The organism is Lysinibacillus sp. ZYM-1, from assembly GCF_001308875.1.
Lineage (GTDB): Bacteria > Bacillota > Bacilli > Bacillales_A > Planococcaceae > Lysinibacillus.
The window spans coordinates 1-53,183 of sequence record NZ_KQ465133.1; the positions used below are offsets into that span (position 1 = coordinate 1).

General features: G+C 36.1%; 49 protein-coding genes, 1 pseudogene, 2 riboswitches and 2 other annotated features. Of the genes and pseudogenes, 9 read left to right on the forward strand and 41 right to left on the reverse strand.

Features of this window, described 5'->3' with window-relative positions; genetic code table 11:
• Positions 1-63 precede the first annotated feature (63 nt).
• On the reverse strand, positions 64-825 hold the full coding sequence (locus AO843_RS18530; protein WP_054612568.1) for a hypothetical protein: 762 nt from the start codon (positions 823-825) through the stop codon (positions 64-66).
• 225 nt (positions 826-1,050) lie between these two features.
• Positions 1,051-1,716 carry a YiiX/YebB-like N1pC/P60 family cysteine hydrolase gene (locus tag AO843_RS18535; protein WP_054612569.1) on the reverse strand — a complete coding sequence of 222 codons (666 nt, stop codon included), beginning with the start codon at positions 1,714-1,716 and terminating at the stop codon, positions 1,051-1,053.
• 439 nt (positions 1,717-2,155) lie between these two features.
• Here AO843_RS18535 and AO843_RS18540 point away from each other — a divergent pair, with 439 nt between their 5' ends.
• Complete coding sequence (locus tag AO843_RS18540) at positions 2,156-2,428, forward strand: hypothetical protein (RefSeq protein WP_054612570.1); 273 nt, start codon at positions 2,156-2,158, stop codon at positions 2,426-2,428.
• A 733-nt stretch (positions 2,429-3,161) separates the two neighbouring features.
• Here the strand turns inward: AO843_RS18540 and AO843_RS18545 are convergent.
• From AO843_RS18545 to AO843_RS18555, 3 genes and pseudogenes are all read right to left on the reverse strand, one after another.
• Positions 3,162-3,614, reverse strand: a pseudogene (locus AO843_RS18545) (TnsA endonuclease N-terminal domain-containing protein); the annotation flags it as partial.
• Positions 3,615-3,760: 146 nt separating this feature from the next.
• Positions 3,761-6,331 carry a vitamin B12-dependent ribonucleotide reductase gene (locus tag AO843_RS18550; protein ID WP_054612572.1) on the reverse strand — a complete coding sequence of 857 codons (2,571 nt, stop codon included), beginning with the start codon at positions 6,329-6,331 and terminating at the stop codon, positions 3,761-3,763.
• 188 nt (positions 6,332-6,519) lie between these two features.
• The gene (locus AO843_RS18555) at positions 6,520-7,350 is read right to left on the reverse strand and encodes a lipoate--protein ligase family protein (protein ID WP_054612573.1); all 831 of its coding nucleotides are present in this window, start codon (positions 7,348-7,350) and stop codon (positions 6,520-6,522) included.
• A 205-nt stretch (positions 7,351-7,555) separates the two neighbouring features.
• Here AO843_RS18555 and AO843_RS18560 point away from each other — a divergent pair, with 205 nt between their 5' ends.
• Complete coding sequence (locus tag AO843_RS18560) at positions 7,556-7,942, forward strand: rhodanese-like domain-containing protein (protein WP_054612574.1); 387 nt, start codon at positions 7,556-7,558, stop codon at positions 7,940-7,942.
• 721 nt (positions 7,943-8,663) lie between these two features.
• A riboswitch (glycine riboswitch) is annotated at positions 8,664-8,740 on the forward strand.
• 165 nt (positions 8,741-8,905) lie between these two features.
• Positions 8,906-10,243, forward strand: a complete 1,338-nt coding sequence (locus tag AO843_RS18565; RefSeq protein ID WP_054612575.1) for an amino acid permease — start codon at positions 8,906-8,908, stop codon at positions 10,241-10,243.
• A 34-nt stretch (positions 10,244-10,277) separates the two neighbouring features.
• On the opposite strand, the gene AO843_RS18570 is transcribed toward AO843_RS18565, so the two are convergent.
• From AO843_RS18570 to comGA, 19 genes are all read right to left on the reverse strand, one after another.
• Positions 10,278-11,240 carry a glutaminase gene (locus AO843_RS18570; RefSeq protein ID WP_054612576.1) on the reverse strand — a complete coding sequence of 321 codons (963 nt, stop codon included), beginning with the start codon at positions 11,238-11,240 and terminating at the stop codon, positions 10,278-10,280.
• 83 nt (positions 11,241-11,323) lie between these two features.
• A complete protein-coding gene (locus AO843_RS18575) occupies positions 11,324-12,739 on the reverse strand; it encodes a M20 family metallopeptidase (RefSeq protein ID WP_054612577.1) in 1,416 nt (471 codons plus the stop codon).
• Between the two features lie 22 nt (positions 12,740-12,761).
• A complete protein-coding gene (locus tag AO843_RS18580; protein ID WP_054612578.1) occupies positions 12,762-13,985 on the reverse strand; it encodes an MFS transporter in 1,224 nt (407 codons plus the stop codon).
• 334 nt (positions 13,986-14,319) lie between these two features.
• Positions 14,320-15,621 (reverse strand): hypothetical protein, encoded by a 1,302-nt coding sequence (locus AO843_RS18585; RefSeq protein ID WP_054612579.1) that lies wholly within the window; start codon positions 15,619-15,621, stop codon positions 14,320-14,322.
• 147 nt (positions 15,622-15,768) lie between these two features.
• Complete coding sequence (locus AO843_RS18590) at positions 15,769-18,636, reverse strand: hypothetical protein (protein WP_054612580.1); 2,868 nt, start codon at positions 18,634-18,636, stop codon at positions 15,769-15,771.
• Positions 18,637-18,903: 267 nt separating this feature from the next.
• Positions 18,904-21,258 carry an ATP-binding protein gene (locus AO843_RS18595; protein WP_054612581.1) on the reverse strand — a complete coding sequence of 785 codons (2,355 nt, stop codon included), beginning with the start codon at positions 21,256-21,258 and terminating at the stop codon, positions 18,904-18,906.
• Complete coding sequence (gene comX / locus AO843_RS18600; protein WP_054612582.1) at positions 21,231-21,389, reverse strand: competence pheromone ComX; 159 nt, start codon at positions 21,387-21,389, stop codon at positions 21,231-21,233. The genes AO843_RS18595 and comX overlap by 28 nt, the downstream gene beginning before the upstream one ends.
• Positions 21,390-21,638: 249 nt before the next feature.
• Positions 21,639-22,019 (reverse strand): SMI1/KNR4 family protein, encoded by a 381-nt coding sequence (locus AO843_RS18605; RefSeq protein WP_054612583.1) that lies wholly within the window; start codon positions 22,017-22,019, stop codon positions 21,639-21,641.
• 32 nt (positions 22,020-22,051) lie between these two features.
• Positions 22,052-22,993 carry an ADP-ribosylglycohydrolase family protein gene (locus AO843_RS18610; protein WP_054612584.1) on the reverse strand — a complete coding sequence of 314 codons (942 nt, stop codon included), beginning with the start codon at positions 22,991-22,993 and terminating at the stop codon, positions 22,052-22,054.
• 199 nt (positions 22,994-23,192) lie between these two features.
• On the reverse strand, positions 23,193-24,656 hold the full coding sequence (gcvPB, locus tag AO843_RS18615) for an aminomethyl-transferring glycine dehydrogenase subunit GcvPB (protein WP_054612585.1): 1,464 nt from the start codon (positions 24,654-24,656) through the stop codon (positions 23,193-23,195).
• Positions 24,649-25,995 carry an aminomethyl-transferring glycine dehydrogenase subunit GcvPA gene (gcvPA, locus tag AO843_RS18620; protein ID WP_054612586.1) on the reverse strand — a complete coding sequence of 449 codons (1,347 nt, stop codon included), beginning with the start codon at positions 25,993-25,995 and terminating at the stop codon, positions 24,649-24,651. The genes gcvPB and gcvPA overlap by 8 nt, the downstream gene beginning before the upstream one ends.
• Positions 25,996-26,018: 23 nt before the next feature.
• Positions 26,019-27,122 (reverse strand): glycine cleavage system aminomethyltransferase GcvT, encoded by a 1,104-nt coding sequence (gcvT, locus tag AO843_RS18625; protein ID WP_054612587.1) that lies wholly within the window; start codon positions 27,120-27,122, stop codon positions 26,019-26,021.
• 265 nt (positions 27,123-27,387) lie between these two features.
• Positions 27,388-27,479: riboswitch (glycine riboswitch) on the reverse strand.
• A gap of 144 nt (positions 27,480-27,623) precedes the next feature.
• Positions 27,624-28,139 carry a shikimate kinase gene (locus tag AO843_RS18630; RefSeq protein WP_054612588.1) on the reverse strand — a complete coding sequence of 172 codons (516 nt, stop codon included), beginning with the start codon at positions 28,137-28,139 and terminating at the stop codon, positions 27,624-27,626.
• A gap of 198 nt (positions 28,140-28,337) precedes the next feature.
• Entirely contained in the window at positions 28,338-28,766 is a 429-nt protein-coding gene (gene comGF / locus AO843_RS18640) for a competence type IV pilus minor pilin ComGF (RefSeq protein WP_054612590.1), read from the reverse strand.
• Positions 28,759-29,076: a hypothetical protein gene (locus tag AO843_RS18645; RefSeq protein WP_054612591.1), complete on the reverse strand. Its 318-nt coding sequence runs from the start codon at positions 29,074-29,076 to the stop codon at positions 28,759-28,761. The genes comGF and AO843_RS18645 overlap by 8 nt, the downstream gene beginning before the upstream one ends.
• Positions 29,069-29,509: a competence type IV pilus minor pilin ComGD gene (gene comGD, locus AO843_RS18650; protein ID WP_054612592.1), complete on the reverse strand. Its 441-nt coding sequence runs from the start codon at positions 29,507-29,509 to the stop codon at positions 29,069-29,071. Before comGD ends, AO843_RS18645 begins: the two co-directional genes overlap by 8 nt.
• Complete coding sequence (gene comGC / locus AO843_RS18655) at positions 29,509-29,847, reverse strand: competence type IV pilus major pilin ComGC (RefSeq protein ID WP_054612593.1); 339 nt, start codon at positions 29,845-29,847, stop codon at positions 29,509-29,511. The genes comGD and comGC overlap by 1 nt, the downstream gene beginning before the upstream one ends.
• 10 nt (positions 29,848-29,857) lie before the next feature.
• Complete coding sequence (gene comGB / locus AO843_RS18660; protein ID WP_054612594.1) at positions 29,858-30,931, reverse strand: competence type IV pilus assembly protein ComGB; 1,074 nt, start codon at positions 30,929-30,931, stop codon at positions 29,858-29,860.
• Complete coding sequence (gene comGA, locus AO843_RS18665) at positions 30,906-31,925, reverse strand: competence type IV pilus ATPase ComGA (protein ID WP_054612595.1); 1,020 nt, start codon at positions 31,923-31,925, stop codon at positions 30,906-30,908. The genes comGB and comGA overlap by 26 nt, the downstream gene beginning before the upstream one ends.
• Before the next feature lie 326 nt (positions 31,926-32,251).
• Here comGA and AO843_RS18670 point away from each other — a divergent pair, with 326 nt between their 5' ends.
• Positions 32,252-32,962, forward strand: a complete 711-nt coding sequence (locus AO843_RS18670) for a helix-turn-helix transcriptional regulator (RefSeq protein WP_054612596.1) — start codon at positions 32,252-32,254, stop codon at positions 32,960-32,962.
• Between the two features lie 117 nt (positions 32,963-33,079).
• Entirely contained in the window at positions 33,080-33,322 is a 243-nt protein-coding gene (locus AO843_RS18675) for a DUF2626 family protein (protein ID WP_004231035.1), read from the forward strand.
• Between the two features lie 61 nt (positions 33,323-33,383).
• Here AO843_RS18675 and AO843_RS18680 read toward each other — a convergent pair whose 3' ends face one another.
• A complete protein-coding gene (locus AO843_RS18680) occupies positions 33,384-34,028 on the reverse strand; it encodes an MBL fold metallo-hydrolase (protein WP_054612597.1) in 645 nt (214 codons plus the stop codon).
• Between the two features lie 169 nt (positions 34,029-34,197).
• On the opposite strand from AO843_RS18680, the gene AO843_RS18685 reads away from it, so the two are divergent.
• Positions 34,198-34,377, forward strand: coding sequence for a DUF2759 domain-containing protein (locus tag AO843_RS18685; protein ID WP_054612598.1), 180 nt, complete (start codon positions 34,198-34,200; stop codon positions 34,375-34,377).
• 65 nt (positions 34,378-34,442) lie between these two features.
• Here the strand turns inward: AO843_RS18685 and tyrS are convergent, their stop codons facing one another.
• The 5 genes from tyrS to rpmG all read right to left on the reverse strand — a co-directional run bounded on the left by tyrS (position 34,443) and on the right by rpmG (position 39,403).
• Entirely contained in the window at positions 34,443-35,657 is a 1,215-nt protein-coding gene (gene tyrS, locus AO843_RS18690) for a tyrosine--tRNA ligase (protein WP_054612599.1), read from the reverse strand.
• A gap of 143 nt (positions 35,658-35,800) precedes the next feature.
• Positions 35,801-36,042, reverse strand: a binding site (T-box leader).
• Positions 36,043-36,169: 127 nt separating this feature from the next.
• Positions 36,170-38,065, reverse strand: coding sequence for an LTA synthase family protein (locus AO843_RS18695; protein WP_054612600.1), 1,896 nt, complete (start codon positions 38,063-38,065; stop codon positions 36,170-36,172).
• 279 nt (positions 38,066-38,344) lie between these two features.
• Positions 38,345-38,554, reverse strand: a complete 210-nt coding sequence (locus AO843_RS18700; RefSeq protein ID WP_054612601.1) for a YqgQ family protein — start codon at positions 38,552-38,554, stop codon at positions 38,345-38,347.
• Positions 38,547-39,140 (reverse strand): 5-formyltetrahydrofolate cyclo-ligase, encoded by a 594-nt coding sequence (locus AO843_RS18705; protein ID WP_054612602.1) that lies wholly within the window; start codon positions 39,138-39,140, stop codon positions 38,547-38,549. The genes AO843_RS18700 and AO843_RS18705 overlap by 8 nt, the downstream gene beginning before the upstream one ends.
• A gap of 113 nt (positions 39,141-39,253) precedes the next feature.
• The gene (gene rpmG / locus AO843_RS24180; RefSeq protein ID WP_008408521.1) at positions 39,254-39,403 is read right to left on the reverse strand and encodes a 50S ribosomal protein L33; all 150 of its coding nucleotides are present in this window, start codon (positions 39,401-39,403) and stop codon (positions 39,254-39,256) included.
• 150 nt (positions 39,404-39,553) lie between these two features.
• On the opposite strand from rpmG, the gene AO843_RS18710 reads away from it, so the two are divergent.
• Together AO843_RS18710 and AO843_RS18715 are read left to right on the forward strand one after the other, a co-directional pair.
• Positions 39,554-40,006: a hypothetical protein gene (locus AO843_RS18710; protein ID WP_231630203.1), complete on the forward strand. Its 453-nt coding sequence runs from the start codon at positions 39,554-39,556 to the stop codon at positions 40,004-40,006.
• A gap of 3 nt (positions 40,007-40,009) precedes the next feature.
• On the forward strand, positions 40,010-40,492 hold the full coding sequence (locus tag AO843_RS18715) for a hypothetical protein (RefSeq protein WP_054612604.1): 483 nt from the start codon (positions 40,010-40,012) through the stop codon (positions 40,490-40,492).
• 54 nt (positions 40,493-40,546) lie between these two features.
• On the opposite strand, the gene AO843_RS18720 is transcribed toward AO843_RS18715, so the two are convergent.
• The 9 genes from AO843_RS18720 to AO843_RS18760 form a co-directional block, all read right to left on the reverse strand.
• Positions 40,547-41,119 (reverse strand): anthranilate synthase component II, encoded by a 573-nt coding sequence (locus AO843_RS18720; RefSeq protein ID WP_054612605.1) that lies wholly within the window; start codon positions 41,117-41,119, stop codon positions 40,547-40,549.
• On the reverse strand, positions 41,116-42,501 hold the full coding sequence (gene trpE / locus AO843_RS18725; protein ID WP_054612606.1) for an anthranilate synthase component I: 1,386 nt from the start codon (positions 42,499-42,501) through the stop codon (positions 41,116-41,118). Before trpE ends, AO843_RS18720 begins: the two co-directional genes overlap by 4 nt.
• A 66-nt stretch (positions 42,502-42,567) precedes the next feature.
• Positions 42,568-42,776: a binding site (T-box leader), on the reverse strand.
• Between the two features lie 39 nt (positions 42,777-42,815).
• Positions 42,816-43,886, reverse strand: a complete 1,071-nt coding sequence (locus AO843_RS18730) for a mechanosensitive ion channel family protein (RefSeq protein ID WP_054612607.1) — start codon at positions 43,884-43,886, stop codon at positions 42,816-42,818.
• 75 nt (positions 43,887-43,961) lie between these two features.
• Positions 43,962-44,834 (reverse strand): vWA domain-containing protein, encoded by an 873-nt coding sequence (locus AO843_RS18735; RefSeq protein ID WP_054612608.1) that lies wholly within the window; start codon positions 44,832-44,834, stop codon positions 43,962-43,964.
• Positions 44,835-45,009: 175 nt separating this feature from the next.
• Positions 45,010-45,669 (reverse strand): phosphate signaling complex protein PhoU, encoded by a 660-nt coding sequence (gene phoU, locus AO843_RS18740; protein WP_054612609.1) that lies wholly within the window; start codon positions 45,667-45,669, stop codon positions 45,010-45,012.
• Between the two features lie 13 nt (positions 45,670-45,682).
• Positions 45,683-46,516 (reverse strand): phosphate ABC transporter ATP-binding protein PstB, encoded by an 834-nt coding sequence (gene pstB / locus AO843_RS18745; protein WP_054612610.1) that lies wholly within the window; start codon positions 46,514-46,516, stop codon positions 45,683-45,685.
• 12 nt (positions 46,517-46,528) lie between these two features.
• On the reverse strand, positions 46,529-47,407 hold the full coding sequence (pstA, locus tag AO843_RS18750) for a phosphate ABC transporter permease PstA (protein WP_054612611.1): 879 nt from the start codon (positions 47,405-47,407) through the stop codon (positions 46,529-46,531).
• A gap of 1 nt (position 47,408) precedes the next feature.
• A complete protein-coding gene (pstC, locus tag AO843_RS18755; protein WP_054612612.1) occupies positions 47,409-48,356 on the reverse strand; it encodes a phosphate ABC transporter permease subunit PstC in 948 nt (315 codons plus the stop codon).
• Between the two features lie 64 nt (positions 48,357-48,420).
• Positions 48,421-49,395, reverse strand: coding sequence for a PstS family phosphate ABC transporter substrate-binding protein (locus tag AO843_RS18760; RefSeq protein ID WP_054612613.1), 975 nt, complete (start codon positions 49,393-49,395; stop codon positions 48,421-48,423).
• A gap of 556 nt (positions 49,396-49,951) precedes the next feature.
• Here AO843_RS18760 and AO843_RS18765 point away from each other — a divergent pair.
• Complete coding sequence (locus tag AO843_RS18765) at positions 49,952-50,143, forward strand: hypothetical protein (protein ID WP_054612614.1); 192 nt, start codon at positions 49,952-49,954, stop codon at positions 50,141-50,143.
• A 754-nt stretch (positions 50,144-50,897) separates the two neighbouring features.
• On the opposite strand, the gene AO843_RS18770 is transcribed toward AO843_RS18765, so the two are convergent.
• Positions 50,898-51,941, reverse strand: coding sequence for a hypothetical protein (locus AO843_RS18770; protein WP_054612615.1), 1,044 nt, complete (start codon positions 51,939-51,941; stop codon positions 50,898-50,900).
• Positions 51,942-52,142: 201 nt separating this feature from the next.
• Positions 52,143-52,544, reverse strand: a complete 402-nt coding sequence (locus AO843_RS18775) for a hypothetical protein (protein ID WP_054612616.1) — start codon at positions 52,542-52,544, stop codon at positions 52,143-52,145.
• Between the last annotated feature and the right edge of the window lie 639 nt (positions 52,545-53,183).

Consider the following 53,183-nt stretch of genomic DNA (forward strand, 5'->3'; position numbering starts at 1 on the left):
TTTTCTAGGATTGGTTGTGGTGACTTAATTCTACCAAGAAAAGGTTTTCCTTTTTCTATGTCTTCAGTTATTTACACAAAATATTTTATACTCTCCAATAACTTTGCTTATCCACATAACAGGTATATCCGTGTTAACTATTAAATTTGTCTTTTTATTAGATATGTCATGCGTATAAATTGTTAAATCTTTTGCTTCTTCATTTTTGTTCCCATAAATTTCTAAAACTCCATTCATTTCACGTAAATAAAAAGCAAAAGTAAGTCCTGGGATTTCTATGAGTTCTATCACTTTTAAACTATTAATATCTAAGGAATAAATACCAACAGTTCTTTTTGAATTTTTATCATAAAGAACAGATAATACATATACAATATCATTTTTAATAATGAAATTTTGAGCATTACCTGGTAATTTTTCACTTTGTTGCATAACTTTAAAGTCATCATTATATATAGATACGTCAAAACCGAGGTTATCATTATGTAAAATTACTTGTCCATTTTTGGTTTGCTCTAACTGTATGGGATCGTGCTTAATTTTATATTCTTTCGTTTTTTCATTATTTATAGTAATTAGTTGTTCCCCATAACTGTCATATATAAGGCCTTTACCCTCTTTATGAAAATACAACTTTTCAACTCCACCAATTGAATAAATATATTCATCAACTAGTTTATTATTATTATTATAGTTGTATAAGCTCGTAGAATCCTCAGAATAACTAGTTGCCAATATAGCAAAATCAATTTTTTTTCTTTGAGAATATCCGAATATTAAAATAGTAGCTAATATTACAACGAAAATTATCAATTTATATTTCATTATTTACCACCTTTATGAAAATTTCTAAACTAAGTTATTTAGAATATGTATTAGAAGATAATTTACTGTCCCTTACACTGAGAGCTATTAAAACACCATGCTTCCATAACTTAACTATGTTCCTGGTAAAAGCTATTTACAACGGTGGTATTTAATAAAGTGTGGTTTACTAATGTAAAATAATATCAACTAAGTATCTAACTTAGTTGATATTATTTATATTTATTAATCTGCTGTATTATAAAATACTGATACATATGGAGATGATAAAATATCTCCTGGTGTAATCAGCATTGCAGTATGAGGTTCCAAGTCAATTCCCTGACCTTTATAAGCTGCCCATACTAATTTACTGCAATACCATGTGGATGTATCATTTCTAGTTGTAAATCCATACGGATCACCTAATTGTAATTCAGCGTATTTAACTGCACCAGATTTTTGTGTTGCAGTTGCTGACACTTTTAAACCTTTTATTCTGTCGTATCGTGACGTCCAATTATTGTCTCTATAAGAAACATTACCTGTGTCTGGATGAGCTTCAATAATTGAATAAGAATCTTTAACAATACCAACATGATCAGTTATAGAATCTAAAGCAATTAATATATCGCCCTTTCCTCCAATTGAACCTGGAGGACGTTCAACTGCAAATGGTTCAATTGTAGGTGTTTCTTCAGTTGTAGGTATTTCTACAGTTGTAGGTGTTTCTACAGTGTATTTATCCCAAATTTCTCTTAGTTCTTCTCGTTGTTCTTTCAAAAATTGTTCTTCTTCTTGCTGAGTTAAAGTATACGTTTCTGGAGAAGTATTTTCTTCTGCACTTGCTGTAGAAAAACCAGTCAATAGCAATACCGATGTTAATCCAACAGTTAATAATTTGTTTTTCATGTGATTACCCCTTTTCATTAGTGTATGTAATAAACCGATTTACTACATAGAGATGGAATATGTAATTCCCTTATACTTCCTCCTTTCAAAATCCCTATTTTTTACATTTATTACATTTATATATTACCACTTTTTTTGCATTGTTTCAATAAATTTCCTTAAACATTTAAATCACTCAAATTTCGCAGACTGAAATCGACAAATAAGCCTTGATATAATTAGGAAGGCTGGCGATCCACGTGTTTGCAAATTTATGGTTTTTTAATGATGAATGAATAATAAACTAAGAAACCAAAGCTCGAATTGAATCTGTTTCGAAAATTGAAGAAGAAAAAGAAATACTAAAATTAATACCTTACACAGAAATAGCTAATTTAGGATGGATAGAACAAACAAAAAGTCCCGTAGAAAAAATAATCAACTTAAGAAGTTTTTTGAAGTGGCTTCATTAAAATCTTTATCTACGACTCCTCAAGTTGCATTTAGAAAGTCAACACAATTTGAAGCTAACAGTTATGCAATTGCTACCTGGTTGACGAAAGTTGCACAACAAATAGCTAAAGAAATTGAAACATTTCCATTTAACAAGTCAAACTTGGAAAAAAACATATCTGAATTTAGGAAGATTACAAAACTTGCAGCAAAAGCTACTATTCCAAAATTAAAATCTTTATGCTCTCAGGTTGGTGTAGCATTAGTCATTACACCTTAGTAAAACCTATATAAATGGCGTAACGAAATGGCTATCAAACGACAAAATAATGATTGCTCTATTAATAAAGGGTGGTTATGAGGATATTTTTGGTTTACTTTTTTTCATGAACTAGGGCATGTTTTTCAAGAAAAAAAATCAGAGGTATTTATTGATGGGGAAAAATATAATAATAATGAATTAGAAATTGATGTTGATAACTTTGCCTTAACACGTTTAATACCTAACAAAGACTATGAACATTTTGTCAAAAATGAATATTAACAATTTCTAATTCAACTTACTTTTATTAAAATCAGTTATGTAATTATTAATAATCTTTCAAAGTTAAATAGCATTTTAAATAAACTATAATAAACTTAGGTTGATTCTTGATTTTAATATTTTATATGCATTAACATGATGCCTAACTAACTGTTGATTCATACCAACAAATTCTCTTTCATTTGAAAGTCTTTCATTAACATAGTTTATTAATTCAATAATTACTTTTTCCTTTTTTTGAATATTTTGTTTGATTTTTAAATCAAAACTTTGTAACGAAGATTGTCTATCACATTCTAAGTAGAAAATCCAATCTTGAAATGCAATTTCTATTTGTTTGAAGCTGCGTTCAAGCTCAATGGCGTGTTTATATCTTTCAGCTTGAAGGTCCGGTCATTTTAACCCATAAATTTTAATTGATGTATCTCCCTCTATGGTTTTACCTTGTATAATTCCATTATAAAGAAATTCTATATGATTCAAATTTCTCAATAACTCGCTCCTTTAAAAGCTCGTCTTTCATCTTGAGGGTTCTTGCGATTTCTGCTAAACCTTCACTTTTATCTACTGTTAATAAAAAATCCGTTGTCATCACAACTGGCTCATTTGTTTTTGGGTCTGTAGGATGTTTAAGACCTAATTCATCTGCAATGACAATTGTTTCTTCCAACGGCAATAAAGGAAATTGTTCTCGAATACTAACGACACAATCAGAATATTCAGTTAAATAAAAGTAATTTCGTTCCAAATCTGATAGAAATTCATGCTGTCTATTTGTTTTAATATCTTTTAAACGTTTAGACCGACCTTTCGAAGACACATCTTGAATGTTTAACCATGGTTTATAATCCACTCCAACTCCAGAGCCACGACCTTCTTTAATCCACTTTTCGACTTTAGATGTTCTAGTTCGTTTTGACATAAAAACACCCCTTTAGATTAATATTATCCAAAGGGGTAAAACGGTGCAACTTTTTTACAAACAGTATAACTTTATTTTAAACGGTACATCTTTTTTATAAACGGTACGGCTTTATTTCAAATCTACAATAGACATTTTCAACTATTTTACAGGCCGCATTTTAACTGAGCGCCACAGTTTGTACATGTATTACAGCCACCCATTTCTTCGACTGTTCCTTTACGGCAAACTGGACAAGTATTTCCTACGTCTGAGCCAATAACCGTAGTGGACTCTAACGCTTGAATCGTATCTACTAAAACGACTGGACGTTTTGTATGTTCTTCTACTAATTCTTCTTCAAATGATAATTGATCCATATCATTTTCTTCAGCTTTTAGCGTAAGTACCTGTGAATCACGGCTACCATCCACATAGACCGTACCACCTTTAGCGCCGCCTTTATATAGTCGCTCATATACTTTTTCTACTTGCTGTACAGTATAGCCCTTTGGTGCGTTTACTGTTTTAGAGATCGATGAATCAATCCATTTTTGAATAATACATTGTACATCAGCATGTGCTTCCGGTTTTAACTCCATTGCAGTAACAAACCATTCAGGAAGCTCTTGCTCATTCATTTCTGGATGACGATCTAAATATTCTTTTACAATTTCCGCTTTCACTTCAATGAACTTACCTAGACGGCCAGAACGGTAGTAAGTGAAAGAGAAGTATGGTTCAAGACCTGTCGCTACTCCTACCATTGTTCCTGTTGAACCAGTTGGCGCAACCGTTAATAAATGTGAATTACGGATACCTGTCGCTAAAATTTGCTCTTTGATGTGTGTAGGCATTTTTTGCATAAAGCCTGTCTCTGTGAAAGCTTTACGTAAGCGAGCAGTTTCTTCATCAGTAGCACCTACTAAGAATGGGAAGCTACCGCGCTCTTTAGCAAGCTCTGTAGATGCCTCATACGCCGTTTCAGCAATCGTTTTAAAGATTTCATCGACTAAAGCATTACCTGCTTCTGAACCGTATTCTTTCTCACAATAAATGAGTAAATCAGCTAAGCCCATTACCCCTAAACCAACACGACGCTCACCTAGTGCTTGTACACGGTTTTCCTCTAAGAAGTATGGTGTCGCATCAATAACATTATCCTGCATACGAACGCCTACACGAACCGTTTCACGTAGTGCTTCGTAATCTACAGTTTGATTGTCTTTATTAGCGAATTGTGCAAGGTTTACCGCCGCTAAGTTACACACTGAGTATGGTGCAAGTGGCTGTTCCCCACATGGGTTTGTTGCCACAACACTTTGACCATATGCCTTGGCATTTGTCATATCATTCGCGTTGTCGATGAAGAAAATACCTGGTTCTGCTGAGTATGTTGCACATACGTTAATTAAATTCCACAATTCCTTCGCTTTAATAGTGCGGTATGTGCGGACTTTATAGCCCATTTTCTCCCATTCACGAACGTCACCAACATTGTGCCATTCTGTGTTATAAACACTCATTTCTTCTTTTGAATATTCTTCCACTGCTGGGAAACGAAGCTCGAAGTCAGCATCTTTTTCAACAGCTTCCATAAATTCTTTTGTTAACGTTACTGAAATGTTTGCACCCGTTAAAAACTCTGGGTTATGAACTGTATATGTGCCACCATCACGTAATTTATTTTCTGCATCACGAATAATCGCTGTATCAAATCCGCCTAAGCCTTCAATGTTTTTATAGTTCACGATGCCTTGATACATAGCTTCCTCTTGCATAGAAAGTGGCTTAAAGTTTAATTTTTCTTTTGCTAGACGAATAATTGTTTCATCCGTTGTGTTTTCGATCAGGTAACGTAGGATACGTGGATTTTGCATTTTCGAAATAATAAATTCCACAATATCAGGATGCCAATCTGCAAGCATAATCATTTGTGCTCCACGACGTGACCCACCTTGCTCCACTAGATGTGTCAATTTGGCAATATCATCTAACCAGGAAACAGAACCAGATGATTTACCGTTTACACCTCGTGCCAGTGTGTTGCGTGGACGTAATGTGGAACCATTTGTTCCTACGCCACCACCACGGCTCATAATTTCCATTACTTGCTTACGGTGATCACTAATGCCTTCACGAGAATCAGCGACAAAAGGCATTACGTAACAGTTGAAGAACGTTACATCTGTTTCAGATCCCGCTCCGTAAATCACACGTCCTGCAGGAATGAACTTTAAGGATACTAATTGCTCATAAAATTTTTCAAACCATTCTTGGCGTTTTTCCTGCGTTTTTTCAACAGCCGCAAGTCCTGTTGCATTTCGTTTTGCGATTTGTTCATAAAAAATCTCAAGAGGCTTCTCTAGCACGTCAATTGAACGCGTAATCACACCCGTTTCTTGCTCGTTTGGATCATCTAAAACGCTACGATAATCTTCCTCAATCAAAATTTCTGCTGTTTTTGTAGACATGTCCAGCTTTTGAATTGTCCCTAAACCACGTGCAGGGAATTTTGGATCAGCTTTTACCGTTAAAACAACAAAGTCACCGGCTTTCAGTGTTTTCTTTTCTGTGTCTTTAAACGAGTAGCGATCGATCATAACAAGCCTTGATACGCCTTTGTGCGTGATGTGCATGTCAGGCGTTACGGGGTGTACCTGCGGGAATTGTTTGATATCTTTGTTTAACTGTTCAAATTGATTGTTTACTTCGGGTTGATGATTTGTGAGTACCATCGTTTTGCCTCCCTTACAAAATAAATACACAATATCATGTGTCGTTAAACACTACATATTGTGTATATGTCTTTTAAAAAGATACTATATATAGATTTTCAATTCAACTCTTGCTTTTTTTAATAGAATCGGAACTACTTGTAATAGCAAGGATTGATCGCTAAAAAATATTTTTTTTATACCATTTTTTACTTTTTGAAGTTCCACTCATCACATGCATATTTTTTTTCTTCTAATGCACGGACATATTCTAACTGCTCCTCAGAAAGTGTAAATGGTTTTAATTCAATTTGCAACGATTTTGCAAATCCATCTCTAAAAGCTGTCACACATTGTTCAACAGTCACAGGTTCATCCACAAGACTATTAATCGCTACTGCTTTTTCTGGTAACTTTCTGCGCATACGATCCTTTGCCTCTTCACTTGAAAAATTAAAGACCGATAATAGCTTCTCTTGATCTAAGTCTAATAAAATGGCACCGTGCTGCAATATAACACCTTTTTGACGTGTTTGTGCACTTCCTGCTATTTTTTTACCTTCCACCACTAGCTCATACCAGCTCGGCGCATCAAAGCATACGGCACTTTTTGGACTCTTTAAGTCTGCTCTTTTCTCCTCTGTATCAGGGACACTAAAATAGGCATCCATACCTAAGTTATGGAAACCTTGCAAGATACCCTCACTTAACACACGGTACGCCTCTGTCACTGACTCTGGCATATCTGGATAGCTTTCTGTTACGATGACACTATATGTAAGCTCATGTTCATGCAAAACAGCCCGTCCACCAGTTGGTCGACGTACAAAACCTAAGCCTTGTTCTCGTACAGCGTCTAAATTAATATCTCTTGTGGCCTGCTGAAAATAACCAATTGATAGTGTTGCTGGTTCCCACTCATAAAAACGAATCACTGGTGGAATTAACCCCTCACTATGCCAATCAAGTAATGCTTCATCTAGTGCCATATTAAAAGAAGGACTACATTTCCCTGAATTTAAAAAATACCATGTTGTCATATGTTCATCTCCTACAATTATAAAATGATACCTCAGGCCCCACCTGTGGTTCAACCTTAACGAAGATTACGCTACAGTTCAAGTTGTTTTACTTTTGACGATATTGACGAATTCGCCATAACCTAGTTAATTTTATCAAACTCATTGGACTATCGCTAGCGCATCTTTTATAATAATAGAGAAGATAGAAAGGGGTAAGAAAATCTTGGACATACTTATCACAATCGGTGTCGTTTTAGTAGTCACAATTGCATACATCGGTCTTAATGCACTACGACTCAAAAAAGCTGTAACCAACCTAAATCAAGAACAATTCATAGAAGGCTATCGTAAAGCTCAGCTGATCGATGTTCGTGAACAAAAAGAATTTGATGCTGGTCACATTCTTGGCGCACGAAACGTTCCTTCCACAACACTACGTCAGCGTTATAAAGAAATTCGCCCAGATTTACCAGTATATCTATACTGTCAAAATACAGGCCGTAGCTCACGTGCTGCACTATTTCTTAAAAAACGTGGGTACAACCAAATTTACCAACTTCAAGGCGGATTCAAAACTTGGACAGGTAAAATAAAAGCCAAAAAATATTAATATTCTCCTAAAAAAAGTCGTCTCAAAGAACTAAGAGACGGCTTCTTTTATTAAAAAATTCAGAGTTTCTACTATATTATATCTATTGCAAAATTTTAAGTGCATGCTTGTTGTTCACCAAATCCCTTTTTACGAGTTATGTACGACTTGTTCTCATTAACAATTCCTGTCTATAAATGAACCTCTTTCACCCGCTTCACTTCTTCTGTTGCCATTTATACTCTTTAGCTCTTCAGATTGCTTCATTAATTATTTCTCTAACAGCCCATAATACCTTTAGAGATATCTTTTATTGTAGAATAAACGGTAATAACCTTGTTTCATGATGCGTTCTTGGTAGATTGACTCCTTTGCTTTGTGGTTTAGATATTTCATAGGTTTAATTATTATTGAGCGTTTCCCTGGGGAAATAAATCTCTTTTCTACCTTTTAGCACTTCTCCCACAAACACTTTTAAAGAAATCTTTTATCAATTACTTCACCTTCAAGGAAATTTTTAGAACTTATCAGCCTTCCAAACAAGGGTAAATCTTTGTATGTCCAAAAATACTATTTTTCGTCAGTGATTCACCATTTAGGCACTTCATTCTTCTATTTTTCTGAAAATAATTAAAATTTATGGTTGAATAATTTTTAAAGCCCTGATAGGATGTATAATATCTTAAAATAATATTTGATTATGAAATTAATAAGCTATGAATGCTATGGATCAAACTATAGCAGGAGCAGTTCTGGAGAGAGCGCAATTTGCGTCGCCGAAGGGTTCACTATCTCAGGCAAAAGGACAGAAGAGTAATATCAGCTTTTTTAAGCGATGCCATACGAAAGTTAAAGGGATTTGATGTAACATCCGCGATCAAATGGTATTTGTTATTCTGACGTTTTTCCGAGACTAGTGTCACAACTAGTCTCTTTTTTATTTTTCCAGTCATAGTTTTTTATGCATCTTTGAGGGGGATTAACGTGGAACAGCAACAATTAAAACGTGATTTAAAAAATCGCCATGTACAACTTATTGCCATTGGTGGAACAATAGGAACCGGTTTATTTCTAGGATCTGGGAAAGCCATTGCATTAGCAGGGCCTTCAATCATTCTTGCCTATTTAATTGTCGGTACCGCGCTCTTTTTTGTTATGCGTGCATTGGGCGAGCTGTTACTATCGAATGCGGGTTATACATCATTTACGGATTTTGCCTCCGAATACATAGGGCCATGGGCAGGTTATGTTACAGGCTGGACCTACTGGTTCTGTTGGATCATGACGGCCATGGCAGATATTATCGCGGTAGGGGTTTATACACAATATTGGTTTGATATCCCGCAATGGGTACCAGCCATTGGTTGTTTAGTATTATTACTACTGCTGAATTTATTGACAGTAAAACTGTTTGGAGAGTTAGAATTTTGGTTTGCTATCATTAAAGTTATTACCATTGTGGCGCTTATTATCATTGGAATCATTATGTTAGTGACAGGCTTTCAAACAAGCTCTGGAACAGTTTCAGTGGACAATCTTTGGGCACACGGCGGCCTGTTTCCAAATGGCGTATATGGCTTTTTAATGGCCTTCCAGATGGTTGTTTTTGCTTTCGTAGGAGTGGAATTAGTAGGGGTATCAGCAGCTGAGACTGCAAATCCACAAAAAAACATTCCTTCTGCGATTAATAAAATTCCATTTCGAATTTTACTCTTTTATGTAGGGGCACTGTTTGTCATCCTATGTATCAATCCATGGTATGAAATGTCTGCCTCAAGCAGTCCATTTGTCCAAGTATTTACTTTAGCGGGTATTCCGATTGCTGCGGGTATTATTAATTTTGTCGTGCTCACTTCAGCCGCTTCCGCTGGTAATAGTGGTTTATTCTCAACAAGCCGCATGCTCTTTAATCTTGGTAACAATAAACAAGCATCTCCCGCTTTTGCTAAACTCAATAAAAATAGTGTGCCAAGTAACGCACTCGTTATTTCTGCTATTGTTGTATCTGTAGGTGCACTACTAAGTAAGCTAATGCCTGAAAATGCCTTTAGTATCGTAACGACTATTAGTGCAATTTGTTTCATATGGGTGTGGAGTATTATCATTATTTCTCACATCATCTATAAACGGAAAAATCGTGCCCTACATGAGGCCTCAAGCTTCAAAGCGCCTCTGACACCTTTTATCAACTATGTAGTGCTTGCTTTCTTCGCTTTTCTATTAATTGTGATGTTTATTTCCGAGGCAACACGGACAGCTCTTCTACTAACACCCATTTGGTTTATTGCCTTATTCATTTTATTTAAAATGAAAAAAAGATGACTTCAGATTAAGCTCTGAAGTCATCTTATAAACGTTAAAAAATAGTCATATCCCATTCTGTCGCTAAATGTTTCAGTAATTGTACACCTGCAACACTATTTCCTATAGGGTCGATGGCAGGTCCATAAATACCTATACCACAGCCAGCAGGGAAGGGCGAATCTAATCCTGCATGACCTGGGACAGCTGTAAGTATGGCACCTGAAACGCCACTTTTAGCAGGTAACCCAATAAATGCTGCAAATTTCCCTGAAGCATTGTACATACCACACGTCACCATCAAAGCCTTTGCTAATTTCGCCACTTGTTTTGGAAATAACTGTTTCTTAATCAGTGGATGGTAGCCATCATTGGCGATGACTAAACCAATCATCGCTAAATCTGATACATTGACTTCAATCGCACATTGCTTCAAATAAACCTCAAGTGCCGCCTCTACTGGACAATCTAGGAAACCTGAATCCATTAAATAGTAGGCTAATGCTCGATTGCGGTTCGCTGTTTGCCACTCTGATTGAAACACTTCCTCATTGATGCTTAATTGCTTTCCTATGATTTGCTCTAAAAATTGCAGGATTTTTGTAACCTTCTCTTGTGGTGAATGACCAACCATCATAGAGGACACAGTAATGGCCCCAGCATTGATCATTGGATTAAAGGGCTTTCCGGGTTGATGACTTTCTAAACGGATAATCGAGTTGAAAGTATCCCCTGTCGGCTCAACATCCACCCTTTCTAATACATATGGTAAACCTCGATCCATACAGGCCAATATAAAGGTGATCACTTTGGAAACACTTTGAAGTGTAAATAGTTCCGTAGTATCACCTGCTTTGAGTTCGTGCCCTTCTGTTCCGATAATAGCTATAGCTAATTGATTCGGGTCTTTTTTAGCTAAAGCTGGGATATAGTTAGCGCACTTACCTTCTTTGGCAGCGGCACGAAATTGCGTTACCCATTGTGCCACAAGTTGATCGTGATTAGGTTGTGTTGACATTTCTGTAGACTCCTTTCAAAATGTGCAAAAACAGAGTCTTCATAGTTCTCCTATGAAGACTCTATCCAGATTTCGCTATCCTTTTATAGCTTAGGAGGCATCGTCCCCTTCGGAATTAGCGATCCATATGTCTCTCCATCAAGACGTTCCTGCCATTCCTTTTTAGCTTCCTCAATAAGTGCTGGATTATCTAGTAACTCAATTGCTGTACAAGCCATAATTTTAGCAGCTTGTAGCATGCCTTTATGGGCGATTGGCGTAACACCTTGAGAAACAACCTGCCATGTATGTAACGGTGTCCCTAATGCCATACATACTGTCGTACACTGAACTGTCGGCACATTCCAGCTAACATCGCCCACATCTGTTGAACCGCCCATAATAAATTCAGGAAGTACGCCTGGAATAAGATCTGCAATAACCTTTCCTTGTAATTGTTTAACATCTTCTTTACGAAGGCCCACTAATGAAGAAGCTTGTACTTCAGGAGAAAATGTATTGAAAATAGCCTGAGCGTACTGTTCATCCTCTATTGTATAGTCTGGCATGCCAATTTCAAGTATTTGTTGATACATGACATCATAAAGCGTTTTATTGGTAATTAAATTAGAAGCAGCACCTTCAAAATCGATTTCTAGTGAAGTGCCTGTCATGAGCGTAGCACCCTTCGCAATGTTTTCAACGCGCTGATAAATTTCTTGCACTTGCTGCTTTTTAGGTGCCCGCACTAAGTAAGTAACCTCTGCATATGGTTGAACAACATTTGGAGAGGTTCCACCAGAGTTTGTAATAGCATAATGCACTCTTGCTTCTGGAATGATATGCTCTCGTAAGTAGTTTACCCCAACGTTCATGAGCTCAACAGCATCTAAAGCACTTCTACCCAGATGAGGAGCAGCTGCAGCATGAGCACTTTTACCTGTAAACTTAAAAGTAACCGCATAGTTTGCTAGAGAGCTACAAGTCATTACCGTTGAAAAAGTACCTGGATGCCAGGAAATTGCGATATCCACATCATCAAACAGACCAGCTTTCGCCATATAAGCTTTACCAGATCCATTTTCTTCTGCAGGGCAACCGTAAAAACGGATTGTTGCTGATTGCTGATGTTGCTCTAAATAATCCTTCACTGCAACAGCCGCTGCAAATGCTCCTGTTCCCAACAAATTATGACCACAACCATGACCACTTCCGCCATTCTCAAGAGGCTCATGATTCGTAACGCCTCCTTTTTGGCTCAAGCCCGGAAGCGCATCATATTCCCCTAAAAAGGCAATGACTGGCTTTCCAGAACCAAAAGTTCCAACAAGCGCAGTATCAAGCCCAGCCACGCCAACTTCAGTTTGAAATCCCTCTTTTTCTAGTGCTTCTTTCATATATTGCATCGATTTTTTTTCTTGAAAATGAAGCTCTGGTACAGCCCAAATCGCATCACTTAAGGCCACACTTGCATCCTTTTTTGCTTCAATTAATGTAGAAATTTTTTCTTGAAAATTCATTATTGTCCCTCCACTTTGTTCATTATGCTTTCAATAGTGCTCCTTTTTGGTCATTTAGCGTTACAAGCGACACAATACAAATGAGCGCAAATCCAATCAACATCCAAAAGGCTGCATCAAAGGAGCCATTAAAAGCATCGACCATAAAACCAATAGCCATAGGCGTAACAAACCCAGCTAGTTGTCCCCCTGTATTGGCAATCCCCATGGCTGACCCTGTTATGGAAGAAGGCAATTTCTTTAGAACGATAACAGGTAGCAGCGTAATAACAAATGCAATAAAGATAGACACAACTGTTTGATAACCAATAAATAATGTCACCGTTTTCGCAGTAAACATTAAATACAATAAAATACCGATCATTGCACAGGAGATGGCGCCTAACACCTTTTCCATTCCTTTTGGAAGCTTATCAATGATGTATCCACTACCATACACACCAATAATCGTTGTAATGGCAGGGATGGTTTGTGCCCAACCAATGGACATTAAATCTAGTCCACGATTTTTTTGAAGGTAAGTAGGAATCCAGGATACTAATCCCCAGTTCACCGCATAAATACAGAAATAAGCAATAATCAAATTCCACATAAGCGGCGTTTTCAATAATTCTTTAAAGCTCACCCTGACAGCAAGATTACCTGTCTCAGTAGCATCTACTGTTTCAGCTTTTGGAAGCTGAATGTATTTCCAATATAAATAGGCAATAATTGCTCCAAAGGCTCCGATAATGATAAACATCATACGCCAGCCAATCGTTCCTAATAAATACGCTGCTAGCAGTGGTACGATTAGCGAAACAATCCCTCCAGAAGTAAGCATGATTGACATGGCTCTTCCTCTTTCTTCTTTCGGGAAAATCGTAGCAATTATCTTAGAACTTGATGGCTGAAATCCACCCTCACCAATGCCAAATAAGAAACGAATCACAATCATTGCTGTTAATGACCAGGCAATTGCTGTTAGGCCAGTAAAAATAGACCACATTATTACAGCCGTCAGTAAGATTCGTTTTGCGCCAAATTTATCAGCAAGCCAGCCACCTGGTATTTGCATAATGGCATAGCCTAAAAAGAAAGCGCTTAAAATAATCCCCGTAGAAGATGCATCCAATTGCAAATCACCTGTAATCGAAACGACTGCGTAGTTCATAATGTACCGATCTAAGTTCCCTAAAGACCAGCCTAAAAATAATAACGCAAGGATGACATTTCTAGATTTTTTCGTTACTTCATTTGTTATCATTTATATCCCTCCCATGATCAAAAACCTTCTCTTTATGGCAGTGATTGCATCACCGCTATTGTTGTGCTTTAAGATTCTTGCCCCCTTGAAATATCTAGTAAAATAAAAACCCCTTTTATATACCGACATTTTCGTTATATATTCGTATAATAATCAAAGTACTAGAAAAAAACAATATTTTTTTGAAAATTTCTAATAGATAATCGCTTTCATAAAAGTGAATGATTTACCCCAAAAAGCCCACAATTCGTTGACTGGTCTGTGTTTTACCGATACTAAAATTTCAGAAAAAAATGTCCCAAACCAACTTAGGTTTGGGACATTTATTATTTTTCTAAACAAGCTGATACATTTTAATAGGTCTACCGCGAGTATGCTGTAATTCTTCGCCACAAATTCTTGCTAAATCTACATTACATAAATCGGCTACAATGCGCTGTGCATTTCTTTCACTCATTTGAAGCTGTGTCGCTAAATCCTTTGTCGTAAAATGTTTCCAGCGCATTTTCTGTACAAGCGCGTGGATTTTCATATACGTTTTAATACTAATATTACCTTTTTTTAATTTTTCTAAAATGTCAGGGTCTTCCGCTCGGTATGAATAAGATAGTTCTTCTACATTTCCGACAGACTCAATAATCGTACCGTCATCCTGAATCATAACGATATCAATCGCCTCGTTTTCCTTGGTCTGTCTTAGCCCGCGATGAGCATGTAGTTCCGCATTGAATACCGTTTGAGCAAATCCAATACCAGCAGTTACTTTTGCTTCCATTTCAATGGATAATTGGTACATCTTTTCCTGTAGAAATTTTATTTGCCCCTCAATAGCTCCCCTTGTACTAAAAATTGTATATTTTCCATTTCCTTCTTCAATGAGGGAACCATCGATTTGCTCACAAAGTTGTAGCAGATTTTCCTTGGTACGTAACTCTAAATATTGTATGCGATACCCTTGCTTCATACGCTCCTTCAAGGAATCGAAGTCTTTTATTTCAAGCATGACGGCACCAATTTGAGTTTCTTTATAGTAGGATGTTTTAATCTTTTCCGTAAAAAGCTGAACCGTATGGTAAATTTCTGTTTTTGTAGGAGATACCCAATACGAGGGAACTCCCCTTTCTTTCAGTTCTTCATCAACGGAAGGATAGCAAGTGATCGCAAAGTCTATCTTTCCCTCCTGCCAGAGACTAAAGTGGAAATCAAATAACTCTTTGGGATCGATGGCCACATCAAATTCTTTTAAATACATGGTATTCACATTTTTCTGTATCTCCGCTAGACCTTCTGAAGCCATTTGTGAGGGAGAAGGTATGATATCGATACTGACATGTTCAATAAACTTTTTTTGTCGATAGGATTGCTCTAAAAATCCTCTATAAATAGCCGCCTCTGAAAAAATGATATGGGCCATTTTATCTTGCGAGATCATTGTTTGACTCGCTATCTTATAAGGGATGTAGCCAGAAAACAGCCAGAAATCCACATCTTGATCATGTGTCTCTACAAGATGCTTTGTCTCTGTCGCTATCGCATAAATATACGGAATAAATTCCATATCCTGTTCAATCTCTTTTGCTAAAGCAATAATTCTTTCTACGGATTTGACAGGACCCACAACACCTATTTTATACATCTTTTGTTCCTACCTTCTTTGCGAAACTACAATTGTTATGTAAAAAATTTCTTTTCTCATCTATTCATAGTATAGCGGACAACCAATTTACTAGACAATTAAAAAAATCTATACAGAAAAACCCCGAATTTCTCGGGGCCCTCCTCGTTAAATATCCTGCGAATACATGTTTTTATAAAGTAGTTCTAATTTTTTAGAAAGCTTCCCATAGGCTGTTAGCCAGGCTTTTCGAGCCGCTTCATCGCCATCCGCTTTGTATAAAGCATGCACGTCGGCAACCTTTTTCAAATCACTTTCCGCCTGTGTAAGCTTCGAGTAATTTTTGACAATCTTCTTATCACTAGCGCTTAAAGCATCATAAGCAGTGCGAATTTCTTTTACTCTTCCCTCTAAATCAACTATATATTCACCATTGACAAGGAGAGAATTGATCGATTCAATTAACGTCAAAGCATTTTCATTCGATTGTTGTTGACCTTGTTGCTTTTCGATAATCAATTTTCGGATATCTGCATTAATAAGGCTCACTTGTTTAGACGTAAGCTTTTCAAATGCCTTAATGACAGTGCTTGGGTTAGTGCTAAAGGATTTTTCATATGTCTTCATAAAGGATTCTACTTTTTTCACATCTGCGATTGCCGCTTTTAAAATAGCATAATTAGTAATCAGCTTTTTATCACTTGAGCTTAGGCTACTATATTGCTTAGAAAGAGTATTAATTTTTTCGATGGACACTAAATACTGATCATTGGAAACAATGGTAGCTATTTCATCATTAAGTTGCTTTATGTTTGGTGCATTGCCATCAATAATTTGATTCTTTAACAATGCTTCATATTGATCTTTTGCTAAATGCTGTTGATTAGCAGGTAATTTAGCATACGCTTTTTGCACGGTTTCAATTTTTTTAGCCTGTTTAGCAGCATCTGTTTCTTCTTTAGCTGTTTGAACTTTTTTATAGAAGGATTTGACACCTGAAATATCCTTCTGCGCAGCTGTTAGTAAATAGTAATTTGTTACGTATTTTCTTGCCGCCGAAGACAATTTTTTATAGGATTGTGCTGAAGTATCAACAGCCTTTTCTAATTGATCAAATGTAAATTTAGTGACATCTGCATATTTAGCAATATCAGCCTTCAATGCCTCAGCCGCAGCCTTATCATCAGGTACTTTCCCATCAACAGAACCTTTTGGGGTATTCAGTAAAAAATCGTCGGCATTGTAAACAAGTGATTGCTGTAAAGCCGTAAGCTTGTTATAAGCTTTTAAAGTATTCGTATAGCTTGAATTCAGTTTACTTTCAGTTACACCTGTTGTTCCAGATAGCTTTTGATAAGCATCCATATCTTTAATCACTTTTTCAGCCGTTTTTAAATCCTTTTGTAAAGTAACAAGACTGTCATACCCAATAATTTGGGCTGCTGATGCTTTTGTTAAGCTCTTATATTCTTTTATCATTCGATTCACATTATTGACATGACTTTGCCAAGAGCTAGCGGATGGATTTATTGGATAAAAATCATCACCAATATAGCTATCTATATCATTATTTAATGCGGAAATTTGACTTACTTCAGCACTTTCTGCAGACGTTAAAAGCTGCACGTACGAATCTGGTACTAATTTTAATTGCTTATACGTTAATTTTTCATAGGTAGAACGAATAGACTTTGCAACCGTTACCTGTTTGTTAGGCGTATTGTTGGATGATAATTTATCAAACGATTTAATAAATTGCTCCACTTTTTTAATATCCGATTTGGCTTCATTTAGAATCGTTAGGTTTTGAACAGCGCCACGATAATTTTGTGATAATTTGGCGATATCTGCTTCAATTGTATTCACGACCCCCAATAAAGAATCTTTATCAGAAGGAACATACTGTGAAAGTCCATTTGTATAGGATAGTAAATTAACGATCGCCTGATTAAGTCTTCTTACTTCTTTAATTTCCTCAAGATCATTTGGCTCATTTAATAAATTTTTAATGCTAGTATACAGCGTATCATTTACATCTAAGCTACGCTGTAACAAATCTAACTTATCGTATGCCTCTTCAATTTCTTTAATATATTTAGGCAAATCTTTGTCGTTAATTCCTTCTACTTTGTCCACTTTGTCATTTAATTTATTTATGAGGTCCACATCTGCTAGCGAGCGCTTTAGGACATCATAATTCGACACATTTCCTTTAGCCGGTGCTGATAAAGCTTGATACTTACTTTCTAATTCCTTTACTTTTTCCCCGAATGACTTTATGTCAGTAACATTGTATTTGTTATCATTTAGTAGTAAATTTTTAATTTCATTTGTTAATGTATCTGTTGGTTCTTTTGATATAGAGATTACTGCAGAACGTGGAGATTCCACAAAAGAAGCGCCTACCTGGGCTTTGACTATAACAATAATATCTTTGATTCCCTTTTCAATGGCATCTTTGGGTATTGTATATGTGCCGCCTGAAGCTCCCTCAATAAAAGTGAAGGAATTATCACCATCGCCAAGTTGATAAAACCATTGATAACTATATGTAATTTGACCACTTTGCAATTTTGCTCCTGCTTTATCAGTAACAGTAACGCCAGCTACTTTCACCGCTTCGCCTGGTGCAACAAAATCAGAAGTTGAGTAACCTTCCAACGTTGGCGTTGTAATAGCAAGATCCAAATTATTAATCGCTCGTGTTTCACTTTGATATTTTTTACCATCCGTTGTTGTGGCTTCCACGAAAATTGTTTTACCAGCTGCTTCTACTGGAACTTTTAACGAAGCAGATGTAGCACCTGCAATAGGTTTATTCGTGGACGCATTTGATCCATCTTCACTCGTAACTTTCTCTAGATAATACCATTGGTAGGCTTTGACAATCGCGTTATTTGGTATTTGATCCACTTTTAATGTTTCATTAACAATATTTTGTCCCGTAACCGAAACCGTTTCCGCTGCACTTGCTACAGTGGGTACAATAAGTGCAACTGGGATTGCTGCTGCTGTTAAAAATAATTTTTTATTCAAATCTTTGACCTCCTCAATCCTTCTATTGAATTATATCGGTCACTTCTCCATAATTTCCTTTGTTCAGGGGAAAGTATTCTAAAAAGTGTATTTTCTCCTGTATTCCTATACTTACAATAACAATTTTTTGATATCTCTTCTTTAACAAATGATCGTTTAGCATAGAAAAAACTTGAAAAAACAAAAGCCTTCTAATCCACATTCATAGAAATTACGAAGAGATTAAAAGGTGAAAAAATGTATGCGGTTTCCGATTCATCAGGTAGGTTATCCTCGAATCATATACGTAGGTCGTTTAAGTGTACTATACGCATAAGGATATGGATGTTGAGTTTCACTTACTCGAATACGAATTGTCATCCCCTCTCCTACTTTGCTGTCTAATGAGAATTTCCCATTAAAAGCCTGCACTCGCTCTTGCATACCTTGAATGCCCATTGAATCGGCCAGTATAATGTCATCTATATTACAACCTACACCATCATCGCTATACAAAATTTCAAAGCCTTCTTCGGTGCCTAGTATATGTATTTCAACTGTATTGGCATAGGAATGTTTTAATGCATTGTTTAATAATTCTTGGAACAGTCGATAAATCATTAAATTTAAGCGTTCATCCTCTAAATAAAGACGATCAATGGTATAAATTAATACAAAATCTGCACGTTTATGAATTTTTTGAATCAGCTTTTCGAGTGCTGCATTTAAGCCCAATGTATCTAATAATGGAGGCTTTAAATTTTCACAGTACCCCCGCAAATCATTCAAGGAGGTGATCATATGCTCATGAAGCTTTACAAGTTGGGATGATATATTTTCTTGATCCTTTGTATGCAGTAGGACATCCATTTCTCTTGCAATATGAAGCTGTTCTTGTAAAATCGTATCATGAAGCTCCTGGGCTAGCTGATACTTTTCTTCCTCAAAACGCAGCCAAAGTAATTTATTGAGCCAGGGCAGCTGTCCATTATCGGCCTCTTTCATATGCTTTAACTGATCTAAAAGCTCCTCGACCATTTTCGTATTTTCAATAAAATTATTTAAATATAACAGCAACAATTCTAGCCATAGTAATTCCTCGTCCTTAAGATAAATAGATTTATTATGATCCACAACGAGAATTCGTTTATAATTCGCATCTTGATGAATAAAAGCTATATAGAAATGATCTGTTTTTTTAATATCCCCTAAGCCTAATCGTTCAAGCAAAACCTCATCAATTTCATGTTGAGTGTATTCCTTGGATCTGTTCGTTAACGTAACTTGATGTGTTTGAAAATCATAAGTGAGAACATACACACTTTCCATTTCAAGTTGGAGCACGACCTGCTGGACAAATTTCTCCAATAAATCCTCAATCTTCACAACTCTGCCTATACTATCGACAGTAGTATATAAGCGATGGATATAGTCACCTTTTGTAGAAAACAAAATCTTTCGCTTACGATAATCAATCCGTTCCTTCATATAAAACAACACCATTAATGAGAGGAACGAAAAAAAGAAAAGCTCTGTCATGCGTGTCATGGATAAATCCGTCAATAAATACAGACCACCCAAAAGCCAAATAGTAAAAGCAAATGAGAAATTGAAATAATAACGTATTCGCGATATAAAGTACTCCATATCAAATATACGTTCTGTGAGTTGGGTGAATAAGAAGCTGAAAGGAATGAGCATTAGAAATAGAGAGCATATATCAGCTGATAATAGTTGTTTATGGAATAGTACTTCAGGTAGTGCATAAAGAAATAAAAATGGCAAAAATGGAATGATAATGCTACTTAACAATATTTTTAACTGTGGAGTTTTATACTTGATATATCCTTGTATTATTATTCCTAAAATCACCAGCAATAAAAAGAAAAAGAAACCTAAAATGATGTATGAATTTTCAAAATGAGTTGATGGATAAAGAATACTAAAAACACTGAGTATCACGCCTACGATTGGTATGGTATAAAATAATTTAATTTTTTTAGTAAACAACCATTTTAAATCCATAAATTCAAAATAAATTTTCATAAAGTGTAATAGTATGACTAAACAAAGTAGCATACTGCCTCGATTAATTATTATTCCTATGGGATCTAATCTACTAGATGCACCACTACTAACATAAGCTAAGGAAACAGTTAAGATAAAAAGAATTAATAAATTTACGAGAATTTTATTTTTTTGTTTATAATACAAATAAAAAGTGATAAACAATGTAAGAAGAAAATAACAAAAAGGAACTATTAAAACATTAAAAAATTGTTGAGGTATATCATATAACTTAATATTTAAGTTAATAATAGCTCCATTACCTTTCTTTATTGTCAATTCTCTAGCTGCACGAATTACTGGTTCATACTTTAAATCATGAAGACTATCAATCTGTTTTCCATCAACTTCTAAGATAATATCGCCTTTTTTAATTTTATGTTTTTCAGCCCACTCTTTGTAATATGGCTCTATTAAAATCCATTGCCCATCTTCATTTTTCACCTTCATACTTAAAACAGGCTTGCTGTATGTAACATTTAGTAAATAAAGCCCAAATACCAAATATGTACTTACAGCAAGCCAGAACCACTTTTTATTATTTGAATTTAATACCAAATTGTACTTTTTAAACATATATCTTCATCAAACGAATCCAAAATTGCCTTTTGTTCAAGTTCTGTAATACCAATTAGAGAAGCTTTTTTTTCCTTTAACAATGTTACCAACGACGGATTTTGCTCTAAATATTGAACCATGTTAATCATAAAATCGCCCCATTTCATTAGTTTATTATCTATAGTTACAATTATTTACCAATAAAAACTTCATTAAAGGAATTATTAACCATATTTGTAACTATACTTTCATTATACTATCACTCTCCAATAATTCAACATAATTTTCTAAAAAATCCAAAAAATAATAGAATGTGTAATAATTTTGCTTTATTTCTCCATAGATAGACATAGAAAAAGCTTGCTCCTAATGGTAGGAACAAGCTTCTACACTTTCCATTACAAACAGCCCTCTCTTAGCCACTCGCTTAAACTGGAAGAGACCAGTTTTGCATGGAGTGGATTCATATCGCCACAGTCCACAACAAATACCTGACAATCTTCTTTCTCTAATGCCATTAAAAAAACCATTCCGCCTCCATCATCCCCAACGGCTACATAGCCTTTTGCATATTCGTTCACTTCCCAAGTCTCATTTCTTTCAATAATTTCCTCTGTACCATATATTAACACTCCATTAGTAAGTGAAAAACCATTACCCTCTTGAAGTACGTTTTTATATTGTTGAGGGAGATGAATAGCCATGGTCTGTTCTATCTGCAGAATATCATTCTCACTAGCGGGTGGATTGGCAGTAAAAATATTATGTATAGGATACATTTTGTCACCTCCTCATTAAAGATTTTTTACACCTATGCAGAACAAAATTCATAGAAATCTTCGATAATATCATCAATCTCTTGTTTTTTTACAATTGAATTCAACCATTCACCAGGAATTTCATCCATTTGATTGCACATACCCGCTAAAGCCCCCGTCATTGCTGCAACCGTATCAGTATCTTCTCCTAAATTGACTGCCTTCAAAATGGCTTCTTTGAAAGTAGATGAATTACCAACACACCATATTGCTGCCTCTAGTGAATGTACAATATAGCCGCTTGATTTAATATCATTTTCAGGGATATTTAGAAAGTTCTCATCAAATATTCTTGTATAAGCATTTAACTCTGTGCACAATTCATGCTGTAAATAATTTTGCAACAAGTTATATACCTCACTTAATGCAAACTCTAGTGAATTATTTCGGTATAAACTTAATAATAGCTCAATATAAATGATGGATCCTACTAGTGAACGTGGATGTCCATGTGTGATCTTTGTATATTGTAGAACCAACGCATTTCTTTTATTAAAATCACATTCATTTATCAATACAAATACTAAGGGCGCAATTCTCATTAATGTTCCGTTACCATTATCAAACTCGCCAGTTTTTCCGCAGTACTCAGGCACAATACCTTTTTTATAACTTGATACGGCTTCAGCTGTCGTGATGCCAATATCAAACATTTCCCCAAATGGTGTTAGATAACCCTGCTCCATATATCGTACAAACTTATCCATTAAACTTCGTGTATCGCCTTTTTCTATCATATTTTTGACTAAACATAACGTTAAAGAAGTATCATCCGACCAAGTGCCAGGTGGTTGATTGTAAGTACCATATCCTATCACACCCTCTACATGGAAAGTCCCCCGTTTCTTAAACTCGACAGGCACGCCCATGAGATCACCAACTATTCCACCATATAAAGTAGCAAACAATCGCTCTTTCATCTTTGTATCTACCATAGGATTACACATCTCCTTTCTCTATCAAACATAATATAAAGAAGGCTATTATTGAAGATGTGAAATTTCCCCCAACTTCTGTCCTATAATTAGCGCTGTCTCTTCTATCCATCTCTTTAGCTGATCTTTCTGTTAGAAATCGTAAAAAAGCGTCCACTAAGTACGAATACTTATTGGACGCTTTTAGTTCAGTTCATTATTATGCCTTTTGATAACGAAGTACTGGTGTACGAGCAGCACGTGTTTCGTCTAGACGAGATACGACTGTTGTATGTGGCGCTTCTTGAACGATGGATGGATTTTCTTCAGCTTCTTTCGCAATTTGAATCATCACATCGCAGAATGCGTCTAATGTTTCTTTAGATTCTGTTTCTGTTGGCTCGATCATTAACGCCTCTTCCACATTTAATGGGAAGTATGTTGTTGGTGGATGGTAGCCAAAGTCTAACAGTCGTTTGGCGATATCTAATGTACGAACGCCCAATTTCTTTTGACGATGACCAGATAAAACAAATTCATGTTTACAGTGACGGTTGTATGGCAGATCATAGAATGGCTCTAATCGACGCATCATGTAGTTTGCGTTTAATACAGCATATTCTGTAACAGCTTTTAGACCATCTGGCCCCATTGTACGGATGTACGTATAAGCACGTACGTTGATACCAAAGTTACCATAGTAAGGTTTTACGCGTCCGATTGATTGAGGACGGTCGTAATCGAAATGGTATGTTCCTTCTTCTGTTCTAACTAATATTGGTTTTGGTAGGTATGGAATTAAATCCGCTTTTACGCCTACTGGACCTGAACCTGGACCACCACCACCGTGTGGACCTGTAAACGTTTTGTGTAGATTTAAATGCACGCAGTCAAAGCCCATATCGCCAGGACGTGCTTTACTCATAACGGCATTTAAGTTCGCACCATCATAGTACACTTTACCGCCAACAGAGTGGATAAGCTCTGCCATTTCGATAATGTTCTCTTCAAATAAACCTAGCGTATTTGGGTTTGTTAGCATTAAGGCAGCTGTATCAGGACCTACTACTTTGCGAAGGTCTTCGATATCAACTAATCCAGTTTCATCTGATTTAACGGTAATTGTTTCAAATCCTGCTACTGTTGCTGATGCTGGGTTTGTACCGTGAGCAGAGTCAGGAACGATAACTTTGTTACGGTGACCTTCACCATTTGCTTCATGGAAAGCACGGATCATCATTAATGCTGTCCACTCACCATGTGCTCCTGCTGCTGGTTGCAATGTTACTTCATCCATCCCAGTAATTTCTACTAATGAAGTTTGTAAATCATAAAGAAGCTCCATAGCCCCTTGTGCTGTTGATTCATCCTGTAATGGGTGAACATTCGCAAAGCCTGAAAGACGAGCAACCGCTTCGTTAATTTTTGGATTATATTTCATCGTACAAGAGCCAAGTGGATAGAAGCCAGAGTCTACCCCGTGGTTTCTACGAGAAAGTGCTGTATAATGACGCATAATATCCAGCTCAGATACTTCAGGTAATTCTGCTGCTTCCGTACGTACTAGATTGGTAGGTAATAAATCTCCTAGAGCCACTTCAGGTACATCAAGCGCTTCTAAGCTATAGCCAACGCGGCCTTCTTTTGAAATTTCAAAAATGAGTGTTTGATTTTCGTTATGCATGAAGAGCCCCCATTTCTGCAACTAGTGCATCAATTTCTTCTTTTGTGCGTAATTCAGTAACTGCGATTAGCACATGATTTTTAAGAGAGTCATAATTTTGACCTAAAGGATAACCACCGATTATACCTTTTTCAATTAAGCCTTTATTGATTTCCTTCACACATTTATTCGTTTTTACAACGATTTCATTAAAGTGTGCACCTTGGAATGCTACTGTAAAGCCTGCTGCTTCAAAGGCATTTTTCGCATAACGTGTTTTCGCAATATTTTGTGTAGCCATTTCGCGAATACCTTGTTTACCTAGAGCTGTCATAGCTACAGAAGCTGCAAGTGCAAGTAATGCTTGGTTCGAACAAATGTTAGATGTTGCTTTATCACGACGGATATGTTGTTCACGTGCTTGTAGTGTTAACACATAACCACGACGTCCTTCACCATCCACTGTTTCACCAATAAGACGGCCCGGAACCTTACGCATTAATTTAGTTGTTACGGCAAAGAAACCACAGTGTGGACCACCGAATGCTTCAGAGATACCGAAAACTTGAGCATCACCCACACAAATATCTGCTCCTAACTTGCCAGGAGGTGTTAAAATACCTAGAGCAAGTGGGTTAGACGACACTACGAATAAGCTTTTTGCTTCATGCGCAATATCCCCAATTACTTGAATATCCTCAACCTGACCAAAGAAGTTTGGATATTGAGCAATAACTGCTGCCGTGTTGTCATCAATTAGCTCTTTTAATGCCGCTATATCTGTCACACCATCTTTATGCGGAATTGTTACGATTTCAATAGATTGACCGTAGGCATATGTAGCCACAACATCACGATATTCTGGGTGTACTGTTTCAGATACTAAAATTTTCTTACGACGTGTATGTCCAGCTGCCAGCATACCAGCCTCTGCCAATGCTGTTCCACCGTCATACATAGATGAATTGGCAAGGTCCATACCAGTAAGCTCTGCAATCATTGTTTGGAATTCAAAGATGGCTTGTAGCTCCCCTTGTGAAATTTCTGGTTGATATGGTGTATAAGCTGTATAGAACTCTGAACGAGAAATTACATGGTCTACAATCACTGGCTTATAGTGGTTATAAACGCCAGCTCCTAAAAACGATACATTGGCATTTGTGTCCTTATTTTTAGCAGCAAGTGCTGTTAATTCCTTTAATAAAGCAGATTCTGATTTTGCTGCCTTAATGTCATAAAGTCCTTTAAACCGGACTTTCTCAGGAATATCCTCGAATAATTCATCAACTGAGGATACACCGATTACGTCTAACATTTCTTTTTGATCTTGCTCCGTCATTGGTAAATAACGATGTTTCATAAATGTAGCCCTCTTTTCAACTATTATTTTGAACGCTTGTAAAACGGTGTTTCAACTGTAATTACTTTTAGTTGCTTACCACGGATTTCAATTTCTAATTCATTTCCGATTGTTGCGAATTGACTGTCAATTAACGCGTGACCAACATTACGTTTTGATGAAGGAAGCTGTGTACCTGTTGTGACTTCACCAATTTCCTTACCATCTTTAAACACTTTGTAGCCATGGCGTGGAATCCCTTTATCGATCATTTCAATTCCAACAAGTTTACGCGGAAGACCATTTTCCTTCTGAGCTACTAATGCATCATGACCAATAAAATCTTCTTTATTTAATTTCACAGCAAATCCAATACCTGCCTCAAGAGGAGAAATCGTCGCTGATAATTCTTGACCATACAGTGGTAGACCCGCTTCAAAACGTAGTGTATCTCGACATCCTAGACCAGCAGGGACAACACCTTTGTCTTGACCAGCCTCTAAAATTTTATCCCATAGCGCTTTAATATCTTCTGGCGCTCCATATAATTCGAAGCCATCTTCTCCTGTGTAACCACTACGAGAAACTAAAACTTTATGTCCTGCAACTTCAACGTTCTCTTGGAATCGGAAAAATTTAATAGCACTAACATCAGTTGAAGTTAGGGATTGAAGAACTTCCTCTGCTAAAGGTCCTTGTAGAGCAATTTGTGCATAGGCATCTGATTGGTTGTCAATTGTCACATCAAATTGATGCTGATTTTCTAACATCCAATCGTAGTCTTTTTCGATATTGGCAGCATTCACACATAATAAATAGTGATTGTCAGCTAATTTGTACGTTAGTAAATCATCGACAACACCGCCGTCTTCATAGCACATTGCTGTGTATTGTGCTTGGCCAGCAGCTATTTTTGAAACATCATTAGATAAAAGATTTTGTAAAAAACCTAATGCATCGGGACCTGTTACTAAAATTTCACCCATATGTGATACATCAAATAAACCCGCACGATTACGTACTGCATCATGCTCATCTTTAATAGAAGAGAATTGAACTGGTAATTCCCATCCACCGAAGTCAACCGTCTTAGCACCGTATTTCGCGTATTCTTCAAATAAAGGTGTACGTTTTAATTCATTCGTCATTCTTTTTTTGCCCCCTTATTGTTAGTTACATTTTTACTGGTAGTAGTTCGTCTGCTTTTTGTATTGGTACAGTCATGACTTGGCATTGTAAAGCTTCCATGGAGTACCTATAGACATAAAAAAAGACAGACGAACCCCTTTTCGGGATTCTCTGTCCTTGCACCTGAAAGTTACACCAGACTAACTCGCATGGTTGATAATGCCAATTAGTCGGCTTTCCCCTTTGGTGGCTGTTATTGTTATACTACAGCTCTCTCCAGAGTTGCGTCTTGTACGAGTCCTTTTACCTGAGAGATTCATAGCCATTGCTACTTGCTCCTTCGGTGGCGTCTATACGCGCTCTCCCCGCACAATCATCCGCCCAAGATACATCTTGGTACTATTTAGTATTCAATGAACATTTAGTTACTTATTTGTCTATATCCTAACATTAAATGCATTGAAAAGGCAATCATTTTTTAAAAGATAATAAAAGGCGAACATTTATAATATCTTTCGCACTTATCGTTCGCCTTTAAGCCTTTTTACTTGAAACACTAAATACTCTAAAATTTGACGAATGGTTCTGCCCTCTGTTAGGACCTGAATATGTCCTGCATCGCGATAAAACTTTCTTCTGTAATGATACAGACTTTCTAGCTCCTCTTTTGTCGAGCTCTGTACGATTGGTCTGTTAGGATCATGCTGAACTCGTTTATAAATATCCTCAAACGCCGCATCTAAAAAAAATACTAAGCCACTACGTCTCATAATTTTTCGATTTTCAGCATTGATTGCAACGCCACCACCAGTAGAAATGATACAAGCCTCATCTCGGAAATTTTTCAAAAATTCTGTTTCTATTTCTCGAAAATGGGCCTCCCCGTATTTTTCAAAAATCTGTGGAATGGACATTCCTTGCTGCCGCACTATCTCATGATCCATATCGTAATATGGCATCTTTAATAAATAGCTTAAACGCCTTCCTAAGGCACTTTTTCCACTACCCATAAAACCAACTAAATATATTTTTCGCAATTCGAATCACCTTCTTATAACTACGATTCTACACTGTCTGACAAAATTTGTCCCAATAAATTTATCGTAGCTTGAACATTCAATTTTTCGAGCCCATCATATGTTCGAAACTGCATTTCATACGACATATAATATGCAAGAACAAAAGTAGTTACAAAAAATAATAATGCAATTGCGATTAAAAAAATAGCCCCTCTGTCATTTTTTAATAATTGGTACATAGAAAGTTCGCTCCTTTTGTATACCATTAGGCATTTCGACCGCTACTGTCAGCATATTTCCACTATAGTTGAATTGGCATTTATTGATGCCATTTAGCATGGGGACATGTCCTCCATTTACTTGTTCACGAATGATATTACGATAGCAATCAACATGATGGACTGTTTCTGTTGTTTGGAAAGTAATTCTTTTTTGGTCTCCCCGTATAGAAAACGCTAAAATATCCTTTAATTCTTTATTTAAATCGTACACAAACAGCTCCCATTTCGACTGTTCATCCGTTTGCATGGTTGAGGTCATTTCAGCATACCAGAGCATAATTAGTACAAAAAGATGAGAAACAAGTACAAACACAATTAATTGAAACATTGCTTCTAATAATGTATAGCCCTTCTCATTATTCATAGACACCGCCTGTAAATTGAAGGCATTTTTGGCGGGGCTCATGTGCATTGTGAAAACGAACACAAATCCCTTGACCATTAAACACCCATTGATAATCGACCTGCTCAATGGTCCTCGTACCTTCAGATTGTTGTACAGCTTGAAATAATTTCAAGCCTTCATAAGCTGTTTCTGCTGCTATCATTTCCAGCTTTTTATTCGTAAGGTTAGTTTTCATCGTATAGGTAATGGGCAATAAGGAACTACAAAGTAACATCAGGATACCGAAAGCCAAAATAGTTTCTACAAAAGAATAACCTGATTCATTCAATTCTCGCCCTCCCTCGTCCTAATGTAATAATTACCTTTTTCTTACCCTGTGGTGTTTGAAATGCAATGGTGCCAGCTGATAAGACATTGCCATTGTAATTATAAACAACTGTATAAAGTGAGCTTTCTGAAGGCAAAAATTCAACTCCTTTTGGGAAGGGACGTTCATATAGATTGGAATAAACATCTTTTTGAATAACGTAGCGCTTTGTTGAGCTTTCAAATTTCATCGCGATATATTGTCGTTGGTTCATGCTATAGGTTTGAATATACTGAATGTCTAGTTGAATTTGAGTAAAAAATCGCTCTAATTCCTTTGACTCTGCTAATTTTAAAGAGAACTTGCTAACAATTGCTGTTAAAGTCATAACAAGAAATAAAACAATCAGCATTTCGAGAATGGTAAAGCCCAAATCATTACGTTGCTTCCTCATTAGCCATTTGTACCCGTATCTACTTTAGCATTCGCTAACCGTACCTCTCCTTCATTGGTAATTACTATTTCTTCTTTATTTGGACACGTTGTTTCATTTTCTTTCAAATAGCCTTCCTTTACTAAATCCTCCAATGTGGGATACGCCATAAAATCCACTCTATAGGCCTCTACTTGCCCCTGTACCATGGCGACATAGGCCGAACATCCCTTCTCATCAATCGTAGCAAAGTGCTTTGTAACATTTGGAATTGTGATTAAAATAAGGACCGATATAATTAACAAGACAATCAGCATTTCAATTAAAGTAAAGCCATTTTGTTGTTTGATACGTCTCATTCTGCTCCTCCTAAACTAAATCAATCATATGATAAATTGGTAATAATAAACTGACATAGGCTGCTACTATACATATAGCAATAACAATAAAGAAGCTTGGTTGTATGAAAGCGAGCATCTTATGCAACAGTTGCTCCTGCTTTTCCATTAATAATTCGCTATACAGCGTGAGTTCTTTTCCTAAATATCCACTCTGTTCTCCATGTTCTACAAAAGTAGAAAAATCCTTGTGAAAAACAGCTACTAACTGTACGGCTTGTGTCAATGACTCACCAAAGATTACCCTTTCTTTAATACGGCGCGACAGATGCTGTAGAAAAGGTTGAAACTGTTGTTCCTCTAAAATTTGGAGACTAGCCTGCAATGAAAACCCACTCTGCAGTAAACTTCCTAAATAAGCAGCAAATTGCCTTGTCGACGATAGTCGGATATAGATATGAAAAAGAGGGATTTTCAAAAGTATTGTTAGTTGTTGGGGAATGGGCTGCCGTTTGAGATAGAAATGGAAAATCAATAAACTGACTATCACAATCAAAACTGTCACCATAACAAAATCGGGGATATGCAGTAACATATTAGACAAAGCAATACTTGTCTCCTTAGCTGCCATTGAGCGGCTAGATACCATTCTTTCAATATTAGGTAAAAAAATTGTTCGAAATACAAAGAATAGCAACAATAAAAATAAAATTAGGATGACAGGATAAATAAGCAATTTGATTAATTTTTTCTTTGTCCTCTCATTGATAATCATTTGCTTTGCCACACCTTTTAATGCTTCAAGTATATGCCCATTGTTTTCTGCCACCTTAATTGCAACTAAATGGTACTTAGCCAGCTGTAATGTTTCCAGAATGCTTGTCACGCCTACACCTTGTCTAAATTTTTCATCAATTTGTTGCTGTATGTCCTCATGTGCCTCAACATGATGAGGTAGTAGCATCGAGATAGCCTGTGGAAATAAATAGCCTTCCTGCATTAACACAGATAAACGTTGGATTAATTGAGCTTGCTCTCTTACACGCCACTTGGTAGCTCTGTTGTAATATAATTGAAAATTATCGATGTATTTTTGTAACTGCATAATGACTCTCCACCAATTCCTTTTGTCCCATTAATGTTTGTTCGTATGGAAGTTTATAATTCCCCTTTTTCTGAATAGCTGTAATGGCCTGATTCAGATCAACATCAGATAACATTTCATACAAGGCACGACGTTCATCCTGTAAAGCTGATGACTGAAAAAGCATTTGTGCAACAATACCGATGACAGTTTGCCGAAGCTCCTCTATGGAGACCCCTAAGTCAATTAAGCGGTAAAGACAGCTAATGGAATCCTTTGCATGGATAGTTGAGACAACTAAATGACCCGTCAAACTTGCCTCAATGGCAATCTTCGCCGTTTCTTTATCTCTAATTTCACCAATCATAATCACGTCAGGTGAATGCCGTAATATAGCTTTTAACCCCGTAGCATATGTAACGCCTGCTCGCTCGTTCACCTGAATTTGAAGTAAATTTGCTTGGTTATTTTCTACTGGATCTTCTAAGGAAATCACATGCCTATTTAATTCTGTAGAACAGTAGTGGATTAAAGAATAGAGAGAAGTAGACTTACCAGAGCCTGTTGCTCCTGTAAAAAACAAAAGTCCTTGTCGATTCTGTACAAGTTCCATTAATTTGTGGGCTGCGCTTTTAAAAAAACATAGGGAAGTTAGTGGAAATGCATGATTTTGGAGAAGTAAACGGATAATGAGACTTTCCTTTGAAAATACGGAAGGAAGTGTAGATACTCGAAAGGCATAAGGCTTTTGTGCCATCGCTTTTTGAAAGGAGCCACTCTGAGGTTTTCGACGCTCACTTATATCTAATTGGGCGAGAAACTTATAATAGGATATCATCCGTTCTGCAAGGTCATTAGGTAGTTCACCAGCGTGGAGAAGCTTGTCATATTTCCGAAAATAGATTCGATATTCAATGTTGGTTGGCACCAGTAATAAATCGGATGCACCAAAATGATAGGCCTTTAGTAAAAGTTGCTCACATTTTTGTTCAACGACTATTTCAAAATTCTGCATATATGCACCTCTCTTCTAGTTCATTCGAATATGACCGCGCTATTCGTTATTTCCTAGTATAAGTAGGATTTTCCCACGAGAAAAGCCCTTTTCTGAAAATAAAAATTTGTTATGAAATTTCCTATTAATCATGTTTTTTGCTATAAAAATGTGGATAAAGTGCAATTTCTCACTAAAACAGAACATAAATACATGAAAAAATTAATATTTATGCCGAAATGAACTGTATCTTTTTCAATAATACAATATAATAGAATCAACATGATTATTTTCCTAACACTGGGTAGAGAAACATAATTTTATAAAAAACTAATGAGGTGAAGCATATGATCCATCCATTGAAAATTACTAGCACTTTAGCCGATGAAACTAGATACTCTATTTATGAGTACATATTGCAAGAGAAAAAAACAGTGACAGTTCAACATATTGCTGATCAATTTGGCATCCATCCAAATGTTGCTCGACTCCATTTAACGAAGCTTTCAGAAATTAATATTATCTCTGCAGACTATGTGAAAACAGGTAAGGGTGGTCGACCCGGCCGCGTTTATAAGGCTTCAGAGAAAGGTGTATCATTAACATTTCCAAGACGTGATGAAGAGCGTTTACTGAAATGGACGATTCAATTAGTTCAAGACCTTGGACCATCTGCCTTAGAAAAATGTCAGGAAATTAGCTATCAAGATGGTTATCAGCAAATGAAACAAAGTATAAGCGCTGAATTGACAATAAATAATTCCATTTCCTTCGACGAGAAACTTCAGCTATTAACTGACAATGCCGCATTAATTGGCTATGTTCCACAAATTCAACAAACAGAGCATGGCAAAAAGGTGATATTCTCCATTTTTAATTGTCCATTCCAAGAACAACTTACGACATATTCAGAGATTGTCTGCTCACTACATGAATCCTATTTAAAAGGGCAGTTAGATGCGCTATTTTCTAAAAGTGAATTTATACAAATTGAAAGTATGATACATAATTGTGATTTATGTAAATATGAAATAAACGTGACAGAAATCGAAAGCTAGTTAAAAAATCCATTTGTTTGTCACAAAGACGAATAAGTTCCAGTTTACAGACACCTTTCCTATCATTTATAATGAGTAAGAGATTATTGTGTCGTGGGCAAAAGGAGGGGAAATTTCATGGATAATATGTATAAAGTTATGGCATTCTGGACAGGTATATTTGCCGTTATGTTCTACCTTGGTGGTATGAACGAGGTATCGCTATTATTCTTAGGTAATACAGGTTTATTCTTATTATTAGGCTTCTTAAACCTTTCAGAACGTATGTACATGTACATTTTCGGAGCATATTTAACTGTATTCTTCGCTGGCTTCACGTACTATACAACATTCATTCACGTACCTGGTGGCGGTCATTAATACAAAGAAAAAAGCGTATCTCACTAACATTGAGATACGCTTTTTTATAGACCATACTTTTTTAAAATCCATTTAAAAACGGATTTGTCTCCATTTCCGAACTGACAGTTGTATAATTACCATGACCAGGATAAATGATTGTATCTTCAGGAAGCGTTAATAATTTATCATGGATAGATGCTAATAATATTTTTGTGGACCCACCTATTAAATCCGTACGTCCTACACTTTGTTCAAAAAGTGTGTCCCCCACAATAGCAAAGCCGTCATTTTCAAATACATAAGAAATACTACCAGGTGAATGTCCTGGTGTAAAAACAGCTCGAAAAACAAAATTACTCATTTCAAATTGCTGTTCTTCTTTGATGATAGTGTCTTGTGCCGGTGCAGCCACCCTATAATCTGGTAATGCGGCATATTTACTAGAACCATTCTTTTCTGGATCTCCTAACCAGCTAACTTCTTTTTCATGAATCCATACAGGTACATTAAATGCTTCTCTTACAGCATCCACAGCACCGATATGGTCAAAATGTGCATGTGTTAAAAAAATGGCCAACGGTTTTAAACCATTGCTACGGATTGTTTTAATAATACGCTCCGCTTCTTCACCTGGATCAAATACGATACACTCTTTTTCTTTATTCGATACGATATAGCAATTCGTTTGGACTGGACCAAGAGAAAAACTACGTACGTTCATCATAGATATCACCTCAATGTTCTATTATACAGGCTTTGCCACAATTTGACGATAAATGTTCATAGTTTGCGTTATATTAGTTCTCGACAAAAACAAGTAGAACGTTTACAATTAAGGAGGAATATTGTTTACGACATTCATTTTCTGATGTCGAAAGGAGTGTCTATTTTTAATGAACTTATTAATGGTTATTTTTGGTCTAGTAGCGATTTTAGCTGTAGTTGGTACATTCCAAGCAATTAAAGAAAAGAACCTTTTAAGCGTTGTTTTCAACTTATTAAGTGCTGTCGTGTTCGGATGGTTCGTCATCATGACAATCATTCATAGTGGTTATCCACCAACATTACACTAAATTTCAGACAGAAAAAGAGCAGTCTCCATCTGAGATTGCTCTTTTTTCTTTGAAATCAACCAATTTTATTTATTTAATTTTAGAAATCTCTTCTTGCCAATTTGTAAGACATCATCATTCATTAAAACTCGAGATAGATCATCGATAGCAATTTTTTCTCCATTCAAGGAAACGCCATTTTGTTTGATGAGTCTTAAAAATTCACTCTTGCTCTGAATAAAACTGATAGTAATTAATTGTGGTATGATATCCTCTATTCTTTCCTTATCAATTTCTAGAAGCAATATAGGAATGTTATTCGGAATACCCTTCCTTTGAAAAGCTTCTTCAAAATAAGATTTTGCACCCTCCATGGCAGCATGACCATGATATAAAGCTGTCACTACCTCTGCTAATTGTAATTTTAGATCGCGTGGATTCTCTACCATTTGAAGTCTATCTTGAATAGCCTGCACTTGTAGTGGATGCTCATCTGTCGCTAATTCGTAATATTTTATAATGAAAGTATCTGGTATTTCCATCACTTTTTTAAACATCACCTCAGGCGCTTCATTGACGCCAATATAATTCCCTAAGCTTTTACTCATTTTTTCCTTACCATCTAAACCTTCTAGTAATGGCATAAAAATAGCAATTTGTTTTTCCAGCCCTCGATGTCTTTGTAAGGTACGTCCCATTAGAATATTGAACGTTTGATCTGTTCCTCCTAATTCAATGTCAGCTTTTAACTCTACAGAATCATATGCTTGCATGAGTGGATAGAAAAATTCATGAATGCCAATTGGTATTTGCTGCTTGTATCGCTTTTGAAAATCTTCACGCTCTAGAATACGAGCAACAGATGTAGTGGCTGCTAGCTGAATGACTTCTTCAAATGTTAATTTTGCTAACCATTCACTATTGAAACGAACAGTAGTTTTCTCTTCATCTAGCACTTTAAAAATTTGCTCACAATATGTTTTGGCGTTTTCTTTAACCATTTCATCACTTAACGCCACACGGCCTTTAGATTTCCCCGTAGGATCGCCAATACGGCCTGTAAAATCCCCGATGACAATAACTGCCTGATGCCCTATATCCTGCATCTGTTTTATTTTTCGTAAAACGACTGCATGACCTAAATGAATATCTGGTGCGGAAGGATCAAGTCCCAACTTTATCGTTAATGGCTTTTGCTCTTGAAAAGAGCGCTCTAATTTTTTTAGAAGCTCATGTTCATCAACAATTCTGTCAGCCCCCTTTTTAATAATTGCTAACTGCTCCTTTGGTGTTAAAAACATACAAAACATCTCCTTGTAATATTAAAAAATTAATATTGCAAGATCTATAAGAGTTCATTAATCTAACGACGGCTGTTACTCTAATTTGGCATAGATATTGTGGCTGTCCAAATGCATAAAAAAACGCCCCTTAGGATTAAATCCTAAAGGACGTTTATGAACGTGTTACCACCTTATTTCGAGAGCTATTCACATAGCGCTCCTCCATTAGTACAGCCGCAGCGATACTATTGCAATGATTACGGATGCAAACCCGTCGTAGCCTACTAAAATTTCGGTACGCAGCTCCAAGATGTATTCACTTTAATATCCCCTTGCGCCTCTCAGCAACCGGCTACTCTCTGTCAGTTCCATTAAAGTTACTTGTTCTTTTCTATGCCTTTAACTCTTATACTCCGAAATGTGAAAACAAATCTTCGTTATGCAGATATTTACACTAATTATAATCACTTCAACAAATTTGTCAATTCTACAATGTAAAAAAGAGATCTCATGATGAGATCTCTCTTTGTTTACTTGACTGATTCTTGTTTTAAGTTACCTGTCTTTTCATCATAGAAACGAAGCAGATCTCCATTAATGATGGCATCAGAATTTTCGAGTTCCATTGTTGCACGATCAGCATATGGCTGACATGGCTCCACATCGATTTCTTCGCCAGTTGATTTGTCATAGCAAGCTTCACCAGCATAAACGTATTTATCTGTAATAAAGCGTCCATCACGGAACACGACAAAGTTCTCATGCTCTGGAGAGAATAAATCTGCACCCATTTGCATATCTTTTGACGTTTCAACGCCAAGAAGGTGTAAAATTGTTGGACGTAAATCCATTTGTCCTGCCATTTCAGTCATTTCTTTACCATCATCAGATCCTGGGATGTGGATGAATAAAGGTACTTCTTGTAGTAGTGCATTATCAAATGGTGTAATTTGATCTTTTCCTAAATATTGTGCCATCGCTTTGTTATGGTTTTCTGAAATACCGTAGTGGTCACCATACATAACGATAATTGAGTTATCATAAACACCTTGATCTTTTAATTGTTGGAAGAAATCTTTTAAAGCTTCATCCATATAACGTACTGTTTGGAAGTAGCGATTTAATGTTCCTGAGTTTGAATCGTATTCAGGAATCATGATATCTTCTGGATCCAATGTAAATGGATAGTGATTTGTTAACGTAATAAGTCTCGAATAAAATGGTTGGGGCATATCTTTCATTAAAGCAGCAGATTGCTCTAAGAATGGGGTATCTTTCATTCCCCAGTTAACAGCTTGCCCTTCTTCCACTGTATAAGAATCTATATCATAGAATTTATTGATTTTTAATGATTGATACATGATGTCACGATTCCAGAATGATTTATTATTTGGGTGCATGACATTAGTAAAATATCCATTTTCCCCAAGGCGTTCTGCCATGGAGTTATACGTATTTCCACCATGTGTGAAGAATACTGCACCACGACCTAAACCAAACAATGAGTTTTCTACAATAAACTCTGAATCAGATGTTTTTCCTAGACCTGTTTGGTGATAGAAGTTACTGAAATAATACGTATCTTTATCTTTTGTTAAAGAGTTTAAGAACGGCGTAATTTCATGGCCATTCATGTCATTATTAATGACAAAGTTTTGTAAAGACTCCATAGACACAACAATTAAGTTGCGGCCTTTATATTTCCCAAACATTTCTGGGTTGACTGCTGCCTGATTAGAGCGAACATAGTTGTTTACTTCAACTAATTCACTACCATCCGCTAACGCACGTTGGGCAGATGATTTAGTTTGAATATAAATATCATACAAATGGTAATTGTACGTACCAATGTTTTTCACAAGCAATTCACGGTCAAAACTACGTGTTAATAATTGTGGACGCTCTGTTTCGGCTAAACCTAAATTTAAAAATGACATAGCAATCGCCAACACAAAGAATGCACGACGGAATTCCACATTAACTTTGAACGAATTTTTCATTTTTGGTATAAATTTATTCGCTAAGATTAAAATAAGTACATCGACAAAATATAATACATCCCAAGGCTCTACAATAGCTGCTACTGAAGTACCTAAGTCACTAAAGTTACTTGTTTGGAATAATACCGGTAGTGTAATAAAGTCATTATAGAAACGATAGAACGCTACATTTCCGTAAAGGACTACTGATAAAATTATGCTTATCGTAATTAAATAACGGTTTCTAGCTTTTGCTGATTTAAAGAATAGTGATAAACCATACGTAAATAGCAAGAAGCTTAATGGGTTAATAAATAAAATAAATTGTTGCATTGCATTTTCAATTTTCATCTCAAAGCTTGTGTGGTAAACAATGACCGTTTTGATCCAAGTTGCTATAATTGCTAGTATCATAAATGAATGTTTAGGCCACTTTATTGTTCTCATTCCTAACATCCTCCCTACTTCCTTACAAAAAAATAATAATTTTTTACATTTTGTTACTGAAACAAAATATATCTTAATCCATTTTTTACAGATAATCAACACATATCTTTTGGAAAATTTACGCTCCTCGCTCGTATATGCACCAGATATCTATATATACGTTTTACAATGTAAAAAGTTTCGTAAAAACATAAAAACAGCGGTAACCCACTGTTTTTAAGAATATTACATACATGTTACATTAATTTTACAATACCCCATTACATTGTATTTCAAACATTACTTTTTATTCTCTTTCATACGAAGTTTTGTTGTTTCTTGTCGAATTAGTAATAATGCCATTTGGTAATCTTTTATGTCTAGTACATTCGCTTTATAGAGCTCTCGTATTTCATCCTCCATTAACATCAAATCGCCAATAGGGTCTCGTGTATAAATATAAGTGCCATAAGTTTTCAAGAGTTCATAAATATCTAACATTTTATCCATTTTCGTTCGCTCCTCGTTGTGCTAGACAGTCAATACGTTCTGTTGGTGTCACAATGATGTCTACAGGGCAATCATGTTCCTCGGAAGGTACACGATTAACGATCTGTTCATCAAAAAGTAAAGACATCAATTTACCCTTTTTATAGTTTAATACATAGCGATCATAATAACCACCGCCGTACCCAATTCGATAGCCAAAACGATCAAAAACAACACCTGGTACAAGGATGATATCCATCTCATTTGCGTCAACTAACTCACATTTCTCGGGAATAGGTTCACGCAAATGCATATATACTGTTTCAAGCTGAGCAAATGATTCAATGGCATAAAATGTCATTTCTCTTGTTTTGGGGTGGCACTTTGGCACAGCGACCTTTTTCCCAAGCTGCCATAGTTCTTCAATTAAAAGAATTGTGTCGACTTCTGGCTTATTAGAAATGGTAATGCCAATAATATTTGCTTCTATTATATATGGTTCCTGCAGCAACTTTTTTACTACAGCTATAGATTGTCTAAGATATACTTCTTCATCCATAGTCGCAAGCATTTCTCGTACCTTGTTTCGTAATGTTGTTTTATCCACCCAGGCTACCTCCTATATAGTAAAACTTCGCATCCCCTTAGAGCAATTTCATTGAAATTGTTTCATAAAATGTAGAAAGCCAAAACCACTTGTGGTTTTGGCTTAATGAGCGATTACTTTGTTTCACGGTGAAGAGTGTATTTCTTCTCGCGAGAGCAATATTTTTTAAGTTCAAGACGCTCTGGATTGTTACGCTTGTTCTTTTTAGAAATGTAGTTACGTTCGCCGCAATCTGTGCAAGCTAAAGTAATGTTTACGCGCATCATTAACCCTCCCACTCTATATCAAGAATTTAAATTTGAGCATGATCTATACGACTAACCTATTATAACATAAACTAAAAAAAAATCTACCTTCATTTCATATTAAGTTTGCATATGGTAAAATATCTTATAATTACATACTACAACGAGGTGAAACTATTGGATTTATCCATCATATTAATGAGCGTTGGAATTCTTTTGATCGTCATATCGTTCTTTTTCAAAAATAGCACGAAAAAAGTCGAGAAAGATGTCGAAGAATTATCCATCTCAATATTCCAAGAAACGAATAATTTGAAACGTCGTTTGAAAATTGTAGAGGAAGAACTACTATTAGAACCAGAGTTTCAAGTAAAATCTAAATCAATACCAAGTCCTAGCGTTCAAAGTCCTAAAGTTCAACAAGTTATGCAAGCTGTTCAACAGGCCGCACTAGCTTCAAAAGCAGCGCCTAATCCATCGCAAGCAAAGCCGATTCATCAAATTATTGTTAGCCAGGTACTCGAATTAAATAAACAAGGGCTTTCTGTAGGAGATATCAGTATACGCTCGAATTTAACAGAAGAACAAGTTCGTCAAGTGATTGCAAACGGAGGTCGATAATAGATGAACAAGTCTACCATCCGTGCATTTGGCCTAGCCATTTTTGTTGTCGGGGCTTTGCTAGCACTTGCAAGTCGCTTTGATGTGAATATTGGGCTACCAGCAAAAAGTTCTTCCAATCCGCAATATGTTGAAGAACTGCAAAATAAGCTAAATAAGGCAGATCAAGAAATTGCTGCGTTAAAGAAACAAGTAAAACAAGTACATACTACTGAAGAAACTTCTACTACAGATTCTTCAGAACAGCCTGCTAAAGAAACAAGTGCAGATGGTACAACAATGACACTGCAAATATATAGTGGAATTACACCATATATTGTTGCCCAAAAGCTTGAAGATGGTGGCATTATACCTAATAGTGTTGAAATGGAGTTACTACTCGCTAACGCAAGATATGCACGTAGCCTACAAATTGGCGCTTATGAAGTCAATTCTTCCATGTCTTTAGAGGAAATCGCAAAGTTGATTACAGGGAAAAAACAATAATAAAAAGCTGTCGCCAGATATCCCATTTAAGAATGAGGCGGCAGCTTTTTTCATTTAAGCAATGCTTTCTAGGAAGGCTTGCATCATCCTGCTTCCTTCTTTCGTGCCGATTGATTCAGGATGAAATTGCAGACCGTAAAGTGGATATTTCTTGTGTTGGATGGCCATAATCTCACCGTCATCACTCGCTTTTGCGATAATGTTAAAATCACTGTGTAAAGATGGTACTTCAATAATAAGAGAATGATAACGCATTACTTGAATATCGCCCTCTAATTGTGCAAATAAACCTGTTTGTTCATATTGCAGATATGACAGCTTTCCATGCATGATAGTTTGGGCCTGCACGATTTTTGCCCCGAAAGCCTGCCCAATAGATTGATGGCCAAGACAAATGCCTAATATAGGGAACTTTTGATACAGCTCCTTGATAACATCAACTGTGATACCTGCTTCGGCTGGTGTTCCTGGTCCAGGGGATAAAATAATGGCTTCTGGCGACATTTCTTGTATTTCTTCTATTGTAATAGCATCATTCCTCACGACCTTGACGTTTTTCCCGAGCATGCTTATTTGTTGAAATAGATTGTAGGTAAAGGAATCGTAATTATCAATTAACAAAATCATTTTTTAACCTCCAATAGTGCACGTGCTTTATTGAGCGTTTCCTCATATTCAGATAATGGTACTGAATCGTGAACAATACCCGCCCCTGCCTGTACATGGGCTTTCTCATCTTTAATGATCATGGTACGAATTGCAAGTGCCAAATCCATATCACCTGTCGTGGATATATAGCCAACTGCTCCCGCATACACGCCACGCTTTACTGGTTCTAATTCATTAATAAGCTGCATCGCACGAATTTTTGGTGCTCCTGACACTGTGCCAGCAGGTAAACAAGCGCGAAGTACATCTAAGACATGGAGGTCGTTTCGTAGATCTGCTAAAACCTCTGACACAATATGCATGACATATTTATAGCGTTCAATATGCATGTATTTCATCAGCTTTACAGAGCCAACTTTTGCAATACGGCCAAGATCATTGCGCCCTAGATCCACTAACATGCGATGTTCCGCCATTTCCTTTTCATCTTCCAATAAGGCATTTGCCATTGCTTCGTCCTGCTCAACTGTCTCCCCACGAGGCTTGGTACCTGCGATTGGATTTGTTGTCACCTTCCGATTCTTTACCTTTACAAGGCTTTCTGGGGATGTTCCCAAAATAATATAAGATCCATAATCCATATAGAACATATACGGGGAAGGATTGGATAGGCGTAATTGACGATAAAGCGCAAACGGTGAACCTGTAAACGGGGCTGAGAAGCGTTGTGATAACACAATTTGAAAAATATCTCCCTTCAGAATATGCTGTTTCGCACGCTCCACCAAAGAGATAAATTGCTCCTTTGATATGATTGGCTTAAAATCAAGTCTATCTACTTTCAATGCATCAAATGTTGTGCCTGTATAAAGCTGCTGTGCCATCGTCGAGATAGCTGCCTCCATCTCCTCTAAGGAACGCCCCTCTCTAAATAGATCTATTGAAGCTAGTGTAATTTCCTGCGTTAAATGATCAAAAACAATAAATGTGTCATAGAAAAAAACATGGACATCAGGCATGGCTAATTCGTCCTGTAAATATTCTCCGATTTTTTCTGAATAAAAAGCAGTTTCATAACCAAAGTAACCAATGGCCCCTCCAAAAAAGGGGAATGGATAGGTCTCATCATGGAATGGCATCACTTGCCTTAAGTAATCGAGCACATTCCCTCTCGACTTTTCTTTTTCCATTCCTTTAAGAAAGAAATATTCTTCATTATTTCCTTTTAATTCAGCCACTGGATTAACTGCAATAAAGGAATAACGTCCACTTTCCTCATGCTTGGCTGACGATTCGAACAACATTTTATGCTGTCCTTTCAGTGATTGATAGACAGAGATAGGGGTCATCATATCCCCCTGTAATACTGTTATGGCATACTTTCTAAGCTCAACTGTCATTCTCTTCTCTCCTTCTCTAAGCTCTGCTCTACTACACCAGATGCATATAAAAAGGCCTTTCCATCACAAAAGGACGGAAAAGCCGTGGTGCCACCTTCATTGGTCTAATTGCAAGACCCTCTCTAAGCCTTATAACGTAGGCATACGCTAATCCATACTGTTGTTCAGGATTAGAGCTCCGAAGTCCATTCACCATTCATTTGTACTAGTTTCCACCAACCACTAGCTCTCTATGACAAATACTAATAGTTACTACTCTTCATCAACGCTGTTTGCTAGGTTATATTGTAATGCAAACTATCTTACAATTCAAATTATTTTTTACTTCTTAGCCCTTCCTCCTCATCAGGTGACACTAGAGTAATTGATAACTCCTCCAAAATTTGGCGAATGGCAAAGAAAATTTCCTGGCGTACTTCTAGCATGACGGCTGTATCATTCGTAGCGACAAAGAAACGGATAAGTACACGATAACGATCATGATGAAATTCATCGATATAAACATGGATCATGTCTTTCTCTGTTCCAGCATGTAAATAAATTTCCTTATGAATGGCCGTTAAGACGCTGCGTAATGTTTCTTCTTCATTTGTAGCAGCTACATATAAAAATTGTTCGCATTTGCGCTTTTCTCGTCTCGATAAATTATAAATGGGACGATTAACCAAATAAGAGTTCGGCACATATACAAGCCCTTTATCTCCTGTTTGAATTAATGTACTGCGAAGATTAATATCCTCAATTGTTCCTTCTATTTTTTGATCCTCGGTCGCAATCCAATCGCCAATTTGAAATGGATTATCAAGCGCCACAGACATCCCACCAAACACATGAGCTAATGTATCCCGAATCCCAAAAGCAATCGCAACCCCTGTTAAGCCAATCCCTGTTAAAAAGCCATTCAAGTTAAAATTCCAAAATGAGGCGATTGTGAACATGGCAAATATCATAATGACTACTTTACCAATCCGTAGGAAAAACGGTAATAATACATTTTGTTCCTCTTCACTAGTTAGTTGGAATGGCTGTTTTGTATAGAAATTTAAAACATCGTATATACCTTTAAAAGCAAAAAACACCATAATAGACAATACAAAATTTTTCGTTGATTTATGCGTAAATAAAGAAACATCTATTAAATAAGATAAGCTTAGTACAATGACTGCCGTCATAAATGCATAGCCAATGGCTTTATTAAATTGTGCAAGCACATTTGCTTGGAAATTTCGATGGCGATTTCTTAAAAAGGTTACCAGACGATTAATTATTTTTTTTATGACAAATCGTTGTATAAGCCAACCAACTATGCAAATAATGATAGCTATTAAGACATCCATCCAAGTTGGAACTGTAAATTTAGGTAAAAACCAATGTAATGAATCCATATATTTCTCCTTTAAAGTACCTATGTATCTCCAATAAAAAGGAGCTGACCTGCAGTAAAGGTTAGCCCCATTTTGTTATTGTATTGCATCATCTGCAAAAAAAGCCTTGTTGGCAAACCAAAATTGTTGTTTATTAAAATTATCTTCATGCATGGCAATCACAGAAAACTCAGCATAGTATTTTCGTTTCATTTCCTTTAACATCGCTTTAGCTTGCATACTGACGAGATGTTGCCCATCAATAGGAGTGCCTTCTGTAAAAATAATAACTTCGGCTTCAGAGCCTAGTTGATTTTCGTGCAGTAAGGATCTAACAAACTGTAAAACAGGCAAAAGTTCTGCTTCTCCTTTAGCCTTATATTCGATAAAACTCTTAAAATCAGCTAAATTTAAATGACCATTTTCAAAGCGATAGTGAACATGGATTTGACGGTCATAAGGGACAATATATAAATCGCGATTTTCACGATGTGCACTCATAAATAACGGTAAAATCATGCTTTTACACAGTTCAGAATAAGCTGCCATCCCTGTCGTTTGCTCTAAACAAATAATCATGGGGCCAGGATCTTGTTTGAACTCATGAAAGGGCACATAAAAAATATTACCATTCTTGGTTGTTTGCTGTTTTAGCTTTTGGCGTCTTGTCTCTGACCATTTCCGCTCGTAATACAAGCGCTGCTCCTTGCCATTAGCTAGTCTCTCAGCTTTCTCAATAGCAGGAATATTTTCTCGAATTTCATGCAGAATGTCTGCCAATTCTAGTGCAAATGCTGCCATATTTCGTAATGGTTCACTCTTGAAAAAATAGTCAATAAAATAATGTTGTTCCCTGTTGCTTAATTCCTCAAGGTGTAAGTTTTCATAGAGAAAACGTAAATAATTACGTTGTTCTAGTGACATATCTTGATCAAACTTTTCTATGAGTGATTCAATCGGGTCTTTCACGAAGCAGCACCTCCTAAGCACCACATTTTTTGGATAATGTCTATAGTATAACCAAAAATTTTTTTTGACAATACCAAAACGCTCGCTATATAGACGCCATATAAAAAAACAATGTTGCTGTTTCCAATCATTTTTTGCAAATGAAAAGAAGAGCTAGCAAGTAGCTCTTCTTTAGTTAATTATTTAATTCATAATGTTTGCCTTTTACTAAGTAAAAAAGATGTTCTGCAATATTTGTGGCATGATCTGCTGAACGTTCTAAATATCGGCAAATAAATGTTAGATGCGTGATTTGAGAAATATGTGTTGGGTCTTCTACTCCAGCACGTAGCAAGAGTGTGACCGTTGCTCCATATAAATCATCCACATAATCATCTAGTTCAGCGATTTCTTTGGCACGTACAGTATCTTCCTCCGTAAAGGCCTTCATGATGCTCTCTAGCATTTCTACGGTTTTATTACACATCGTTTGTAGATTTGTCATAGGGAACACAATCGGTTCTTTACCAATTCGAATAGCTTCTTTTGCGATATTAACCGCATAGTCGCCCACTCTTTCCATATCTGCTGCTGCTTTGACAAGAACCATGAGACGACGTAAATCTGTTGCTACAGGTTGTTGTTTAGCAATCATTAAGATCACATGGTCATTTATTTCTTCTTCAAGGCGATTAATGATTAAATCGTCTTCAAGAATTTTCAATGCTTTTTCTAAATCCTGTTCTACTAATGCTTCAAAAGCCGTTTTTAATGCGAGAATACTGCTATTGGCGAGTGCAATAAATTGCCCCTGAACTTCTTTTAACTCCTGTTCAAAACGCTCACGTACTACCATCTATTGCTCCTCCTTAGCCGAAACGTCCTGAAATATAGTCTTCCGTACGCTGATCTGCTGGTGTCTGGAAGATGATATCTGTTTTATCGTATTCTACAACTTCTCCGCTAAGGAAGAACGCTGTACGATCAGAAATACGTGCAGCTTGCTGCATATTATGTGTCACAATAATAATAGAATAGTCCTTTTTCAACTCTTGCACTAACTCTTCCACTTTTAGTGTTGAAATTGGGTCTAGTGCAGATGTTGGTTCATCCATTAAGATGACATCTGGTTCAATCGCTAAGCATCTTGCAATACATATACGCTGTTGCTGACCACCAGATAAACCATAGGCATTTTGATTTAAACGATCCTTGACCTCATCCCAAATGGCTGCACCTCTTAGAGAATTCTCAACAATTTCATCCAAAATCTTTTTATTTTTTATGCCATGAATTCTTGGTCCGTAGGCAATATTATCATAAATAGATTTTGGGAATGGGTTTGGCTTTTGGAACACCATTCCTACGCGTGTTCTTAATTCCTCAACCGTATAGCTTTTATCTAAAATATTACGCTCACGATATAAAATTTCACCTGATGTACGAACGCTTGGCACAAGCTCTACCATTCGGTTTAATGTTTTTAGATACGTAGATTTACCACAGCCAGAAGGCCCAATAATCGCCGTTACTTCATTTTCATAGATACTTAAATTAATATCCTTTAAGCCATGATGATCACCGTACCATAAATTTAAGTCACGTGTATCATAAACAATATTTTTCGCTACATCAGCGGAAGACTTAGTTGTCGCTTGATTCAATTTGACAATTGTTTTTTCCTCTTTTAAATCTAATACCATAAGGTCACCTCATTAATAACGTTTTTGGAATTTATTTCGAATAAAGATGGCTATAGAGTTCATCAATAAAAGTACAGTCATAAGCACTAAAATACCAGCTGAGGCCACATACTGAAATGCTTCTTGCGGACGTTTTGCCCAATCATAGATTTGCATCGGTAAGGCAGTGAATTGACTCAATAAACTATTTGGTAAAAATTGCAGGATGACCGGAATCCCAATTACAACAAGTGGCGCTGTCTCCCCAATTGCACGAGACAGAGCTAAAATACTTCCTGTTAAAATACCAGGGATAGCGGCTGGAAGCACCACTCGTAAAATCGTTTGCCATTTTGTTGCGCCCATACCATATGAAGCTTCACGTTGTTCATTTGGTACTGCACGAATAGCCTCCTGTGCCGCCACAATAATAACAGGTAGAATTAATAAACTCATTGTTAAGCCAGCAGCTAAAATGCTTTTGCCTAAACCCATCATGCGTACAAAAATAGTTAACCCAAGTAATCCAAAAACGATCGAAGGTACACCTGCTAGATTCGAGATATTCATACGAATAAAGTCGTTGATTCTATTTTTCTTGGCATATTCCTCTAAATAAATTGCCGTACCTACACCGAGAATAATGGATACTGGCGCTACAACTGCCATTAACCAAAGTGAACCTAGTAAGGCAGCTTTTACACCTGCTTTATCCGCAAAGCGTGATGCAAAATTCGTTAAGAAATCAATATTTAAATAATCAATTCCCTGTGTCACAATGCGGTAAAGCAAAATAGCTAAGGTAACAAGCGCAAACGTAGTAGCTAAGAAAAATAAGGTTTTCCAAACTTTATTAAATGTAATACGCTTTGTCATTCGTTTCATGACGACTGTGTCATCCATATAGCGCATGCTAGTAAACCTCCCTGAAGCGTTTCGAAATATAGTGAGCAAGTAAATTCATTACTAGCGTAAAGATAAATAGTGTAAATCCAACAGAATAGATAGAGTAGTAAATCGTTGTACCATAACCTGCGTCACCTGTTGAAACTTGTACAATGTACGCTGTCATTGTTTGGATAGAGTCCGTGACATTGAAATCAAATTTCGGTGTCGATCCACCAGCAAGCGAAACAATCATTGTTTCCCCAATTGCCCGGGAAATGGCTAATACTACAGAAGCAATAATGCCAGATAGTGCAGCTGGTAATACCACTTTAACCGCTACCTCAAATTTCGTTGCACCTAGGGCTAAAGCTCCTTCGCGCATACTATTTGGTACCGATGACATGGCATCCTCTGAAAGAGAAGTAATCATTGGTAAAATCATAATCCCTACAACAATACCAGGACTAAGCGCATTAAATAATTTGAGTCCAGGTACAATTTCTTGTAATAAAGGTGTGACAAACGTTAAAGCAAAGAATCCGTAAACGATAGTCGGTACACCTGCTAATACTTCTAAAATAGGCTTCACGATACGTCTCGTTTTTTCACTTGCATATTCACTTAAATAGATAGCTGAAGCAATTCCAAATGGTACGGCTACTACAACTGCAATAAGTGTCACTTTTAATGTACCAGCGATTAACGGCAAAATCCCAAATAACGGCTCATTTCCTGAAAACGGTAACCACTTAGTACCAAAAAGGAAATCCGTTATCGACACACGTTTAAAGAATTCAAACGTTTCAAAAATAAGGGTGAAAACAATGCCAAATGTCGTCAAAATAGAGATAATTGCTGCAGAAAATAATAGAGCTGGCATTGCTTTTTCCACTATTTTCTTTGTTTTATGATTGCGCGAATTTGCAATTAATTGCTGCACAGATGATGTCTTATTTTCCTTTTGAGAAACCATTGGGAGCTCCTTTCAAATAAGGGAGGGAAAGAGCATACATCTCTTTCCCTCTATGCATGTCTACTTATTTTAAGCCTTCTAAAGTTTTTAAGCCTTCAGTATATTCTTCTGCAGGTAAACGAACATAGCCAACAGCCTCAGCCATATCACCTGCGTTTTCTAATGTAAATTTAACGAAATCATAAGCTGCTTCATTATCTTTCATGGCACTATTTTTTACATATGTGAATAGTGGGCGAGAAAGTGGCGAATATTCGCCTGCTTCTATTGTTTCATTAGTTGGCTCTACACCATTTACTTTCACAATATTTAATTTATCTTTATTTTCTAGGTAGTAAGCATAGCCGAAGAATCCTATAGCATTTTTGTCACCTGAAACACCTTGTACTAGCATATTATCATCCTCTGATAAAGTTGCTGAGCTTACTAGATCCGCTCCGTCTAAAATGACTTCATCAAAGTAATCGTATGTGCCTGAATCTGTACCTGGTGAATAGTAAACGATTTTTTCATCTGGCCAAGATGGATCAATGTCAGACCATTTTTTCTCTTTGCCATCTTCAATCCAAATTTTTTGTAGTTGTTCTACCGTTAAATCCTTCGCCCAATCATTCTCTGGATTCACGACTACCGATAAGCCATCATATGCTAGAGCTAGTTCTGTAAAATCAATACCAGCTTCTTCTAGTTTTGCTTTCTCTTCATCTTTTATATTACGAGATGCATTTGAAAAGTCTGTTTCACCCGCGATGAATTTTTCAAAACCACCACCAGTACCAGAAACCCCCACTGATACTTTGACATCTGGTTGTGCGCCTGCATACTCTTCAACAACTGCTTCAATAATTGGTGCAACCGTTGATGAGCCATCTCCAGCTACAGAGCCTTGTAGCTTTTCATCAGCAGCTTCTTGTCCTGAACTAGCTGGTGCGTTCGTTTCAGCATTGTTTCCATTTTGTGCAGAATCGCTACCACATGCACCTAGCATTAATGCAGAACCCATTACTGCTGTCATCGTTAAGTACTTCCACTTTTTCATCTCATTTGCCTCCGTCATTAACTGTTTTATAGTTATTTGTCTTACAATCTTTACTATAATGACTGATTGTTGAAGTCGTATAAACAGTTCGTAAAAGAGATGTAAAGGAATGTAATGCTTTGTAAACGATTGTAAAGACGTATTTACAATTGGAATGCATTTTGCCTTGTCGTAATTGCATCTTGATTTTGAATTGTGCAAGCACAGTTCAAAATCCGTGACATTCTTCGAAGGCTTTATCATCATTCAGTAGATGATTGACTCCCAAAGAAAAAGGGGCCATACCCTCCATTTCACCACCTTAAGGGATAAGAGTCTTCTTCTGAATGAAGATGAAACTTGCTTCCTAATTCAAAGGTGCTATAATAAGCAATTGTGTCAGGAAATACATTATCTTGATTCAGCAAATGTTTTTTGTACCGACAGCAATGCGTAGGTACAGCCCCCTTTTCTATAGAAGGGAAAGAAAAAGTCTCGGCGGATGTCACAGATACTGAACGAAAAAGTCTGGGGCCATTATAGCGAGGCGTAATTGATGAGGAGTTTGACCTTTGTCATGAAACATGCAAAAGTACAAAATGCCGATTATTTTAAAACCTATCTATCTCTACTCATGGATCATCGCGAATTGACACTACAAGAGGCGATCGATTATATGCTAGCTTCTTATTTCGTTCACAATTTAGAACTCTATGGCGTAAAACCACGGGAGCAATTTGAACTAGCTATTCAGCAATTATCGACGTAAAGGCGCTAAATATCATAAAGGGGCATTTTGCTATGCAAACGCCCCTCTCAATACTTATTATAGTCTAAATTTTGCAACTGATTGATTGAGTTCATAAACAATTTTGACAAGTTCCTTTGAATGGTGCACAATATCAACTATGTCTATAGAGGATTTTTGAAACAATACCTTTGATTTGCACCTTTATACGCCTACTGATAGCCTTGCTTTAATGATTCATTATCTCATTGGATTCATTTTGAATACCTGTCATAATACTCGTAGTTTCACCCTTGAGCTCTATATACCCTCTACTAAATTTGGAATACTCCCCCACATCATTACCCTCTATTGTTATATTATGATATAAAATATCCAACCACAATCCATGACATAATATTCAATAAAATATGTTATCCCATTAGAATAGACTGAATTTTATTTATTTAATTAAAATTTAGCTCACTATCTATTGAAAATCAAAAAATAAAAGCGGATTCTAAAAATTTATACTCTAAATTCATATATATCGTAGGCTTATTGTTGCTCATCCTCACCATTTTTTGGAGCTGTTAATATTGATAAAATTGGCTATTTCACAGCATTTTCAGTTATATTTTCAATTTTAACACTTAGCTTTTAATTCAAAATACTCATCTAGAGAACGTATACCAATATGCATAATAGAGTTAGTATTTGCACTTTTAATTTATGATTTAAAATGAAATTATTCTAATCACTAATTTTTATAATACATTTTTCAAACGGCCTTACTCTATAAATTTTTATATAATAATATTGAAGGGGTCTTTTCTAAATCAATTACTTCATCTGGGAAATCACTTGCATTTATAGGAACAGACACAACATAAAATGTATTAAAATCCTCTAAATTTTTTACATCGATATTTACTTCAACAATAGACATACTTCCATCTGCCAACTCTGTTTCAAATGTACTTTCTTCTTTATTTAATACAGGTTTATGATTAATATAGAAAGTATTTCGATACCGAACTTTCGGATGGCCGAATATTTTAAACTTTACGCTAAGAGAACTATCATCATTTATTTGTATATTTTCAGCATTTTCTTTATTTCCTTTATTTTCTATATCAACGTGTGTAAACACACTATGTTCTAATCTATTTAAATCTGTTAATTCCTTATCCAATATCTCTTTGGTTAAAGGTTCATTATATACACTTACATTATTTAAAAATTGACTTTTTTCTATTTCTGAAAAAACATTGGTATTTGGATCCTGTCGGAAAAATAAAGAACTCACCACTTCTAAAGTAGAATGATAATTACCATAGCTACTTGTTTCCTTAATGTCAGGGATAAATGACGGGTAGTAAATACTTGTAATACTAATACTTAGTGTATCACCTTTTTTTCCAGTGATAGGTGTAAACATGAAAGTAAGAGGAATATCTTTATTATCTTCCTCTATATCTAAAACATGTAAAAATTCATAAGATTTTTCTTCATCGACTTTATAAGGTTGTGGTAATCCATCTATGAATACTAGAAACCCAATATTTTTTGCCTTTCCAGAGGCATTTACTATGTAATCTATTTTCAACTCTCCTCCGCTATAAATTAAGGGAATCATTTCACCACTATCATTTATTTTTGGATCGAAGAACCCATGACTTAAAGCACCCATAATTGTTTCGCCACCTTCTATCTGAAACGGATTCTCTTTTGTATCTGGCATTTCTTCAACGTAATCATTTTGTTTCGAACAGGCTGTATTTAATAAAATAATTACTGATAAAACTATTAACAACCTCGAAAAACTTAATATTTTCATAATTCCCCTCCACCAAATTATACTCTCTTAAAGTAATAAGAAGAGTATATTTGCTTGTTAACAAATTGAAAACCCATCCTGTATGGACAAATTACTCTAACTTGGTACATAAAAGACGATTTTTATCTCTATACAAAATACAAACATAGATGTGCTAATAAAACAGCACATCTATGTTTTGAATTAACATATTATCTTATACTACCTAATACCTACTGAAGTATAAACAGCTTTAGCAGCATATGTACTTCCACCTTGTACACCATGTGTACCATGTATTGTATATGCGTTTGTAGGAGCAGAATAATCAATACTGTGAGTTCTTTTCCCCCTAGCACTTGATGTTTGATTACTAGCTAAATTCTTACCATTTCTATCTTGAATTGTATAACCAGCAACCAAATAAGCATTATCGTTATTACTATCTACCCATGTTTCTGCTCCACCAGTACTGCCAGTAGTCCAAGAAGAACCCTTTAATGTCCCATATCCAGGGGCTGGTGTTTCAGCGGCATCAGAACCATATGCAAATGCTCCTGTGGCCAATGATAAAGAAAGAGCCGTTGCGGCTAATCCAATTCCAAATTTTTTTCCTAACTTCATATTAAAACCTCCTAAAAAATTTTATAATAAAATAGGAATTTTGTTATATATTCCTATTTATTATATTATAATACAAAATATTAAAATGCAAGTTAATTTCCAACTATAATGAAATATTAACATATTTTAGGTAATGTATCTTTAAGGTTTTTGATATATAATTTTCTTTATAGATAAACTAGATGTATTTTGACCAAATAGTGTTTTTTACTTAAATAGGAAGTATAGGTAGTAATCATAATAAAAAAAATTAACATCCCTAAATTCTCTTATTATGCGAAATAATTTAGTGAAAGGAAGGCTTTCACAGATTATTTAAGGCAATAACGATTCAGAAAATGAAAAAGGAAAATGTTCATTTGAAATCTTTGAAGAAGCAGAATTCAAAATTAATCTTGTACGAATTCCTAGGAGAAAGTATTTTTCTGAATATACACTAAAACGCAAATTAAGTTTACAAATAGAAATTGCTAGATTAGTAGCCCAGATTGCTCTTCTATTATCGGGTGCAGTGGAACCTAAAAAGATGACGTCTGCTCAGTACGAGGACACTGAAAAAGTCCACAAGATGACAAAAGCGATTGTGAGAACGGATTTACGTTTTCACAATCGCTTTTTCTTTCATTTCTTTCATTATAA

What these genes read in the sequence shown, in the direction of transcription:
- AO843_RS18730 (WP_054612607.1), bottom strand. Translation starts at nt 43,886, where the DNA reads ATGGATTCATTACATTGGTTTTTACCTAAATTTACAGTTCCAACTTGG.
- AO843_RS18770 (WP_054612615.1), bottom strand. Translation starts at nt 51,941, where the DNA reads ATGAAAATATTAAGTTTTTCGAGGTTGTTAATAGTTTTATCAGTAATT.
- AO843_RS18530 (WP_054612568.1), bottom strand. Translation starts at nt 825, where the DNA reads ATGAAATATAAATTGATAATTTTCGTTGTAATATTAGCTACTATTTTA.
- gcvPB (WP_054612585.1), bottom strand. Translation starts at nt 24,656, where the DNA reads ATGCATAACGAAAATCAAACACTCATTTTTGAAATTTCAAAAGAAGGC.
- rpmG (WP_008408521.1), bottom strand. Translation starts at nt 39,403, where the DNA reads ATGCGCGTAAACATTACTTTAGCTTGCACAGATTGCGGCGAACGTAAC.
- AO843_RS18675 (WP_004231035.1), top strand. Translation starts at nt 33,080, where the DNA reads ATGGATAATATGTATAAAGTTATGGCATTCTGGACAGGTATATTTGCC.
- AO843_RS18670 (WP_054612596.1), top strand. Translation starts at nt 32,252, where the DNA reads ATGATCCATCCATTGAAAATTACTAGCACTTTAGCCGATGAAACTAGA.
- AO843_RS18575 (WP_054612577.1), bottom strand. Translation starts at nt 12,739, where the DNA reads ATGAATTTTCAAGAAAAAATTTCTACATTAATTGAAGCAAAAAAGGAT.
- AO843_RS18720 (WP_054612605.1), bottom strand. Translation starts at nt 41,119, where the DNA reads ATGATTTTGTTAATTGATAATTACGATTCCTTTACCTACAATCTATTT.
- AO843_RS18585 (WP_054612579.1), bottom strand. Translation starts at nt 15,621, where the DNA reads ATGTATAAAATAGGTGTTGTGGGTCCTGTCAAATCCGTAGAAAGAATT.
- comGC (WP_054612593.1), bottom strand. Translation starts at nt 29,847, where the DNA reads ATGAGACGTATCAAACAACAAAATGGCTTTACTTTAATTGAAATGCTG.
- comGB (WP_054612594.1), bottom strand. Translation starts at nt 30,931, where the DNA reads ATGCAGTTACAAAAATACATCGATAATTTTCAATTATATTACAACAGA.
- phoU (WP_054612609.1), bottom strand. Translation starts at nt 45,669, where the DNA reads ATGGTAGTACGTGAGCGTTTTGAACAGGAGTTAAAAGAAGTTCAGGGG.
- AO843_RS18685 (WP_054612598.1), top strand. Translation starts at nt 34,198, where the DNA reads ATGAACTTATTAATGGTTATTTTTGGTCTAGTAGCGATTTTAGCTGTA.
- gcvT (WP_054612587.1), bottom strand. Translation starts at nt 27,122, where the DNA reads ATGACGAATGAATTAAAACGTACACCTTTATTTGAAGAATACGCGAAA.
- AO843_RS18555 (WP_054612573.1), bottom strand. Translation starts at nt 7,350, where the DNA reads ATGACAACATGGTATTTTTTAAATTCAGGGAAATGTAGTCCTTCTTTT.
- AO843_RS18570 (WP_054612576.1), bottom strand. Translation starts at nt 11,240, where the DNA reads ATGTCAACACAACCTAATCACGATCAACTTGTGGCACAATGGGTAACG.
- AO843_RS18535 (WP_054612569.1), bottom strand. Translation starts at nt 1,716, where the DNA reads ATGAAAAACAAATTATTAACTGTTGGATTAACATCGGTATTGCTATTG.
- AO843_RS18610 (WP_054612584.1), bottom strand. Translation starts at nt 22,993, where the DNA reads ATGGTAGATACAAAGATGAAAGAGCGATTGTTTGCTACTTTATATGGT.
- AO843_RS18550 (WP_054612572.1), bottom strand. Translation starts at nt 6,331, where the DNA reads ATGGTACTCACAAATCATCAACCCGAAGTAAACAATCAATTTGAACAG.
- AO843_RS18595 (WP_054612581.1), bottom strand. Translation starts at nt 21,258, where the DNA reads ATGTTTAAAAAGTACAATTTGGTATTAAATTCAAATAATAAAAAGTGG.
- AO843_RS18775 (WP_054612616.1), bottom strand. Translation starts at nt 52,544, where the DNA reads ATGAAGTTAGGAAAAAAATTTGGAATTGGATTAGCCGCAACGGCTCTT.
- AO843_RS18680 (WP_054612597.1), bottom strand. Translation starts at nt 34,028, where the DNA reads ATGATGAACGTACGTAGTTTTTCTCTTGGTCCAGTCCAAACGAATTGC.
- pstB (WP_054612610.1), bottom strand. Translation starts at nt 46,516, where the DNA reads ATGGTATTAGATTTAAAAGAGGAAAAAACAATTGTCAAATTGAATCAA.
- pstC (WP_054612612.1), bottom strand. Translation starts at nt 48,356, where the DNA reads ATGGTTTCTCAAAAGGAAAATAAGACATCATCTGTGCAGCAATTAATT.
- AO843_RS18760 (WP_054612613.1), bottom strand. Translation starts at nt 49,395, where the DNA reads ATGAAAAAGTGGAAGTACTTAACGATGACAGCAGTAATGGGTTCTGCA.
- AO843_RS18695 (WP_054612600.1), bottom strand. Translation starts at nt 38,065, where the DNA reads ATGAGAACAATAAAGTGGCCTAAACATTCATTTATGATACTAGCAATT.
- comGA (WP_054612595.1), bottom strand. Translation starts at nt 31,925, where the DNA reads ATGCAGAATTTTGAAATAGTCGTTGAACAAAAATGTGAGCAACTTTTA.
- pstA (WP_054612611.1), bottom strand. Translation starts at nt 47,407, where the DNA reads ATGCGCTATATGGATGACACAGTCGTCATGAAACGAATGACAAAGCGT.
- AO843_RS18580 (WP_054612578.1), bottom strand. Translation starts at nt 13,985, where the DNA reads ATGATAACAAATGAAGTAACGAAAAAATCTAGAAATGTCATCCTTGCG.
- AO843_RS18605 (WP_054612583.1), bottom strand. Translation starts at nt 22,019, where the DNA reads ATGTATCCTATACATAATATTTTTACTGCCAATCCACCCGCTAGTGAG.
- AO843_RS18700 (WP_054612601.1), bottom strand. Translation starts at nt 38,554, where the DNA reads ATGGATAAAATGTTAGATATTTATGAACTCTTGAAAACTTATGGCACT.
- comX (WP_054612582.1), bottom strand. Translation starts at nt 21,389, where the DNA reads ATGATTAACATGGTTCAATATTTAGAGCAAAATCCGTCGTTGGTAACA.
- comGF (WP_054612590.1), bottom strand. Translation starts at nt 28,766, where the DNA reads ATGAATAATGAGAAGGGCTATACATTATTAGAAGCAATGTTTCAATTA.
- tyrS (WP_054612599.1), bottom strand. Translation starts at nt 35,657, where the DNA reads ATGTTTTTAACACCAAAGGAGCAGTTAGCAATTATTAAAAAGGGGGCT.
- comGD (WP_054612592.1), bottom strand. Translation starts at nt 29,509, where the DNA reads ATGAGGAAGCAACGTAATGATTTGGGCTTTACCATTCTCGAAATGCTG.
- AO843_RS18765 (WP_054612614.1), top strand. Translation starts at nt 49,952, where the DNA reads ATGAAACATGCAAAAGTACAAAATGCCGATTATTTTAAAACCTATCTA.
- gcvPA (WP_054612586.1), bottom strand. Translation starts at nt 25,995, where the DNA reads ATGAAACATCGTTATTTACCAATGACGGAGCAAGATCAAAAAGAAATG.
- trpE (WP_054612606.1), bottom strand. Translation starts at nt 42,501, where the DNA reads ATGACAGTTGAGCTTAGAAAGTATGCCATAACAGTATTACAGGGGGAT.
- AO843_RS18715 (WP_054612604.1), top strand. Translation starts at nt 40,010, where the DNA reads ATGAACAAGTCTACCATCCGTGCATTTGGCCTAGCCATTTTTGTTGTC.